At 63.7% G+C, this 56,021-nt stretch carries 53 protein-coding genes and 1 pseudogene (2 of these 54 only partly in view); 28 read left to right on the plus strand and 26 right to left on the minus strand.

Features of this window, described 5'->3' with window-relative positions:
* From arcC to ACM62G_RS05370, 3 genes are all read left to right on the plus strand, one after another.
* Positions 1–262, plus strand: the 3' portion of a protein-coding gene (arcC, locus tag ACM62G_RS05360; protein ID WP_054061037.1) for a carbamate kinase. The gene continues 668 nt to the left of window position 1, outside the view; only the last 262 of its 930 coding nucleotides appear in the window; the start codon falls outside the window, past its left edge; its stop codon occupies positions 260–262.
* Between the two features lie 57 nt (positions 263–319).
* Positions 320–679, plus strand: coding sequence for a DUF5064 family protein (locus ACM62G_RS05365; protein WP_054061038.1), 360 nt, complete (start codon positions 320–322; stop codon positions 677–679).
* A 93-nt stretch (positions 680–772) separates the two neighbouring features.
* Entirely contained in the window at positions 773–2,281 is a 1,509-nt protein-coding gene (locus ACM62G_RS05370; protein ID WP_054061039.1) for a sigma-54-dependent transcriptional regulator, read from the plus strand.
* A 238-nt stretch (positions 2,282–2,519) separates the two neighbouring features.
* Here ACM62G_RS05370 and ACM62G_RS05375 read toward each other — a convergent pair whose 3' ends face one another.
* Positions 2,520–2,678 carry a hypothetical protein gene (locus ACM62G_RS05375; RefSeq protein WP_273819477.1) on the minus strand — a complete coding sequence of 53 codons (159 nt, stop codon included), beginning with the start codon at positions 2,676–2,678 and terminating at the stop codon, positions 2,520–2,522.
* Here ACM62G_RS05375 and gcvH point away from each other — a divergent pair.
* From gcvH to ACM62G_RS05405, 6 genes are all read left to right on the plus strand, one after another.
* The gene (gene gcvH / locus ACM62G_RS05380) at positions 2,677–3,054 is read left to right on the plus strand and encodes a glycine cleavage system protein GcvH (RefSeq protein ID WP_273819476.1); all 378 of its coding nucleotides are present in this window, start codon (positions 2,677–2,679) and stop codon (positions 3,052–3,054) included. The genes ACM62G_RS05375 and gcvH overlap by 2 nt on opposite strands.
* 9 nt (positions 3,055–3,063) lie before the next feature.
* The gene (gene gcvP, locus ACM62G_RS05385) at positions 3,064–5,913 is read left to right on the plus strand and encodes an aminomethyl-transferring glycine dehydrogenase (RefSeq protein ID WP_419736812.1); all 2,850 of its coding nucleotides are present in this window, start codon (positions 3,064–3,066) and stop codon (positions 5,911–5,913) included.
* A 91-nt stretch (positions 5,914–6,004) separates the two neighbouring features.
* Positions 6,005–7,381 carry an L-serine ammonia-lyase gene (locus ACM62G_RS05390; RefSeq protein WP_419736813.1) on the plus strand — a complete coding sequence of 459 codons (1,377 nt, stop codon included), beginning with the start codon at positions 6,005–6,007 and terminating at the stop codon, positions 7,379–7,381.
* A gap of 49 nt (positions 7,382–7,430) precedes the next feature.
* Positions 7,431–8,555, plus strand: a complete 1,125-nt coding sequence (gene gcvT, locus ACM62G_RS05395; RefSeq protein ID WP_273819473.1) for a glycine cleavage system aminomethyltransferase GcvT — start codon at positions 7,431–7,433, stop codon at positions 8,553–8,555.
* A 389-nt stretch (positions 8,556–8,944) separates the two neighbouring features.
* Complete coding sequence (locus ACM62G_RS05400) at positions 8,945–9,157, plus strand: cold-shock protein (RefSeq protein WP_017906209.1); 213 nt, start codon at positions 8,945–8,947, stop codon at positions 9,155–9,157.
* Positions 9,158–9,297: 140 nt separating this feature from the next.
* A complete protein-coding gene (locus ACM62G_RS05405; protein ID WP_054061045.1) occupies positions 9,298–9,783 on the plus strand; it encodes an RDD family protein in 486 nt (161 codons plus the stop codon).
* A 77-nt stretch (positions 9,784–9,860) separates the two neighbouring features.
* Here the strand turns inward: ACM62G_RS05405 and ACM62G_RS05410 are convergent, their stop codons facing one another.
* From ACM62G_RS05410 to rpoE, 4 genes are all read right to left on the minus strand, one after another.
* Positions 9,861–11,291, minus strand: a complete 1,431-nt coding sequence (locus tag ACM62G_RS05410) for a DegQ family serine endoprotease (RefSeq protein ID WP_419736814.1) — start codon at positions 11,289–11,291, stop codon at positions 9,861–9,863.
* 245 nt (positions 11,292–11,536) lie between these two features.
* On the minus strand, positions 11,537–12,499 hold the full coding sequence (locus tag ACM62G_RS05415; RefSeq protein WP_419736815.1) for a MucB/RseB C-terminal domain-containing protein: 963 nt from the start codon (positions 12,497–12,499) through the stop codon (positions 11,537–11,539).
* A gap of 8 nt (positions 12,500–12,507) precedes the next feature.
* Positions 12,508–13,098: a sigma-E factor negative regulatory protein gene (locus tag ACM62G_RS05420; RefSeq protein WP_017906213.1), complete on the minus strand. Its 591-nt coding sequence runs from the start codon at positions 13,096–13,098 to the stop codon at positions 12,508–12,510.
* Between the two features lie 31 nt (positions 13,099–13,129).
* The gene (gene rpoE / locus ACM62G_RS05425) at positions 13,130–13,711 is read right to left on the minus strand and encodes an RNA polymerase sigma factor RpoE (RefSeq protein WP_010452874.1); all 582 of its coding nucleotides are present in this window, start codon (positions 13,709–13,711) and stop codon (positions 13,130–13,132) included.
* 563 nt (positions 13,712–14,274) lie between these two features.
* Here rpoE and nadB point away from each other — a divergent pair.
* Positions 14,275–15,891, plus strand: a complete 1,617-nt coding sequence (gene nadB, locus ACM62G_RS05430) for an L-aspartate oxidase (protein WP_419736816.1) — start codon at positions 14,275–14,277, stop codon at positions 15,889–15,891.
* On the opposite strand, the gene ACM62G_RS05435 is transcribed toward nadB, so the two are convergent.
* The gene (locus ACM62G_RS05435) at positions 15,860–16,312 is read right to left on the minus strand and encodes a protein YgfX (RefSeq protein WP_419736817.1); all 453 of its coding nucleotides are present in this window, start codon (positions 16,310–16,312) and stop codon (positions 15,860–15,862) included. The two genes, nadB and ACM62G_RS05435, sit on opposite strands and share 32 nt — an antisense overlap.
* On the minus strand, positions 16,296–16,550 hold the full coding sequence (locus ACM62G_RS05440; protein ID WP_054061051.1) for a succinate dehydrogenase assembly factor 2: 255 nt from the start codon (positions 16,548–16,550) through the stop codon (positions 16,296–16,298). Before ACM62G_RS05440 ends, ACM62G_RS05435 begins: the two co-directional genes overlap by 17 nt.
* 151 nt (positions 16,551–16,701) lie before the next feature.
* Between ACM62G_RS05440 and ACM62G_RS05445 the strand changes: the two genes are divergently transcribed.
* Positions 16,702–17,643 carry a YgfZ/GcvT domain-containing protein gene (locus ACM62G_RS05445; RefSeq protein WP_419736818.1) on the plus strand — a complete coding sequence of 314 codons (942 nt, stop codon included), beginning with the start codon at positions 16,702–16,704 and terminating at the stop codon, positions 17,641–17,643.
* A gap of 23 nt (positions 17,644–17,666) precedes the next feature.
* Positions 17,667–18,488, plus strand: coding sequence for an HDOD domain-containing protein (locus ACM62G_RS05450; protein WP_273819466.1), 822 nt, complete (start codon positions 17,667–17,669; stop codon positions 18,486–18,488).
* A gap of 58 nt (positions 18,489–18,546) precedes the next feature.
* Here the strand turns inward: ACM62G_RS05450 and ACM62G_RS05455 are convergent, their stop codons facing one another.
* Both ACM62G_RS05455 and ACM62G_RS05460 read right to left on the minus strand, forming a co-directional pair.
* Positions 18,547–19,932 carry a sensor histidine kinase gene (locus ACM62G_RS05455; protein WP_054061054.1) on the minus strand — a complete coding sequence of 462 codons (1,386 nt, stop codon included), beginning with the start codon at positions 19,930–19,932 and terminating at the stop codon, positions 18,547–18,549.
* Positions 19,925–20,596 (minus strand): response regulator, encoded by a 672-nt coding sequence (locus tag ACM62G_RS05460; protein ID WP_017906220.1) that lies wholly within the window; start codon positions 20,594–20,596, stop codon positions 19,925–19,927. Before ACM62G_RS05460 ends, ACM62G_RS05455 begins: the two co-directional genes overlap by 8 nt.
* A gap of 434 nt (positions 20,597–21,030) precedes the next feature.
* On the opposite strand from ACM62G_RS05460, the gene ACM62G_RS05465 reads away from it, so the two are divergent.
* The 4 genes from ACM62G_RS05465 (at position 21,031) to ACM62G_RS05480 (ending at position 25,069) form a co-directional block, all read left to right on the plus strand.
* A complete protein-coding gene (locus tag ACM62G_RS05465) occupies positions 21,031–22,011 on the plus strand; it encodes a Bug family tripartite tricarboxylate transporter substrate binding protein (RefSeq protein WP_054061055.1) in 981 nt (326 codons plus the stop codon).
* 62 nt (positions 22,012–22,073) lie between these two features.
* On the plus strand, positions 22,074–22,532 hold the full coding sequence (locus tag ACM62G_RS05470) for a tripartite tricarboxylate transporter TctB family protein (protein WP_054061056.1): 459 nt from the start codon (positions 22,074–22,076) through the stop codon (positions 22,530–22,532).
* A gap of 1 nt (position 22,533) precedes the next feature.
* The gene (locus ACM62G_RS05475; protein ID WP_054061057.1) at positions 22,534–24,048 is read left to right on the plus strand and encodes a tripartite tricarboxylate transporter permease; all 1,515 of its coding nucleotides are present in this window, start codon (positions 22,534–22,536) and stop codon (positions 24,046–24,048) included.
* Positions 24,041–25,069: an AbrB family transcriptional regulator gene (locus ACM62G_RS05480; protein ID WP_419736819.1), complete on the plus strand. Its 1,029-nt coding sequence runs from the start codon at positions 24,041–24,043 to the stop codon at positions 25,067–25,069. Before ACM62G_RS05475 ends, ACM62G_RS05480 begins: the two co-directional genes overlap by 8 nt.
* A gap of 32 nt (positions 25,070–25,101) precedes the next feature.
* On the opposite strand, the gene ung is transcribed toward ACM62G_RS05480, so the two are convergent.
* Positions 25,102–25,794 (minus strand): uracil-DNA glycosylase, encoded by a 693-nt coding sequence (gene ung / locus ACM62G_RS05485; protein ID WP_054061059.1) that lies wholly within the window; start codon positions 25,792–25,794, stop codon positions 25,102–25,104.
* Positions 25,795–25,926: 132 nt separating this feature from the next.
* Between ung and ACM62G_RS05490 the strand changes: the two genes are divergently transcribed.
* Positions 25,927–27,039, plus strand: a complete 1,113-nt coding sequence (locus tag ACM62G_RS05490; protein WP_419736820.1) for an enoyl-CoA hydratase/isomerase family protein — start codon at positions 25,927–25,929, stop codon at positions 27,037–27,039.
* 137 nt (positions 27,040–27,176) lie between these two features.
* Here ACM62G_RS05490 and ACM62G_RS05495 read toward each other — a convergent pair whose 3' ends face one another.
* The 4 genes from ACM62G_RS05495 to ACM62G_RS05510 form a co-directional block, all read right to left on the minus strand.
* Positions 27,177–27,524: a hypothetical protein gene (locus ACM62G_RS05495; RefSeq protein ID WP_273819458.1), complete on the minus strand. Its 348-nt coding sequence runs from the start codon at positions 27,522–27,524 to the stop codon at positions 27,177–27,179.
* A gap of 196 nt (positions 27,525–27,720) precedes the next feature.
* On the minus strand, positions 27,721–28,560 hold the full coding sequence (locus ACM62G_RS05500) for an ATPase (RefSeq protein WP_054061946.1): 840 nt from the start codon (positions 28,558–28,560) through the stop codon (positions 27,721–27,723).
* A gap of 114 nt (positions 28,561–28,674) precedes the next feature.
* Positions 28,675–29,673, minus strand: coding sequence for an NAD-dependent epimerase/dehydratase family protein (locus tag ACM62G_RS05505; protein ID WP_273819457.1), 999 nt, complete (start codon positions 29,671–29,673; stop codon positions 28,675–28,677).
* A 51-nt stretch (positions 29,674–29,724) separates the two neighbouring features.
* Complete coding sequence (locus ACM62G_RS05510) at positions 29,725–30,618, minus strand: LysR family transcriptional regulator ArgP (RefSeq protein WP_419736821.1); 894 nt, start codon at positions 30,616–30,618, stop codon at positions 29,725–29,727.
* Between the two features lie 97 nt (positions 30,619–30,715).
* Between ACM62G_RS05510 and ACM62G_RS05515 the strand changes: the two genes are divergently transcribed.
* The 10 genes and pseudogenes from ACM62G_RS05515 to ACM62G_RS05560 all read left to right on the plus strand — a co-directional run bounded on the left by ACM62G_RS05515 (position 30,716) and on the right by ACM62G_RS05560 (position 44,726).
* Entirely contained in the window at positions 30,716–31,117 is a 402-nt protein-coding gene (locus ACM62G_RS05515) for an ACT domain-containing protein (RefSeq protein ID WP_419736822.1), read from the plus strand.
* A gap of 5 nt (positions 31,118–31,122) precedes the next feature.
* On the plus strand, positions 31,123–31,725 hold the full coding sequence (locus ACM62G_RS05520; RefSeq protein ID WP_419736823.1) for a LysE/ArgO family amino acid transporter: 603 nt from the start codon (positions 31,123–31,125) through the stop codon (positions 31,723–31,725).
* Positions 31,726–31,900: 175 nt separating this feature from the next.
* Positions 31,901–32,497, plus strand: a complete 597-nt coding sequence (locus ACM62G_RS05525; protein WP_010452821.1) for a superoxide dismutase — start codon at positions 31,901–31,903, stop codon at positions 32,495–32,497.
* Positions 32,498–32,913: 416 nt separating this feature from the next.
* The gene (locus tag ACM62G_RS05530) at positions 32,914–34,968 is read left to right on the plus strand and encodes a putative bifunctional diguanylate cyclase/phosphodiesterase (RefSeq protein ID WP_054056379.1); all 2,055 of its coding nucleotides are present in this window, start codon (positions 32,914–32,916) and stop codon (positions 34,966–34,968) included.
* 161 nt (positions 34,969–35,129) lie between these two features.
* Positions 35,130–36,473, plus strand: a complete 1,344-nt coding sequence (locus ACM62G_RS05535; protein WP_054056380.1) for an imelysin family protein — start codon at positions 35,130–35,132, stop codon at positions 36,471–36,473.
* A 184-nt stretch (positions 36,474–36,657) separates the two neighbouring features.
* Positions 36,658–38,078, plus strand: a pseudogene (locus ACM62G_RS05540) (di-heme oxidoredictase family protein).
* Positions 38,079–38,104: 26 nt separating this feature from the next.
* The gene (locus tag ACM62G_RS05545) at positions 38,105–39,169 is read left to right on the plus strand and encodes an imelysin family protein (RefSeq protein ID WP_054061826.1); all 1,065 of its coding nucleotides are present in this window, start codon (positions 38,105–38,107) and stop codon (positions 39,167–39,169) included.
* Positions 39,170–39,171: 2 nt separating this feature from the next.
* On the plus strand, positions 39,172–40,269 hold the full coding sequence (locus tag ACM62G_RS05550) for a DUF1513 domain-containing protein (RefSeq protein ID WP_273819557.1): 1,098 nt from the start codon (positions 39,172–39,174) through the stop codon (positions 40,267–40,269).
* Between the two features lie 261 nt (positions 40,270–40,530).
* Positions 40,531–41,679, plus strand: a complete 1,149-nt coding sequence (locus ACM62G_RS05555; protein WP_273819449.1) for an efflux RND transporter periplasmic adaptor subunit — start codon at positions 40,531–40,533, stop codon at positions 41,677–41,679.
* A 14-nt stretch (positions 41,680–41,693) separates the two neighbouring features.
* The gene (locus tag ACM62G_RS05560) at positions 41,694–44,726 is read left to right on the plus strand and encodes a multidrug efflux RND transporter permease subunit (RefSeq protein WP_273819448.1); all 3,033 of its coding nucleotides are present in this window, start codon (positions 41,694–41,696) and stop codon (positions 44,724–44,726) included.
* 148 nt (positions 44,727–44,874) lie between these two features.
* Here the strand turns inward: ACM62G_RS05560 and rpoS are convergent, their stop codons facing one another.
* The 8 genes from rpoS to ACM62G_RS05600 form a co-directional block, all read right to left on the minus strand.
* Positions 44,875–45,879, minus strand: a complete 1,005-nt coding sequence (gene rpoS / locus ACM62G_RS05565) for an RNA polymerase sigma factor RpoS (RefSeq protein ID WP_017127149.1) — start codon at positions 45,877–45,879, stop codon at positions 44,875–44,877.
* 107 nt (positions 45,880–45,986) lie between these two features.
* A complete protein-coding gene (locus ACM62G_RS05570; protein ID WP_273819447.1) occupies positions 45,987–46,865 on the minus strand; it encodes a peptidoglycan DD-metalloendopeptidase family protein in 879 nt (292 codons plus the stop codon).
* Between the two features lie 241 nt (positions 46,866–47,106).
* Positions 47,107–47,742 (minus strand): protein-L-isoaspartate(D-aspartate) O-methyltransferase, encoded by a 636-nt coding sequence (locus tag ACM62G_RS05575; protein WP_193394187.1) that lies wholly within the window; start codon positions 47,740–47,742, stop codon positions 47,107–47,109.
* 38 nt (positions 47,743–47,780) lie between these two features.
* The gene (surE, locus tag ACM62G_RS05580; RefSeq protein WP_054058423.1) at positions 47,781–48,530 is read right to left on the minus strand and encodes a 5'/3'-nucleotidase SurE; all 750 of its coding nucleotides are present in this window, start codon (positions 48,528–48,530) and stop codon (positions 47,781–47,783) included.
* Positions 48,518–49,576 (minus strand): tRNA pseudouridine(13) synthase TruD, encoded by a 1,059-nt coding sequence (gene truD, locus ACM62G_RS05585; protein ID WP_419736824.1) that lies wholly within the window; start codon positions 49,574–49,576, stop codon positions 48,518–48,520. Before truD ends, surE begins: the two co-directional genes overlap by 13 nt.
* A complete protein-coding gene (gene ispF / locus ACM62G_RS05590) occupies positions 49,573–50,046 on the minus strand; it encodes a 2-C-methyl-D-erythritol 2,4-cyclodiphosphate synthase (protein ID WP_273819443.1) in 474 nt (157 codons plus the stop codon). Before ispF ends, truD begins: the two co-directional genes overlap by 4 nt.
* Positions 50,047–50,098: 52 nt before the next feature.
* The gene (gene fghA / locus ACM62G_RS05595) at positions 50,099–50,950 is read right to left on the minus strand and encodes an S-formylglutathione hydrolase (protein ID WP_192842706.1); all 852 of its coding nucleotides are present in this window, start codon (positions 50,948–50,950) and stop codon (positions 50,099–50,101) included.
* Between the two features lie 47 nt (positions 50,951–50,997).
* Positions 50,998–52,110: an S-(hydroxymethyl)glutathione dehydrogenase/class III alcohol dehydrogenase gene (locus ACM62G_RS05600; protein ID WP_054058427.1), complete on the minus strand. Its 1,113-nt coding sequence runs from the start codon at positions 52,108–52,110 to the stop codon at positions 50,998–51,000.
* A gap of 107 nt (positions 52,111–52,217) precedes the next feature.
* Here ACM62G_RS05600 and ACM62G_RS05605 point away from each other — a divergent pair, with 107 nt between their 5' ends.
* Positions 52,218–53,114, plus strand: a complete 897-nt coding sequence (locus ACM62G_RS05605; protein WP_419736825.1) for a LysR substrate-binding domain-containing protein — start codon at positions 52,218–52,220, stop codon at positions 53,112–53,114.
* Between the two features lie 115 nt (positions 53,115–53,229).
* On the opposite strand, the gene ispD is transcribed toward ACM62G_RS05605, so the two are convergent.
* From ispD to kdsA, 4 genes are all read right to left on the minus strand, one after another.
* Positions 53,230–53,940 carry a 2-C-methyl-D-erythritol 4-phosphate cytidylyltransferase gene (gene ispD, locus ACM62G_RS05610; RefSeq protein ID WP_419736826.1) on the minus strand — a complete coding sequence of 237 codons (711 nt, stop codon included), beginning with the start codon at positions 53,938–53,940 and terminating at the stop codon, positions 53,230–53,232.
* Entirely contained in the window at positions 53,937–54,215 is a 279-nt protein-coding gene (gene ftsB / locus ACM62G_RS05615) for a cell division protein FtsB (RefSeq protein ID WP_017906255.1), read from the minus strand. Before ftsB ends, ispD begins: the two co-directional genes overlap by 4 nt.
* A 166-nt stretch (positions 54,216–54,381) precedes the next feature.
* A complete protein-coding gene (gene eno / locus ACM62G_RS05620; protein WP_054058429.1) occupies positions 54,382–55,671 on the minus strand; it encodes a phosphopyruvate hydratase in 1,290 nt (429 codons plus the stop codon).
* Between the two features lie 180 nt (positions 55,672–55,851).
* On the minus strand, positions 55,852–56,021 hold the 3' end of the coding sequence (gene kdsA / locus ACM62G_RS05625; protein WP_273819438.1) for a 3-deoxy-8-phosphooctulonate synthase. Its footprint extends 676 nt past the window's final position; 170 of the gene's 846 nt are visible here — the last part of the coding sequence; its start codon lies off the right edge, out of view; the stop codon is at positions 55,852–55,854.

Consider the following 56,021-nt stretch of genomic DNA (forward strand, 5'->3'; position numbering starts at 1 on the left):
GATCGCCACCGACGTCAGCGCGGCCTTCGTCGACTGGGGCAAGCCGACCCGGAAGGCGATCGCCCAGGCGCACCCCGACGACCTGGAAAAACTCGGCTTCGCCGCCGGCTCCATGGGCCCGAAAGTCGAGGCCGCCTGCGAGTTCGCCCGGCAGACCGGCAAGGTTGCGGTGATCGGCTCGCTGGCGGATATCGAGGCTATCGTCCAAGGTAAAGCGGGCACCCGGGTCAGTACCGCCCAACCCGGCATCGTCTATTCATGAGAACCTTCGGGGCAGGCCATGGTCTGCCCTACTCACGCCTTGTAAGGAGACATCACCATGGCCAAGTTCGAGCCCGGTCACCTGCATATCGAGCGACACGCGCTGAACAGGGATGACTTCAGCTACAACCTGTGCATCGACTACGAACTCGCCCAGGATCCGCGCGAGGGCCAGGGCATGCAGTTCCGGCTGCACGGCACCATCGAGGACAAGCCGCTCGACGAGTCGTTCTTCCTGGCCAAGGACCAGGCCTTCGACTTCGCCCGCCACGCCACCCGCCTCGCCCAGCAGCACGGCATGCCCAAGAGCGCCAACATCATCGCGCTGCACCGGTACTACGACGAGATGTTCGAGGATGTGCGCGCGCAACTGCATGTGAAGTCCGGCGATCCGATGAAGCCCGAACACCTCGAGTAGCCCGCGGCGGCTGGTGCGGAGCATTGCGCGTGGGAAGCCTGCGGCGGAGATGGCATAATTGCGCCCTTCTCGCCAGGAACCGTGTCCCGTCCCATGCGTATCCACGTCAGCTTCATCGACCGCGTCGGCATCACCCAGGAGGTCCTGGCACTGCTCGGTGGGCGCAACCTGAACCTGGATGCGGTGGAGATGGTACCACCCAACGTCTATATCGACGCACCAACCCTCAGCCCGCAAGTGCTGGAAGAGCTGCGCGATGCCCTGTTCAGTGTGCGTGGCGTTCAGGCGGTCACGGTGGTGGACATCCTGCCCGGACAACGCCGGCACCTGCAGCTCGACGCCCTGCTCGCGGCCATGACCGATCCGGTGCTGGCGCTGGACAGCCAGGGCGTGGTGCTGCTGGCCAACCCGGCCATGGTCGCCCTGTACGGCCGCGAGCCGGCGGGTGAAAGCGTCGCCGGGCTGTTCGCCGACCCCGGCCTGCTGGATGCCCTGCTGGAGAACGGCTTTCGCCTGCCGCTGCGGGAAATCACCGTCAATGGCCAGACGCTGCTGCTCGATGCCACGCCGATCACCGATGCCGGCGCCCTGCTGACGCTGTACCAGCCCAGCCGGATCGGTGAACGCCTGTCCGCGCTGCATCACGATCATGCCGAAGGCTTCGACTCGCTGCTCGGCGAGTCGGCGCCGATCCGTACCCTCAAGGCCCGGGCCCAGCGGGTTGCGGCCCTCGATGCGCCACTGCTGATCCAGGGCGAAACCGGCACCGGCAAGGAACTGGTGGCCCGTGCCTGCCATGCCATCAGCGCCCGCCATGGTGCGCCGTTTCTCGCCCTGAACTGTGCGGCACTCCCGGAAAGCCTCGCCGAGAGCGAACTGTTCGGCTATGCCCCCGGCGCCTTCACCGGCGCCCAGCGCGGCGGCAAGCCGGGGCTGATGGAACTGGCCAACCAGGGCACGGTATTTCTCGACGAAATCGGCGAGATGTCGCCGTACCTGCAGGCCAAGCTGCTGCGTTTTCTCAATGACGGCAGCTTTCGCCGGGTGGGGGGCGATCGCGAGATCAAGGTCAATGTGCGGATCATCAGCGCCACCCACCGCGACCTGGAGAAGATGGTCAGCGAAGGCAACTTCCGCGAAGACCTGTTCTACCGCCTCAACGTCCTCAACGTCGAAGTGCCGCCGCTGCGCGAACGCGGCCAGGACATCCTGCTGCTGGCGCGCTACTTCATGCAGCAGGCCTGCACGCAGATCCAGCGCCCGGTGTGCCGGCTCGCCCCCGGCACCTACCCGGCGCTGCTGGGCAACCGCTGGCCGGGCAACGTCCGCCAGTTGCAGAACGTGATCTTCCGCGCGGCGGCGATCTGTGAGGGCAGCCTGGTGGATATCGGCGACCTGGACATCGCCGGCACCTCCGTGGCGCGCGAGAGCGACGGCGAAATCGAAAGCCTGGAACAGGCGGTCGAGGATTTCGAGCGCAACCTGCTGGAAAAGCTCTACGCCCAATACCCATCGACCCGCCAGTTGGCCAACCGCCTGCAGACCTCCCACACGGCGATTGCCCATCGCCTGCGCAAGTACGGGATCCCCGGCAAGCCCTGAACCGCCACCCTGTCCCTGGCTGCAAACCGACCTGCGGGGTACACCAGCAGGCGGCCAGCGGCCGACCTCCGGGGACAACCATCCCCTGCGACCACTCCAGAAGCGACACTCATCTGTACTGAAAGCGATACAGTGGAACGTTTTCGCTACAACGACTGCCCTCCCCATTCTGACAAGACTTTGATCCCGTTGCGCTTTTTTCGGCCGCCCAGACTGTAGCGATTTCACTACAGCCAATTCACGGCAACTGCGCCGAAACCTGCGCCAAACCCTTGATTTTCAAGCTCCTCACCCGATTGGCCGCAAATTTGCTAAGGGAGTCCCATTCAAGCGGGGCGAAGTCCTCGCCTTCAATAGCGTCCACCAGACGAATCTGGCCCTTGAGGAGTGTTTCCATGACCGAGTTGCGTTTTACCGAAGACCACGAGTGGCTGCGTACCGAAGCCGATGGCAGCGTAACGGTCGGGATCACGGCGTTCGCCCAGAACGCCCTCGGTGATGTCGTATTCGTCCAGTTGCCGGAACTGCAGGCCTACGACAAGGGCGCCGAAGCCGCCACCGTGGAATCGGTCAAGGCCGCCAGCGGCGTGTACATGCCTCTGGACGGGGAAGTGCTGGAGGTCAACCCGGCACTGGAAGACAGCCCGGAACTGGTCAACGAAGACCCGCTGGGCGAAGGCTGGTTCTTCCGCTTCAAACCCGCCGATGCCGCCGCTGTCGGCCAACTGCTGGATCAGGCCGCCTACGACCGCCTGATCGAAGCCCAGGCCTGAGGAACCACCATGACCATCAACCTCGGCACCGCCAACGAATTCATCGCCCGTCACATCGGCCCACGCCAGGATGACGAACGCGCCATGCTCGCCACCCTCGGTTTCGACTCCCTGGAAGCCCTGACTGCCAGCGTGATTCCCGACAGCATCAAGGGCACCAGCGTCCTCGACCTGCCGGCCGGCCAGAGCGAAGCCGATGCCCTGGCATCGATCAAGGCCATCGCCGCACAGAACCAGTTGTTCAAGACCTACATCGGCCAGGGCTACTACAACTGTCACACGCCGGCGCCGATCCTGCGCAACCTGCTGGAGAACCCGGCCTGGTACACCGCCTACACCCCCTACCAGCCGGAAATTTCCCAGGGCCGCCTGGAAGCGCTGCTGAACTTCCAGACCCTGATCAGCGACCTCACCGGCCTGCCGATCGCCAACGCCTCGCTGCTCGACGAGGCCACCGCCGCCGCCGAAGCGATGACCTTCTGCAAGCGCCTGAGCAAGAACAAGGGCAGCCACGCCTTCTTCGCTTCCGTGCACTGCCATCCGCAGACCCTCGACGTGCTGCGCACCCGTGCCGAGCCGCTGGGCATCGAGGTGGTGGTCGGTGATGAACATGCACTGGGCGATGTCAGCAGCTTCTTCGGTGCACTGCTGCAATACCCGGCGAGCAACGGCGATCTGTTCGACTATCGCGAACTGACCGAACGCTTCCACGCCGCCAACGCCCTGGTCGCGGTCGCCGCCGACCTGCTGGCGCTGACACTTCTGACTCCGCCGGGCGAATTCGGTGCCGATGTCGCCATCGGCAGCGCCCAGCGCTTTGGTGTACCGCTGGGCTTCGGCGGCCCGCATGCGGCCTACTTCTCCACCCGTGATGCGTTCAAGCGCGACATGCCCGGCCGCCTGGTCGGTGTTTCGGTGGACCGTTTCGGCAAGCCGGCCCTGCGTCTGGCGATGCAGACCCGCGAGCAACACATCCGCCGCGAGAAGGCCACCAGCAACATCTGCACCGCCCAGGTGCTGCTGGCCAACATCGCCAGCATGTACGCCGTGTATCACGGTCCCAAGGGACTGAAGCAGATCGCCCGGCGTACCCACCGCCTGACCGCGATCCTGGCCAAGGGCCTGGCCGCGCTGGGCCTGGCCGTCGAGCAGAACAGCTTTTTCGACACCCTGACACTCAAGACCGGTGCCCAGACCGCGGCCTTGCTGGCCAAGGCCCGTGAGCAGCAGATCAACCTGCGGGTGGTCGACGGCGAGCGCCTGGGCCTGTCGCTGGACGAAACCTGCGACCAGGCCGATGTCGAAACCCTCTGGGCCCTGCTGGCCGAGGGCAAGGCGCTGCCGGACTTCGCCGCCCTCGCCGCCGCCGCCCAGGACAGTATCCCGGCAGCCCTGGTTCGCCAGTCGCCGATCCTCAGCCACCCGGTGTTCAACCGCTACCACTCGGAAACCGAGCTGATGCGCTACCTGCGCCGGCTGGCGGACAAGGACCTGGCCCTGGACCGCACCATGATCCCGCTGGGCTCGTGCACCATGAAGCTCAACGCCGCCAGCGAGATGATCCCGGTGACCTGGGCCGAGTTCGGTGCCCTGCACCCTTTCGCCCCGGCCGAACAGAGTGCCGGCTACCAGCAACTGACCGACGAACTGGAAGCGATGCTCTGCGCCGCCACCGGCTATGACGCGGTCTCCCTGCAGCCGAACGCCGGCTCCCAGGGCGAGTACGCCGGTCTGCTGGCGATCCGCGCCTACCATCAGAGCCGCGGCGAAGGCCGTCGCGATATCTGTCTGATCCCGTCGTCGGCCCACGGTACCAACCCGGCCACCGCCCACATGGCCGGCATGCGCGTGGTGGTCACCGCCTGCGATGCCCGTGGCAACGTCGATATCGAGGACCTGCGGGCCAAGGCCATCGAGCACCGCGAACACCTCGCCGCGCTGATGATCACCTACCCGTCGACCCATGGCGTGTTCGAGGAAGGCATCCGCGAAATCTGCGGCATCGTCCACGACAACGGCGGCCAGGTGTACATCGACGGTGCCAACATGAACGCGATGGTTGGCCTCTGCGCCCCCGGCAAGTTCGGCGGCGACGTCTCGCACCTGAACCTGCACAAGACCTTCTGCATCCCCCATGGCGGTGGTGGCCCGGGCGTCGGCCCGATCGGCGTGAAGTCGCACCTGGCGCCGTTCCTGCCCGGCCATGGCGTGATGGAGCGCAAGGAAGGCGCGGTCTGCGCGGCACCGTTCGGCAGCGCGAGCATTCTGCCGATCACCTGGATGTACATCCGCATGATGGGCGGCGAAGGTCTCAAGCGCGCCTCGCAACTGGCCATTCTCAATGCCAACTACATCTCCCGGCGCCTGGAAGAGCACTACCCGGTGCTGTACACCGGCAGCAACGGCCTGGTGGCCCACGAGTGCATCCTCGACCTGCGCCCGCTGAAGGACAGCAGCGGCATCAGCGTCGACGACGTCGCCAAGCGCCTGATCGACTTCGGTTTCCACGCCCCGACCATGTCGTTCCCGGTCGCCGGCACGCTGATGATCGAGCCGACCGAAAGTGAGTCCAGAGAAGAACTGGACCGCTTCTGCGACGCCATGATCCGCATCCGCGAGGAAATCCGCGCGGTGGAAAACGGCAGCCTGGACAAGGACGACAACCCGCTGAAGAACGCCCCGCACACCGCGGCGGAACTGGTCGGCGAGTGGGCGCACCCGTACAGCCGCGAACAGGCGGTTTACCCGGTGGCATCGCTGGTCGAAGGCAAGTACTGGCCGCCGGTCGGTCGCGTCGACAACGTGTTCGGCGACCGCAACCTGGTCTGCGCCTGTCCATCGATCGAGAACTACGCTTGATCACATGACTCACCCCCTGTGGGAGCCGGCTTGCTGGCTGCCACAGGGGACTGCGTCCTCGCCATAATAAGAACGACCCCGGAGAACCCACATGTCCCTGAGCGTGTTCGACCTGTTCAAGATCGGCATCGGTCCCTCCAGCTCCCACACCGTCGGACCGATGCGCGCCGCCGCACGTTTCGTCGAAGGCCTGCGTCGCGAGAACCTGCTGGAGCAGACCACTTGCGTCAAGGTTGAGCTGTACGGCTCGCTCGGCGCCACCGGCAAGGGCCACGGCAGCGACAAGGCCGTGCTGCTCGGGCTCGAGGGCGAGCATCCCGATACCGTCGATACCGAAACCGTCGCCGATCGTCTGCAAGCCATTCGTGGCAGCGGACGCCTGAAACTGCTCGGCGAACATTCCATCGAATTCAGCGAAAAACTTCACCTGGCGATGATCCGCAAACCGTTGGCCTATCACCCCAACGGCATGATCTTTCGCGCCTTCGACAGCGCCGGCATCCAGATCCGCAGCCGCGAGTACTACTCGGTCGGCGGCGGTTTCGTCGTCGACGAAGATGCCGCCGGTGCCGACCGCATCGTCGAGGACAGCACCCCGCTGACCTTTCCGTTCAAGAGCGCCAAGGAGCTGCTGGGCCACTGCAGCACCTACGGCCTGTCCATCAGCCAGGTCATGCTGACCAACGAAAGCGCCTGGCGGCCCGAGGCGGAAACCCGCGCCGGCCTGCTGAAGATCTGGCAGGTGATGCAGGACTGCGTCGCCGCCGGCTGTCGTAATGAAGGCATCCTCCAGGGCGGCCTCAAGGTCAAGCGTCGGGCGGCCGCACTGCACCGGCAGCTGTGCAAGAACCCGGAAGCGGCCCTGCGCGATGCGCTGTCGGTACTGGACTGGGTCAACCTCTACGCCCTGGCGGTCAACGAGGAAAACGCCAACGGCGGCCGGGTGGTCACCGCGCCGACCAACGGTGCGGCCGGGATCATCCCCGCCGTACTGCATTACTACATGCGTTTCATCCCCGGAGCCAACGAGGATGGCGTGGTGCGCTTCCTGCTCACCGCCGCCGCGATCGGCATCCTCTACAAGGAGAACGCCTCGATCTCCGGCGCCGAAGTCGGCTGCCAGGGCGAGGTCGGCGTGGCCTGCTCGATGGCCGCCGGCGCCCTCTGCGAGGTGCTCGGCGGCAGCGTGCAACAGGTCGAGAACGCCGCCGAAATCGGCATGGAGCACAACCTCGGGCTGACCTGCGACCCGATCGGCGGGCTGGTGCAGGTACCGTGCATCGAGCGCAACGCGATGGGTTCGGTCAAGGCCATCAATGCCGTGCGCATGGCCTTGCGCGGTGACGGGCAGCACTTCGTTTCCCTCGACAAGGTGATCCGCACCATGCGCCAGACCGGTGCCGACATGAAGAGCAAATACAAGGAGACCGCCCGTGGCGGTCTGGCCGTAAACATTATCGAATGCTGATCGGCGAGGCTGGCGCAAGCCGCCTTCCGACAATTTCCAGGAGTTGAAGATGTCCACCGAAAACCTGCTGAAAACCCCGCTGCACGCCCTGCACCTGCAACTCGGGGCACGCATGGTGCCGTTCGCCGGCTATGAAATGCCGGTGCAGTACCCGCTGGGCGTCCTCAAGGAACACCAGCACACCCGTGACCAGGCCGGGTTGTTCGATGTCTCGCACATGGGCCAGATCCGCCTGGTCGGCGCCGGGGCCGCCAAGGCCCTGGAAAGCCTGGTGCCGGTGGATATCGTCGACCTGCCGGTGGGCATGCAGCGCTATGCGATGTTCACCAACGAAAACGGCGGCATCCTCGACGACCTGATGGTCGCCAACCTGGGCAACGACGAGTTGTTCCTGGTGGTCAACGCTGCCTGCAAGGAACAGGACCTGGCCCACCTGCGCAAGCACCTGGGGCATCTGTGCGAGGTGCAGCCGCTGTTCGAGGAGCGCGCCCTGCTCGCCCTGCAAGGTCCCGCCGCCGTTACCGTGCTGGCGCGCCTGGCACCGGAAGTAACCCGGATGACCTTCATGCAGTTCACCCCATTGCGCCTGCTGGGTGTCGACTGCTACGTCAGCCGCTCCGGCTACACCGGTGAGGATGGCTTCGAGATTTCCGTGCCGGCGGCCAGCGCCGAGTGCCTGGCCCGCAGCCTGCTGGCCGAGACCGAGGTCGAGGCGATCGGCCTGGGCGCCCGCGATTCGCTGCGCCTGGAAGCCGGCCTGTGCCTCTACGGGCACGACATGAACGAGCAGATCACGCCGGTCGAGGCCAGTCTGCTCTGGGCCATCTCCAAGGCCCGGCGTGCCGATGGCGCCCGTGCCGGCGGCTTCCCCGGCGCCGAGCAGGTCTTCGCCCAACAGCAACAGGGGGTGCAGCGCAAGCGTGTTGGCCTGCTGCCCCAGGAGCGGACTCCCGTACGCGAAGGTGCGCAAATCGTCGACGAAGCCGGTACCGTGATCGGCACCGTGTGTAGCGGCGGCTTCGGCCCGACCCTTGGCGCCCCGCTGGCCATGGGCTACGTGGACAGCGCCCACTGCGCCCTGGATAGCCAGGTCTGGGCCATCGTACGGGGCAAGCGCATCCCGCTGAAAGTCAGCAAAATGCCGTTTGTCGCGCAACGTTACTATCGCGGTTGATACCAACAGTAACAACTAAAGGTAATGAAACTGTGCACTGGTTTGTAACGTCAGCGCCACAAACCAGTGCATATATTCACAAGTGAACTTGCCTTATAACGCTCGAACACAAGTGAATATTTGAATGTCAGGGATCTCCCCGCCAGAGCCCGCGAAAACTGCGGCAAACGGCCTCAAATCGCGGGATGGACGGGGGCTTGTTTTTTCTCCCACAGTTGGCGTAGAGTTTCCCTACTGTGTTTGCATGGGTCGCTTGGAATCGTGACCTGGGCAGTAGCTTTAAGTTCGCTACAACCCGTTCGACGTCTCTTACTTTCCTGCAACCCAGCCCAGTACTCTTTCCTGCGAAAGGGGCTGTCATTAATTTTTAGCGTCAAAGGAAATAAGAAATGTCCGAACGTAAGAGCGGTACCGTCAAGTGGTTTAACGACGAAAAGGGTTTTGGTTTTATCACTCCTGAGAGCGGTCCGGATCTGTTCGTCCACTTCCGCGCCATTCAGGGCAGCGGCTTCAAGAGCCTGAAAGAAGGCCAGAAAGTGACCTTCATCGCAGTACAGGGCCAGAAAGGCCTGCAGGCTGACGAAGTCATCGCAGAAAACTGAGTTCGGTTTTCACGCCTGAAAGCCCCTGATGGTGACATCAGGGGCTTTTTTATGTGTGCGGTTTGTGCATCAACCGCTGCAGGTCTGGTTTTATGGGGGTAGCTTCGTAAAATGGCCTTTTCCTCGAGAGAAAGCCCCCCATGACGAAGCACGTATTAAGCCCACAGGGTGACTTCCCCGCCGCCGGCCTGGGCCGTCGCCTGGCAGCGATGTTCTATGACGCCCTGCTGTGCACCGCCCTGCTGATCGTGACCGGCTTCATCTACAAGCTGGCGCAGATGGCAATCATCGGCGAGCAGCGCCTCAAGACCCTGGCCGACTCCGGCGCCCTGGACGGCGACCCCTTGTTCTCGACCGTGGTGTTCTGCGTACTGTTCGGCTTCTTCGCCAAATTCTGGACCTACAAGGGCCAGACCCTGGGCATGCAGGTGTGGGGCATTCGCGTACAGAACGCAGATGGTTCTGCCATCAGCCTCTGGCAGGCCCTGCTGCGCTTTCTCATCGCTATCGTTTCCATGCTCTTCGCTGGCCTGGGCTTCATCTGGGTACTGCTGGACAAGCAGAAACGCAGCTGGCACGACATCTATTCCGACAGTCGGCTGGTACGCATCCCCAAGCAGCGCTGAGGTTTTCCGCCCGCCCATGAAAAAGCCCGCCTCATTTCAAGGCGGGCTTTTCTACATCCAGTCACCAACCGGCTGGTTTACTCGGCCAGCTTGAAGGTGATGAAGCTCGCACGTCCCTGACGCAGGACACGCATCGACACCGAACGATTCTTCGGCAGGGCCTTGGCAATTTCGGTGAACTGCTTGGCATCGGTGATCGCCTGGTTGTTCAGGTGAGTGATCACATCGCCCGGCTGCAGGCCGATCAGCGCCGCAGGACCATCCTGGACTTCCTTGATGACCACGCCGCCCTTGACCAGGTCGTTGGCCTTCTTCTGCTCATCGCTCAGGTCGGAAACGGAAACGCCCAGACGGTTGCTGCTGCGCTCGGCACCGGCCGACTTGCCGCTGTCCATTTCCTTGCCTTCGTCCGGAATTGCCCCGACGGTCAACTCGATGGTCTTGCGCTGGCCTTCACGAACCACTTCCAGCTTGGCCTTCTCGCCCGCCTTCAGCGCACCGACCAGGTGCGGCAGGTCGGCGGACATCTCGATAGGCTGGCCGTTCATGCTGAGGATCACGTCACCCACCTGCAGACCACCCTTGGCCGCCGGGCCGTCATCCTGAACCTGGGCGACCAGGGCACCGGCCGGCTTGTCCAGGCCGAACGATTCGGCCAGGTCCTTGTTGACCTCCTGGATGACCACGCCCAGCCAGCCCCGGCTGACCTTGCCACCGGCTTTCAACTGGTTGGAAACGTCCATGGCCACGTCGATCGGGATGGCGAAGGAGACGCCCATGAAGCCACCGGAACGGGTATAGATCTGCGAGTTGATACCGACCACTTCACCGTTGAGGTTGAACAGCGGACCACCGGAGTTGCCCGGGTTGATCGGCACGTCGGTCTGGATGAACGGTACATAGTTCTCGTTCGGCAGGCTGCGGCCCACGGCGCTGACGATACCCTGGGTCACGGTGTGGTCGAAGCCGAACGGCGAACCGATGGCGACGACCCACTGGCCAGGTTTCAGGTCCTTGGACTTGCCGAGCTTGAGGGTCGGCAGGTTCTTGCCGTCGATCTTCAGCAGGGCCACGTCGGAACGCGGATCGGTGCCGACCAGCTTGGCCTTGAGCTCGCTACGGTCGGCCAGGCGCACGAGGATCTCGTCCGCATCGGCGACCACGTGGTTGTTGGTCAGGATATAGCCGTCATTGGAAATGATGAACCCCGAGCCCAGTGACTGGGCTTCACGCTGCCGACCGCCGCCGCCCCCTTTCGGGCCGCGCGGTTGCGGGAAGCCGCGGAAGAACTGCTGGATCTCCGGAGGCAGGCCTTCCAGCCCCTGGATATCCGAAACCTTGCGGTCCGGCAGCTTCTGGGTGGTACTGATGTTCACCACCGCCGGCGAGGCCTGCTCCACCAACTGGGTGAAATCGGGCAGCTCCGCGGCCTGGGCCGCCACCGCCTGCCCAAGAAGCAGGACCGTGGCGAAAATGGACAGATAGGATTTCAAGCTTGGTATCGACATACGGCTCCCGTGAATAACGAGCATGGTTAAGCGACAGGTACCATAAAACCCAAAGACGATTAAGCCTGGATTACGGACCGGGAACAACAAACAAGGCCAGGGCCGAGAGGGTCCTGACCTATAGGAAAATTCAGATTGGTTTGCAAGGGAAAATGATCACCAGACATTTCGGCATCTCGATCCCGCTGCCAGACAGCGTGCAGGTGGGCGCAGGATCGAGGCGACAGACGTCATGGTTCAGTCTCTCACTGCCGGGCAGCCTGCGCATCGCCGGTGCGCATCGACAGGGCGATACGTTCGGCGGTCCCGATGGGAATTTCGCCGACTACCGTAACCATGATCTCCCCGGTCGGCGTGGTCAGGCGCCGAGAGACGGCAACGGTCGGGCCGAGCTGGGTGCGGGTATCGGCGATGTTGGCGCCGTGGAGGGGCTCGAGGAACACCGAGAATCGCGCCAGGCCATCGTCATACATCAGGCTGCTGACCTGGGTTTTGGTCTGCGGATCGACACGCGCCGAACTGTTCACCAGCTCGAAACCCGGCGGTAGCCAATCGGAATGCCATTGCTGGGCCACCTTGCTGGCCTGGGCCTGGTTGCCGGCCTGGGTCACCGGCTTGCATTCGGCACCGCCCTGCAATTGGCTGTCCTGAGGGATATCGGTGGTATTGAGTTCGGTGAACTGGAAGCGTTCGAGCAACTGGCCCTTGTCGTTGATCAGCAAAGACTTCAGGGGCAAGCCGGTCTGGCGGTCCAGATGCAGTTCGAAGCCATAGCGATGCTGATCGCGAGGCGTCAGGGAGACGATCACCGCAGGGCGACCGGCGACGCGGGACTTGCCCACGATCGCGAGGTCATACCAGGACTTGAGTTTCTGTGGATCAAGCGCGCGGGCGTGGGCATCAGGCGATTGGCCGAGCCCCGCTACCAACGTGCCGCTGACGCATTCGGTGCGTCCATCGACCCGTACCACCTCTTGTGCCGACCCATCGAGCTGCAGCAGGCGTTCGCGAACCTGACCGTTCTGGACCAGATGCCAGATACTGTGGGTCGAGAAACTGCCATTGCGTTCGTAGACGAAGGTGCCCTGGAAGCTTTGCTGCTGCTCGGCTTGCCCAAGACGGCTCAGCCAGTCCTGGGCTTCGTCGGCCTGGGCGGCGAGAGCGAATCCACCGGCCAGGGCCAGCGTGAAAAGAGGTAGTACGCGCATGATCCTCCTTACTTGGCGGTTTCCAGGCTGGCTGCACGTGCGTAGGGCAGCGCGCTCTCGGTGCCTTTCAGGGCAGCTTGCTGGGCATGCTGGCGCAGGTAGCCTGGCAGACGCTGGTCCCAACCGGCCTGGCCTTGTTGCAGCACACCGTTGGCCATCGGCCCGGTAGGCTCGGAGCCTTCAGTATAGCCGGCCAATACCGCAGGGCCCTTCGCCGTTGGCGCGGCCAGACCCGGCTGATTGGATTGCTGGGCCAGTTGGGCGCCGGCAATCTCGTCCTGGTTGTAGAACCGCACGCCGGCCAGCACCGCCATGGTCACCGAAGCGGCCACCGCCAGGCGACCGAGGGTGCGCCACGGACCACGGGTGTTCCTGGCTGGCACATCTTCGCCAGCCAGCGCCGCCGATACAGCCGATGCGATATCCAGGCGCGGGTCCAACAGATCCTTGTGCATCACAGCCCGGGCAACCTGATAACGCGACCAGGTGGCACGAGTGTCGGCATCGTCGAGGGCATTGAGCACTCGACGCAATTCCAATTCGTCCGCTTCGTTATCCATCACCGCGGACAGCGATTCCTGCAGGGCTTCACGACTCATGACGGTTCCTCTCTTGGCTGTCGCCGCTGTCTCAGGTTTCCTGCAACAACGGTTGCAGGGCTTTATCGATGGCCTCCCGAGCGCGGAAAATCCGGGAGCGCACGGTGCCCACCGGACATTGCATGACGGCTGCAATGTCCTCATAACTCAGACCGTCGAATTCACGTAAAGTTAACGCTGTACGCAAATCTTCCGGCAGTTGCTGAATGGTTCGATGGACGGTGCCTTCGATCTCATCCCGGAGCAACGCGCGCTCCGGCGATTCGAGATCCTTGAGGCCATGATCGCCATCGTAGAACTCGGCATCTTCGGAACTCACATCGCTGTCTGGAGGCCTGCGACCGCGGGACACCAGATAGTTTTTCGCCGTGTTGATGGCGATGCGGTACAGCCAGGTATAGAACGCACTGTCACCGCGAAAATTTCCCAGCGCACGGTAGGCTTTGATAAACGCTTCCTGTGCCACATCCTGGGCTTCATGGGTGTCGTGCACAAAGCGCACGATCAACCCGAGAATTTTGTGCTGGTATTTCAGCACTAGCAGATCGAAAGCCCGCCGATCGCCGCGTTGCACGCGTTCGACCAGCTGCTGATCCTCTTCCTGGGTTAGCATGAATGCTCCTCATTGGACTTGAAGGAGGCTGCCATTGCTAATCGATCAGGCTTGCAAACATAGACTCGGACTGTCGGCAAAAGTTCTCCCCCTTCAAGCAAGTTTCCTGCGACCCTTCAAACGGGCCCACACGAAAAACGCAGCACGGCCCTGGCCGGCTGCGTGAATGATCTTGTCGTCGAATCCGCTGGCGTATCCTTCGTCAGGCTACGCAGACAACCGACGCTGTCCCCTTCTCTCTGGCACCTGCCTATGGAGCCCGGGGCGTCTTAAAAGTTCCCGGACACCCCAGCAAGTAATAGCATTGTGCCGTTCCCTCGGGCAAAGGCGGCATGAGCCTCGTTATAGCCGAAAAATCATCGTCTTACCGTGCAAAACCATATGCACGAGAGCCCGGAGTGGCGCACACTTCCCGCCCGCAGTAATTTCACAATGCCACGAAGGCCCGGCTATTGTGCCGATCCCCCCAGCAGTTACCAGTGGGCCGTGTGGCGAGTTCCGAGCCCTGACTTGACCGGGCCCAACGCACCGTTGACCCGGTGCTTATTTTCGGATTGATTGAGATGAGCCAACATTTTCAACACGATGTGCTGGTGATTGGCAGCGGTGCCGCCGGCCTGAGCCTGGCGCTGACCCTGCCGGGCCATCTGCGCATCGCCGTGCTGAGCAAGGGCGACCTGGCCAACGGTTCGACCTTCTGGGCCCAGGGAGGGGTCGCGGCGGTACTGGACGATACCGACACGGTGCAATCCCATGTCGAGGATACCCTCAACGCCGGCGGCGGCCTGTGCCATGAGGACGCGGTGCGTTTCACCGTCGAGCACAGCCGCGAGGCCATTCAATGGCTGATCGACCAGGGAGTGCCGTTCACCCGCGATGAAGAGGCCAATGTCGATGATGGCGGTTTCGAGTTCCACCTGACCCGCGAGGGCGGCCACAGCCATCGGCGCATCATCCATGCCGCCGACGCCACCGGCGCGGCGATCTTCAGGACCTTGCTGGAACAGGCCCGCCAGCGTCCGAACATCGAACTGCTGGAACAGCGCGTGGCCGTCGACCTGATCACCGAGAAACGCCTGGGCCTGGACGGCGAGCGTTGCCTGGGAGCCTACGTGCTCGATCGCGGCACCGGCGAGGTCGATACCTACGGTGCACGCTTCACCATTCTGGCCTCGGGCGGCGCGGCCAAGGTCTACCTCTATACCAGCAACCCCGACGGCGCCTGTGGCGACGGTATCGCCATGGCATGGCGCTCGGGCTGCCGGGTGGCGAACCTGGAGTTCAACCAGTTCCACCCCACCTGCCTGTATCACCCCCAGGCCAAGAGCTTCCTGATCACCGAGGCCCTGCGCGGCGAAGGTGCGCACCTCAAGCTGCCCAATGGCGAACGCTTCATGCCTCGCTTCGACCCCAGGGCGGAGCTTGCGCCACGGGATATCGTCGCCCGGGCCATCGACCACGAGATGAAGCGCCTGGGTATCGACTGCGTCTACCTGGACATCAGCCACAAGCCCGAAGCCTTCATCAAGGCGCACTTCCCGACGGTGTACGAGCGCTGCCTGGCGTTCTCCATCGACATCACCCGCCAGCCGATCCCGGTAGTGCCCGCCGCGCACTACACCTGTGGCGGCATCCTCGTCGACCAGCAGGGCCGCACCGACGTTCCCGGCCTGTATGCGATCGGCGAAACCAGCTTCACCGGCCTGCACGGCGCCAACCGCATGGCCAGCAACTCGCTGCTCGAATGTTTCGTCTATGCCCGCTCGGCCGCCGCCGACATCCTCCGGGAACTTCCGCAGGTCGCCCAGCCAGCGGCCCTGCCGACCTGGGACGCCAGCCAGGTGACCGACTCCGACGAGGACGTGATCATTGCCCACAACTGGGACGAGCTCCGGCGGTTCATGTGGGACTACGTGGGCATCGTACGCACCAACAAGCGCCTGCAGCGGGCCCAGCACCGGGTGCGCCTGCTGCTGGACGAGATCGACGAGTTCTACAGCAACTACAAGGTCAGTCGCGACCTGATCGAGCTGCGCAATCTGGCCCAGGTGGCCGAATTGATGATCCGCTCGGCCATGGAACGCAAGGAAAGCCGCGGCCTGCACTACACCCTCGACTACCCGGGCCAGTTGCCCGAGGCCCGAGACACTATCCTGGTGCCGCCCACCTACGCCGGCTGAACCTGAGCCGTACGCGCAGGCGCCGATGGTCATCGTGCGCCAGCGCGTCGCGAGGTACGCAGAGCGAGCGCGGCAGCCAATTCCCAGGCTGGCGGAAGCGCAGTACCACCAGCCAGGGCAAGGCCAGGCTGTCGCGGCACAACCGCACCGGCTGCCAGCCACCGGCCCGGCTCCACAACTGCCAGCCCTGCTCGTCCCGGCGCAGCCCGGTAAAAGCCGCAGAATGGCTCAGCAGGATCTGTCGCGGCAGCACCCAGGCCGCGTGCGACAGGCAGGCGAAAGCCCCGGACAGGCTTGCCCAGAGCGGAATATCCAGGAGGAACAACGACAGCAGCGCGAACCCGAGGGCCGCGAGATACGCCGCCAGCAGCAGCCGTGAAGCCCGCCAGCGGCATTCGAAGCGATTACTTGGGCTGAACACGATCCAGGATCATGCGCACCATGCGCTGCAGTTCCGGATCCGGCGACTCGGAACGCTCCATGAACCAGCCGAACATGTCCTGGTCCTCGCACTCGAGCAGATTGCGATAGCACGCGCGGTCGGCGTCATTCAGATGCGGGTACACCTCCTTGACGAACGGTACCAGCAGCACGTCCAGCTCCAGCATGCCGCGGCGGCTGTGCCAATAGAGGCGATTGAGTTCTACATCTTCGACCATGGAACGCTCCTCGAATTTGGCCGCAAGTATACAGGCCTGATCGACGTCGCACAGTCGGCTTTGGTCGGCATGAGCCGGCGTTTTGCGAACTATCCATTTCCAGGGCACCCCTCTATGATGTGTACCAGACTTTTTCATGCTGCGAAGACTCATGGCCGATTCCGCTTTTTTCTGCACCCTGTCCCACGAAGGCGTCCTCGCTGTCCGCGGCGCCGAAGCCAGCAAGTTCCTGCAAGGCCAGTTGACCTGCAACCTCAATTACCTCAGCGACAGCCATGCCAGCCTCGGCGCGCGCTGCACGCAAAAAGGCCGCATGCAATCGAGCTTCCGCATCCTGCTCGAAGGTGACGGAGCCTTGCTGGCCATGGCCGGCGAGCTGCTTGAGCCGCAACTGGCGGACCTGAAGAAGTACGCCGTGTTCTCCAAGGCCAGGCTCACCGACGAAAGCGCCGGCTGGGTCCGTTTCGGCCTCGGCGAAGCCGATACCTGCCTGGCCGGCCTGGGCCTGCCATTGCCCGCCGACAGCGACAGCGTAGTGCGTGCCGATGGCCTGATCGCCGTGCGTGTGTCGCCGGGTCGCAGCGAACTCTGGGCACCGGCGCAGCAGGCCGAAAGCGTGCGTGCCCGCTTGGCCAGCCAACTGCGTGAGGCCGATCTCAACACCTGGCTGCTCGGCCAGGTGCGTGCCGGCATCGGCCAGGTCATGCCACAGACCCGCGAACTGTTCATCCCGCAGATGCTCAACCTGCAGGCCGTTGGCGGCGTCAGTTTCAAGAAAGGCTGCTATACCGGCCAGGAAATCGTCGCGCGCATGCAGTACCTGGGCAAGCTCAAGCGTCGCCTGTACCGCCTGGCGCTGGACGGCGAACACCTGCCGCAACCGGGCAGCGAGCTGTTCTCACCGTCCCACAACAGCTCGGTCGGCGAAGTGGTGATCGCGGCCAGGGCCGAGGACAGCATCGAACTGCTGGCCGTCCTGCAGGCCGAAGCGGCCGAGGAAGGCACGGTCCACCTGGGCGATCTGCAAGGTCCGCTGTTGACACTGCTGGATCTGCCCTATCAACTGGACCGCGACCGCGAAATCCAGCGTTAACTGCACCGCTGTAGAGAGCACGAATGAACAAGCTGGCGGAAAAGGTCCAACAGGACTTGGTGGCGGCCATCGATAACGATGACCTGGTTCTGCCCACGCTGCCGGAGGTCGCCCTGAAGATTCGCGAGGCGGCCGAGGATCCGGAGATCAGCGTCAGTACCCTGAGCAAGGTGATCGGTGTCGACACCGCGCTGTCGGCGCGCCTGATCAAGGTGGTCAACAGCCCACTGCTGCGGGCCAGCCACGAAGTGACCGACCTGTATACCGCCATCACCCGACTGGGAGTGAACTACAGCAGCAACCTGGCGGTCGGCCTGGTGATGGAGCAGATCTTCCATGCCCGCTCCGAGGTGGTGGAACAGAAGATGCGTGAAGTCTGGCGCAAAAGCCTGGAAATTGCCGGTATCTGCTACGTACTGTGCCGCGATTTCACCCAACTCAAGCCGGACCAGGCGGCGCTCGGCGGGCTGGTGCACCAGATCGGCGTGCTGCCGATCCTCACCTATGCCGAGGATCATTACGAACTGCTGGCCGACCCGCTGAGCCTGGACCATGTGATCGAGAGCATCCACCCGATGCTGGGCGACAAGCTGCTGCGGGTGTGGGACTTCCCGGAGCGGCTGGTCAGGTTGCCGGGCCAGTACCTGGACCTGCGCCGGAACAGCGCGACCACCGACTATGTGGACCTGGTGCAGATCGCCACGGTGTTCTGCCACCAGGGCACGACACAGGCCTTTGCCCATATCGACCCGACCAGCCTGCCGGCCTTCCGGAAACTGCGGCTGGCCCCGGACAATGTGGCCTGGGTCGAACAGCTCAATGATGCACGGATGATGCTCAACTAGGGCCTTTTGGTGCTCCGTTCGCGGATGAGTCCGCAAACGGGCCACCGCAGGCACCCACTCAACCGGCGATAAAACTCACCCGCACCTTCAGCCCCCGCTGTTCGCCATCATGCAGGCTGATCTGCGCCAGGTGCGCCCGACAGATCTCGCCGACGATCGCCAGGCCCAGTCCCGACCCCACGCCCTGCTGGTTGCGCCGGTAGAAGCGCTCGAACACCCGGTCGCGCTCCTCCAGCGGAATACCCGGCCCATCGTCCTCCACCTCCAGCACCGCCGGAGCACTGACCCGCAGGATCACGTTGCCGCCGGCCGGGGTATGGGCCAGGGCGTTGTCCACCAGGTTGCTCAGCAGTTCATTGAGCAGGGTCGGTTCGCCACGCAGCCACACCGGCTCATCCGCCTCCAGCGCCAGCGCCACGCCTCGGGCATGGGCCAGGGGTGCCATGGCCATGCCCAGCTCCCGGGCCAGCTGGCTCAGGTCGAGCAACTGCGCACCGCCCTCGGCAATCGCCCGGGCGCCATTCTCTACCCGTGCCATCGACAGCAACTGATTGGCCAGATGGGTCAGGCGATCGGTGCCCTGGGCCGCCGTTTCCAGGGTACTGCGCCAGGTGTTGGCATCCGAGGCCCGCAGCCCCAGTTCCAGGCGTGCCTTCAGGGCCGCCAGGGGAGTACGCAGTTCATGGGCAGCATCGGCGATGAACTGTTCCTGGCGCTCGAACTGCCGGCGCAGACGCTCGGTGAAATGGTTGAGAGCACGGACCAGGGGCCATAACTCGCGCTGCACCTCGACCAGCGGCAGGGGCCGCAGGTCATCCGACTGACGCTCTTCCACCGCCGTACGCAAGCGCTCCAGCGGGCGCAGCGCGGCACTCACGGCGAACCACACCAGCAGCAGCGCGCCCCCCGCCAGCATGCCCAGGCGCAACAACGTGTCGGCCATCAGGCTACGGGCCATGTTGACCCGGGCCTCATCGGTCTCGGCCACCCGGATTTCCGCCATGCCATTCATGTTCGGCTCGCTGACCGCCTTGAGCAGGCTCACCACCCGTACCGGCTGGCCGCGGTACTGGGCATCGTAGAACCGCGCCAGGGCCGGGTAGTCGTCGGTACGCGGCGTGCCGGGCGGTGGCGGCGGGAGATTCTCGTAGCCGGAAATCGGTTGCTGGTGAATGTCGTTGACCTGGTAGTAGATCCGTCCGGCACTGTCGTAGGCGAAGGTGTCGAGGGCGACATAGGGCACATCGGCGCTGAGGGTCCCGTCGCGCTGCGACAGCCCGGCGGCGATGGTTCGTGCCGAGGCCAGCAGGGTTCGGTCATAGGCAGTGTCGGCAGCCTCGCGGCCGTTCCAGTAGGCACTCCAGCCACTGGCGAGCATCAGCACCACCAGCAACAGCGCGAGGTTCCACAACAAGCGCCAACGCAGGCTGCCCGGCTTATGCATCACGGGCTTCCAGCAGGTAGCCGAGGCCGCGGAAAGTGACAATGGCCACCGCATGGCCATCGAGTTTCTTGCGCAGGCGATGCACGTAGATCTCGATGGCATCGGCGCTGGCTTCCTCATCCAGGCCGAACACCTGGGACGCCAGTTGCTCCTTGCTCATCACCCGGCCCGGGCGGGCGACCAGGGCCTCGAGCACCGCCTGCTCGCGGGAAGTCAGGGTCAGCAACTGGTCACCGAGGGTGAAACGGCGGGTATCGAGGTCATAGACCAGTTCCCCGCAGCGCTGCTGTCGTTCGCCCCCCAGCACGCTGCGGCGCAACAGCGCCTTGACCCGCGCCTCCAGTTCCGTGAGTTCGAAGGGCTTGGCCAGGTAGTCGTCGGCTCCCAGGTTCAGGCCATGCACCCGATCCTTCACATCGCTGCGGGCGGTCAGCATCAGCACCGGAAGGTTCTTGCCACGTGCGCGCAACCGCGCCAGCACTTCGAAACCATCCATGCGCGGCAGGCCCACATCGAGGATCGCCGCCGCGTAGTCCTCGCTGCCCAGGGCCAGGTCCGCCGCCACCCCGTCATGCAGCACATCCACGGTCAACCCCGTACTCTTGAGCGCCTGGGCGACACTTTCGGCCAACTGCAGATGATCTTCGACCAAGAGTACACGCATGAATTTTCCACCTCTGACTGGGGCGGCCAAACGCCCTTCGAGCACGGAGTTTACCCAATAAACGTAGCGCCGCTAGCCGGCCAGGCCCATGTTTGTCGGGCCCTGGCGGATGAAAGGTTGGTGAAAGGTTCGCTCGTTACAGTCTTTTCACGGACAGTTGCGCCCAGCGCTGCCAACAGCCCACGGCTGTCCGAAAAATGGCAATGCCGAGAAAAACGCCACGATGCGTTTTCATCAAGAACAAGAACAATAACGGAGTCCGACACGATGCTGCCTCTACAGCTTCAGGCTTTCCCGCCTGCCCGTTTTTTTCGTTCCCTTCCTCCCGACCGACCTCTCGCCACACGCTGACGACTGCGCGCGCCCGCTCGCACGCCACGCTATTGCCCCGTGGAAACCGTATGCCCATAACAACAACTCCCCTGGAGAGAACAATGGACCTGTCGCTACGTAAACTCGCCCTCGCCGCCAGCCTCGCCCTGCTGGCCGGCCAGACCTTCGCCGCCGAACCCAAGCGCCCGGAATGCATCGCCCCGGCCTCCCCTGGTGGTGGCTTCGACCTGACCTGCAAGCTGGCGCAAAGCGCCCTGGTCAACGAGAAAGTGCTGAGCAAGCCGATGCGCGTCACCTACATGCCCGGCGGAGTGGGTGCCGTCGCCTACAACGCCGTGGTCGCCCAGCGTCCGGCCGATGCCGGTACCCTGGTAGCCTGGTCCAGCGGCTCGCTGCTGAACCTGGCCCAGGGCAAGTTCGGCCGCTTCGATGAAAGCGCGGTGCGCTGGCTGGCCGCCGTCGGCACCAGCTACGGCGCCATCGCGGTGAAAAGCGACTCGCCTTACAAGAGCCTCGACGACCTGGTCAAGGCCCTGAAGAAAGACCCCGGCAGCGTGGTGATCGGCTCCGGCGGCACCGTCGGCAGCCAGGACTGGATGCAGACCGCCCTGATCGCCAAGGCCGCCGGCATCAACCCGCGCGACCTGCGCTACGTAGCCCTCGAGGGCGGCGGCGAAATCGCCACGGCCCTGCTCGGCGGACATATCCAGGTCGGCAGCACCGACATCTCCGACTCCATGCCACACATCCTCAGCGGCGACATGCGCCTGCTCGCGGTGTTCTCCGAACAGCGCCTGGACGAGCCGGAAATGAAGAATATCCCCACCGCCCGCGAGCAGGGCTACGACATCGTCTGGCCGGTAGTGCGCGGCTTCTACCTCGGGCCGAAGGTCAGCGATGAAGACTACGCCTGGTGGAAAGAGTCGTTCGACAAGCTGCTGGCCTCCGACGAGTTCGCCAAGCTGCGCGACCAGCGCGAACTCTTCCCCTTCGCCATGACCGGCCCGGAGCTGGACACCTACGTGAAGAAGCAGGTCGCCCAGTACAAGGTGCTGGCCAAGGAATTCGGCCTGATCCAGTGACCACCGCCCTCTAGTCGCAGCCACGTACCCCGTGCGACGGGGGCGTGGCCCAGGAGTCGCTCATGCTCTTGCAACGTCTCTTCGCCTTCGCGCTGCTGCTGGCCTGTGCCGGCCTGGCGCTGATGGCCTGGCCTTACCAGGCCGCCTTTTCCTACGAACCGGTGGGGCCGCGCGCCTACCCGCTGCTGATGCTCGGCCTGATGGGCCTGGCCCTGCTGTACATGCTGTTTCGCCCGGCCCCACTCAAGCACAGCGAGGACGAGCCGCCGCTGGATCGCGAAACCCTGACCAAGATCGCCCTCTGCGTCGGCCTGCTGCTGGTGTTCGCCGGCACCTTCGAACCGCTGGGCTTCATTCTCAGCAGCATCCTCGTCGGCATCCCGATGGCGCGCCTGTACGGCGGCCGCTGGCTGCCCAGCGCGGTGATCATCAGCCTGATGAGCATTGGCCTCTACCTGCTGTTCGACAAGGCCATGGATGTACCGCTGCCCCTTGGACTGCTCGACGTTCTGGAGAACTGACATGGATACTTTCAGCTACCTGGGCCAGGGCTTCGGCGTCGCGCTCAGCCCCTACAACCTGGTCACCGCCCTCAGTGGCACCCTGATCGGCACCATCGTCGGCCTGCTGCCCGGCCTCGGCCCGATCAACGGCGTCGCCCTGCTGATCCCGATCGCCTTCGCCCTCGGCCTGCCACCGGAGTCGGCGCTGATCCTGCTGGCGGCGGTCTACCTGGGCTGCGAGTACGGCGGGCGGATCAGCTCGATCCTGCTCAACATTCCCGGCGAAGCCTCCACGGTGATGACCACCCTCGACGGCTATCCGATGGCCCGCCAGGGCCTGGCGGGCGTTGCCCTGTCGCTGTCGGCCTGGAGTTCGTTCATCGGCGCCTTCATCGCCACCTGCGGCATGGTGCTGTTCGCCCCGCTGCTGGCGAAATGGGCGATCGCCTTCGGTCCGGCGGAGTACTTCGTACTGATGGTGTTCGCCATCGTCTGCCTCGGTGGCATGGCTGGCGATCGTCCGCTCAAGACCTTCATCGCGGCGCTGATCGGGCTGTTCCTGTCGAGTGTCGGGATCGACGCCAACAGCGGCGTCTACCGTTTCACCGGCGATAACGTACACCTGACCGACGGCATCCAGTTCGTCGTACTGGTGCTGGGCCTGTTTTCCATCAGCGAGATCCTCCTGCTGCTGGAGAAAACCCACCACGGCCAGGAAGCGGTGAAAGCCACCGGCCGGATGATGTTCAACCTCAAGGAAGCGGCCTCGGTGTTCGTGGTCAACATCCGCTGCGGCCTGCTGGGTTTCATCATGGGCGTACTGCCCGGCGCCGGGGCAACCCTGGCCAGTGCCGTGTCCTACATGGCCGAAAAGCGCCTGGCCGGCAGCAGCGGCAAGTTCGGCCAGGGCGACAAGCGCGGCCTGGCCGCGCCGGAAACCGCCATCGGCGCCTCGGCCTGCGGTGCCCTGGTGCCGATGCTGACCCTCGGCGTACCCGGTTCGGGCACCACCGCGGTGATGATCGGCGCCCTGACGCTGTACAACATCACCCCCGGCCCGCTGCTGTTCGAACAGCAGCCGGACATCGTCTGGGGCCTGATCGCCTCGCTGTTCATCGCCAACGTCATGCTGGTGATCCTCAACATCCCGATGATCCGTATCTTCACCCGCATCCTCGCGGTGCCGAACTGGGCGCTGGTGCCGGTGATCGCGATCATTACCGCGATCGGCGTCTACGCGGTGCACGCCACCACTTTCGACCTGTTCCTGATGATCGGCATCGGCATCTTCGGCTATATCCTGCGCAAGCTCGATTTCCCACTGTCGCCGGTGCTGCTGGGCTTCATCCTCGGTGGGCTGATGGAGTCGAACCTGCGCCGGGCGCTGTCGATCTCCAACGGTGCATTGGAGATTCTCTGGGCCAGCCCGATCAGCATCGGGGTCTGGGTGCTGACCGTGATCATGCTGGCGATGCCGCTGCTGCGCATCTGGCGCAAGCGCTCCACCCAGCGCCGTGACCTGGCCAATGCCTGATCGAGCTTTTCGTCACTGGTGGGGAACCCCGCTGGTCGGCCTGGCTGGCGGCTACCTCGCCAGCCAGGTCGGCTGGCCACTGCCCTGGATGGTCGGCTCGCTGCTGGCGATCATTCTGGTGCGCTGCCTGACGCCCTGGCAGCTCACGGAGATTCCCGGTGGACGCAAGACCGGCCAGTGGGTGGTCGGCATCGGTATCGGCCTGCATTTCACCCCGCAGGTGATGGAACAGGTGTTGGCGCATTTCGGCCTGATCCTGTTCGGCGCGCTGGTCACCAGCCTGTCCAGCGTACTCGGGGTATGGCTGCTACGGCGCACCGGTGAGGACCGCGCCACGGCGTTCTTCTCCAGTATGCCGGGCGGCTCCGGGGAGATGGTCAACCTCGGCGCGCGCAACGGCGCGGTACTCAGCCGGGTCGCCGCCGGCCAGAGCCTGCGGGTGCTGGTGGTGGTGCTGTGTGTGCCGGCGGCGTTCAAGTATCTGCTGGGTGAAGGTGTGACGATTCAAGGTTCCAGTGTCGTCGATTGGCACTGGCTGGCCGTGCTGTTTCCCCTCGGCGCCCTGCTCGCCTGGCTCTGGCAGCGACTGCGCCAACCCAATCCATGGTTGTTCGGCCCCTTGCTGGTGAGCGCAACGGTGAGCATCGCCTGGGACCTGCACATCGGCCTGCCCAACGGCGCCAGCCAGATCGGCCAATGGCTGATCGGCAGCGGCCTGGGTTGTCATTTCAATCGTGAGTTCTTCCGCCGGGCACCATCATTCATGGGCCGCACCCTGATCGGCACGGCGTTGACCATGCTGATCGCCAGCCTGTCGGCCTGGGCCCTGAGCGCGCTGAGCCAGCTCGACCTGCGCTCGCTGACCCTGGGCATGATGCCCGGCGGCATCGCCGAGATGAGCCTCACCGCCGAGACCCTGCAACTGTCGGTCCCGCTGGTGACCGCCATGCAGGTGATGCGATTGCTGTTCGTGCTGTTCATGGCCGAGCCGTTGTTCCGCCACTGGAACAGACCCGCCTGAAGTCGCCGCGCCCCAGGAGCGCGGCACCCAGGTTACAGCGGTGGCAAGGCCCACTGGATCGGCGTCAGGCCGTTCTGTTCGAGGAACTTGTTGGTCCGGCTGAAGTGCCCGCAACCGAGGAAGCCGCGATAGGCCGACAGCGGCGACGGATGCACCGACTTCAACACCAGGTGCTTGGTCGAGTCGATCAGCTTCTGCTTGCTCTGGGCATGGGAACCCCACAGCAGGAACACCAGCTTGTCCTGGCGCTCGCTGACCACCTCGATGATCCTATCGGTAAAGAACTGCCAGCCACGGTTGGCATGGGACGCCGCATTGCCCCGCTCCACGGTCATGGTGGTGTTGAGCAGCAACACGCCCTGCTCGGCCCAACTCTGCAGGTAGCCGTGATTGGGGATGTCGATGTTCAGGTCGCGCTGCAACTCCTTGTAGATGTTCACCAGCGACGGCGGCGTCGGCACGCCCGGCTGCACCGAGAAGCACAGACCATGGGCCTGGCCGGGGCCGTGATAGGGGTCCTGGCCGAGGATGACCACCTTGACCTGATCCAGCGGCGTGGTGTTCAGCGCGTTGAAGATCAGCGGACCTGGCGGATAGATCTGCTTGCCGGCGGCATGCTCCTGGCGCAGGAACTCGCGCAACTCGGCCATGTAGGGCTTGTCGAATTCTTCGCGCAGCGCCTGCTTCCAGCTGGGTTCGAGTTTGATACGGTCGTCGTCGGTCATGGCGGGGTCCGGAAATCACAATGGGGCGGACACTAGGGATGCCTACCACGCTTGTCAATTGATCCGACGCATTACCGGCAGTTTCCCACACAAGGATCATACTGAGGATTCAACCCGCAGTCAGAGGTCGCGATGAACCTGCTTTTCGAAGAACTCATCGGCAGCAATGGCGCCCGGATCGGTATCGCCAGCCTGAATGCCGAACACAGCCTCAACGCCCTGTCCCTGCCGATGATCAACGGTCTGCATGAACGGCTCGATGCCTGGTCCAGGGATTCCCATGTGGCCTGTGTCCTGTTGCGCGGCAATGGCGCCAAGGCCTTCTGCGCCGGCGGTGAAGTGCGCAGCCTGGCCGAGGCCTGCCGTGCCCGGCCCGGGGAAGTGCCGGCCTTGGCGGCGGATTTTTTCGCCGCGGAATATCGTCTCGATCACGCCCTGCACACCTACCCCAAGCCGCTGATCTGCTGGGGCCACGGCTATGTGCTGGGCGGCGGGATGGGCCTGCTGCAAGGCGCCAGCATCCGGATCGTCACCCACGGCAGCCAACTGGCGATGCCGGAAATAGGCATCGGCCTGTATCCGGACGTCGGTGGCAGTTGGTTTCTCTCCCGCCTGCCGGGCAAGCTGGGGCTGTTCCTCGGCCTGACCGGCGCCCGGATGAATGCCCGCGATGCGATCGACCTTGGCCTGGCCGACCGCATCCTGCGTGACGACCAGCAGGACGAACTGATCGACGGCCTGCTGCAGCTCAACTGGCAGGAACATGCCGCGCTGCAGCTCAACAGCCTGCTCAAGGCCCTGGAACACCAGGCCCGCGAACGGCATCCCCCAGCGCAGTGGTTGCCACGCCGGGAACGGATCGATGCGCTGCTGGATGTCGCCGATGTGAGTTGTGCCTGGAAGGTGCTGGCCCAGCACACCGAGGACAGCGACAGCCTGCTGGCGCAGGCGGCGAAGAACCTCAGGGACGGCTGCCCGCTGACCGCCCATCTGGTCTGGGAACAGATCGCCCGGGCGCGCCACCTGTCGCTGGCCGAGGTGTTCCAGATGGAGTACACCCTAAGCCTGAATTGCTGCCGCCACCCGGAATTCGGCGAAGGCGTGCGCGCCCGGCTGATCGACAAGGACCAACAGCCCCGCTGGCACTGGCCGAACGTGGCGAACGTGCCGCGGGCAGTGGTCGAGGCGCATTTCCACAAGGCCTGGGAAGGGCGGCACCCATTGGCGGACTTGTCGGGCTACTGAAGCGCTGGCGCCCCAGGCTGTCTTGCAAGGCCTCATTCGCGGATGAATCCGACTCTGGCGCCCATGAGTCTCATGGGCGACACAAAACCTGTGGGAGCCGGATTCATCCGCGAACAGCACCCGCTCCAGCTGGCGGCCTAGTGCCCGCGCCCGCCATGGCCGCGTCCACCGTGATCATGGTCGCCACGCCCGCCGCCATGGTCGCCCCAGCCCTGGTAGGGATATCCCCAGCCCCGGTTCGGATAAGGCCGAGGGGGCGGTGCGTAATAGCGTGGTGCCGAGTAGTAGCGTGGCTGTGGCGCGTAATAGCGAGGTTGCGGGGTATAGTAATAGTCCCGACGGTAGTAGGAACCGCCACCGTAGTAGACCGGCGCGGGTGACGTATAGACATCGGAACGGTAGTAACTCGCGCCGTCCTCGTAGTAAGGCACACACGCAGAAAGGGTCAAAGCCAGGCTTGCCGTGAGAAGAAGTCGAAGATGCATGGCGGCCTCCCGGACCGCGAAGAAGCCGGGCCAGCGACGCTGGTCGGCATACGCCGACAGGAACGCCGACGCATACTTCTAAGACCGTGAAACCCTGATGAAGTGCCGTTTGGCAATATTTGGAAACACGCTTCCAGGACGGGTGGCAACGGCTCAAGCAGCCGCTACACAGACAGCACCGTCCTGGACTGCCCCCTCAAGGACGCGCGTTGATCTGCTGCTGCAGATTCTGGATCTGGCTCTGCAGGGTATTGATGTTGCGGGTGACCTGTCCTCGGAAGGCGTCGAACTCCGCCGTACTCGCGCCCTGGCCACCCGCCGCCTGGCGATTGTCCTGCTCGCTCTTGAGCACGATCATGTCCTGCTCCAGGCGCTCCAGGGCTGCACTCGGATTGCCCTGCTTCTTCAGCGCAGCGATATCCGCCGCATGGCTCTTGAGTTCGGCATCGTACTTGCCGCTGTCGGGCTGGGCCGCCTTCAGCGCCGCCAGGTCGCTCGCCAGGCTCTTGAGCTGAGCCTGCAATTGAGCGTTGGCCGTCTGCAGGTCCGCGGTCTGTGCGTTCATTTTCTGCAGACGCTGGTCCAGTCCGGTCTGCTGGCCGGCAACCCCCTGCTGCTGGCGATCCTGCTCCTGCAACTTGCCCTCGAGCTGCCGGACCTGCAGTTTCAACGCCTCGGTATCGCTGTTGGCACTCGACTCGCTGGAAGCCACCTTGCCGGAGATCGCCTGCAGGCGCCCCGCCGCTTCCTCGCTGATCCGCGCAAAGCTCTCCTGGGTGGCCACCAGTTGCTGCTCCATCAGCGAGATCTGCTGGAAGCTCCACCAGGCCAGCCCGGCGAAGGCGAAGAACAGCGCCCCCACCAGCGCCCACAAGGGACCTGTGCTCGCCGCCCTGACCTTGACCACCGGCGTGCTGCGCGAAGCCACCCGGGTGCGCTCACGGGCGGCGGGGCTGAGCGGAAACTCGTCGTCATCCTCCACATCGGCCCGCAGGCTCGGTACATCATCGAAATCGTCGTTGGCATCGTTACGCATGAAAGAACCTTTCCGAACCAGGTTGATGGCGAAATGCCCGAGTATAAACCCGTTGTCCGCCGCTCTGATCGACTCCGAACCGGGCGTTCGGTTCAGCATTGGTTATCGAATGTTTCAGCGGACAGTCGATTCCTGGGCCTGCCACCAGTGGCAGAACTCATCCAGTGCCGCCCACAGGCTGACCTTGGGCTCGTAGCCCAGATAATGCCGTGCGCGGCTGATGTCCAGGGTGAAATCCTTGTTCATCACCTGCATTCCCAGTCGCGACAAGGTCGGCTCCGGGCGCCCGGGCCATAGTGCGCAGGCCGCCTCATTGAGCGCCGCGACGCTGTAGGCCAGGCCGTAGGAACGGTAGCGTGTCACCTGCGGCACCTGCATCTGGCGCATCACGTAGTTGACCACGTCCCACAACGGCACCGGCGTACCGTTGCTGATGTTGTAGACCTTGCCCAGCGCCGAGCCGCCGGCCTGCAGGCAACTCAGCAGCGCGTCGTTGAGGTTCTGCATGCTGGTGAAGTCGACCTTGTTCAAGCCATTGCCGACGATCGCCAGACGGCCCTTGCGCTGCATCTTCAACAACCGCGGGAAGATACTCATGTCGCCGGCACCAGTGACGAAGCGCGGCCGCAGGGCGAGCACCTCCAGGCCGAACTCCTGGGCGCCGAAGACCTTCTGTTCAGCCAGGAACTTGGTTGCCGCGTAGGGATGCCGGAAGCGCCCGGGCACCTGTTCCTCGGTCAACCCCAGGTGCGAGCGGCCATCGAAATACACCGACGGCGAGGACAGGTGGACCAGGCGCCGCACCTGCTCCTTCAGGCACGCCTCGACGACATTCTCGGTGACCAGCACATTGCCCTGGTGAAACGCCTGGTAACGGCCCCACAGGCCGACCGCACCGGCGCAATGCACCACCGCCTCGACCTCACGGCACAGCTCGCGGACCAACTGCGGATCGCTCAGATCGCCCTGGACGAACTCGGCTCCGCGACGCACCAGATGCTCGACACCTTCGGCCCGGCGGCCATTGACCCGCACCGTATAGCCCTGCTCCAGGGCACAGCGCGCAAAGCGCCCGCCAATGAAGCCGCTCGCGCCGGTGACCAGAATTTTCATGTCGTCTCCAAATACCTTGATTCGTGTTGCCTGCTACTTAAACGCTGCCGATCACGCCAGAGGCACCAACCATTGCCCGGCCGAGCGTGCCAGATGCTCGGTGAGGTGGCCAAGCAACTGGCCCCCGTTGCGCCAATGATGCCAGTACAGCGGCACATCGACCGGTCTATCGGGTATCAACTCCACCAGTCGCCCCCGCGCCAACTGCTCCTGCGCCTGCAATTCGGGCACCAGCCCCCAGCCCAGCCCAGCTTCACTCATGCGCAGAAAGCCTTCGGCCGAAGGGCATAGATGGTGCTCGAAGCCGCCCTCCACACCCAGCGCGGCGAGGTAGCGATGTTGCAGCAGATCGTCCGGGCCGAACACCAGCGCCGGCGCCCGCGTCAGCGAATGGACATCGACCCCCTCGGGAAAATGCCGGGCCATGAACGCCGGCGTGACCAGCGCCCGGTAGCGCATGGCGCCGAGCGGCAGGCTGCGGGCACCGGCGACCGGACGTTCGCTGGCACAGACGCAGGCCGCCACCTCGCCGGCGCGCATGCGCTTGAGACCGACAGTCTGGTCTTCCACCACCAGGTCCAGCAGCAGGTGGTTGGCGACGCAGAAATCCCCAATCGCCTGGGCCCACCAGGTCGCCAGGCTGTCGGCATTCAGCGCGATACGCAGGCGCTCCGGCTGGCCTTGCTCATCCAGCGCCGGCACCTGCCCCTGCAGATCGCGTTCGAGCAGGCGCACCTGCTGCACATGGTTGAGCAGGCGCCGGCCGATCTCGGTCGGGCTGGGCGGCGTGGCCCGCACCAGCACCGGCTGGCCGACCCGCGCCTCGAGCAGCTTGATCCGCTGGGAAACCGCCGACTGCGACAGCCCCAGCACCTGCGCCGCGCGATCGAAACCGGCCTGCTCGACCACGGCGGCCAGGGCGGAAAGCAGTTTGTAGTCGAACATCAGTTTTCCTAATGAGCGATCACCAATATTGGTTTTTCTTATACAGGATCGCGCTGGAAAATACCCGCCAGCACTCTTCGAATACAAGGATACCGGCATGGCTGGCGAAACCTCCCTGGCAACCCTGCTGCGCAGCATGAGCCCACAACTGAACGACGGCGACTACGTGTTCTGCTCCATCGCCAACAGCAACCTGCTGCAGGGCCGCGAAGCGCTCGGCAGCTTTCGCGAACGCGAAGGCCTGACAGTGATCCTCAAGCGTGAGGACGCCGAGGCGCTGGGCCTGCTTTTCGACTACTGCGCCGCCTGGATCACCCTGAACGTGCATTCGGCGCTGCAGGCCGTCGGTCTCACCGCCGCTTTCGCCGGCGCCCTGGGCAAGGCCGGAATCAGCTGCAACGTGATCGCCGGCTACTACCACGACCACCTGTTCGTCGGTCGCGATGACGCCGGGCGCGCCATGGCGGTACTGCACGATCTGACCCGCACAGGAGCCTGAACAGCATGTGGCAGAGTTATGTCAACGGCCTGCTGGTCGCCGCCGGGCTGATCATGGCGATCGGCACCCAGAACGCCTTTGTCCTGGCGCAGAGCCTGCGCCGCGAACACCATCTACCGGTTGCCGCGCTGTGCGTCGCCTGCGACGCGATCCTGGTGGCAGCCGGCGTGTTCGGCCTGGCCACCGTGCTGGCCCATAACCCGACGCTGCTGGCCGTCGCCCGCTGGGGCGGGGCCGCGTTCCTGATCTGGTACGGTAGTCAGGCCCTGCGCCGCGCCTGCTCGCGGCAGAGCCTTCAGCAGGGCGAGAGCCAGACCGTACGCTCGTTGCGCGCCGTCCTGCTCAGCGCACTGGCGGTGACCCTGCTCAACCCGCACGTCTACCTCGACACGGTGCTGCTGATCGGCTCCCTCGGTGCCCAGCAGAGCGAACCCGGAGCCTACGTCGTCGGTGCCGCCAGCGCCTCGCTGCTGTGGTTCTTCACCCTGGCACTGGGGGCCGCATGGCTGGCTCCCTGGCTGGCCAGGCCGGCGACCTGGCGCGTCCTCGACCTGCTGGTGGCGGCGATGATGTTCGGCGTGGCGGCGCAACTGATTGCGGCCGGGTGAGGGGACAAAAGGCTCTGGAACCTTTATCCCACACAGTTGTTGCGTGGTTAAGCCGCTACCCCGGTGCTATGATCGGAAACCTGCGCCGCAAGGGGTACAAACTCCACGGCGCATTGTCGGGCCGCCCGTGATCGGCCTTGCGCTCCCCGCAACTGACCTGATTAGGAGAATAACCATGGCTTTCGAATTGCCGCCGCTGCCCTACGCACACGATGCCCTGCAGCCGCACATCTCCAAGGAAACCCTGGAGTTCCACCACGACAAGCACCACAACACCTATGTCGTGAACCTGAACAACCTGGTGCCAGGCACCGAGTTCGAAGGCAAGACTCTGGAAGAAATCGTCAAGACTTCGTCGGGTGGCATCTTCAACAACGCCGCTCAAGTCTGGAACCACACTTTCTACTGGAACTGCCTGGCGCCAAACGCCGGCGGCCAGCCTACCGGTGCCCTGGCCGAGGCGATCAACGCCGCCTTCGGTTCGTTCGACAAGTTCAAGGAAGAGTTCACCAAGACTTCCGTCGGCACCTTCGGTTCCGGCTGGGGCTGGCTGGTGAAGAAGGCTGACGGCTCCCTGGCCCTGGCCAGCACCATCGGCGCAGGCAACCCGCTGACCAGCGGCGACACCCCGCTGCTGACCTGCGACGTCTGGGAACACGCCTACTACATCGACTACCGCAACGTGCGTCCAAAGTATGTCGAGGCGTTCTGGAACCTGGTGAACTGGAAATTCGTCGCCGAGCAGTTCGAAGGCAAGACCTTCACCGCTTGAGACTGAAGCCCGCCTTCAGAAAAAACCCGGCCCTGCCGGGTTTTTTTATGCCTGGACAGAACTGGCTGCCGGACCGGCGGGCGACCTTGGGGAGGATTGCGCGGGCCAGTCCGGCGCCTGCAGGCCATGGGCCTGCGCAGAGAGCGGGCCTGCCGACCAAAGGCCCTCGCCCTCTCCCTTATCGCTAAAACGAATGAGCCGGGGCCCGCCAAGTCAGCTAAATTGAAGGAGGTACCCTCAAGTTAGGCCACTCCCCTACCGACACAGTACCTGATGAACCGAAGGGACGGAAACCGCGTTCGGGTCGAGCAAACGTACCGATCATCCCCAGTCGCATTGTCCCTTTGACTGCCGGAGCCGGATTGCCAATACTCATGGCAACTTGATGCTACCCGCACGGAACAAGGAATAGCCCTTTGAAGCTGGAACTCAAGCACAGCTTGTCGGTGAAGTTGCTCCGGGTCGTGCTGTTGTCGGCATTGATTGTCGGCGTGGTACTGAGCTGCGCGCAAATCGTGTTCGACGCCTACAAGACCCGCCAGGCGGTTGCCAGCGACGCCCAGCGGATCCTCGACATGTTTCGCGACCCCTCGACCCAGGCCGTCTACAGCCTCGACCGGGAAATGGGCATGCAGGTAATCGAAGGCCTGTTCCAGGACCAATCCGTGCGCATGGCCTCCATCGGCCACCCCAACGAAACCATGCTCGCGGAGAAATCCCGCGATCTGCAGACCTCCTCCAGCCGCTGGCTCACCGACCTGATCCTCGGCCAGGAACGCACCTTCACCACGCAACTGGTTGGTCGTGGCCCCTACAGCGAGTACTACGGTGACCTGAGCATCACCCTCGACACCGCCACCTATGGCCAGAGCTTCATCGTCAGCTCGGTGATCATCTTCATCTCCGGCGTACTGCGGGCGCTGTTGATGGCCCTGGTGCTGTACCTGGTCTACCACTGGCTATTGACCAAGCCGCTGTCGCGCATCATCGATCACCTGAGCAATATCAACCCGGATCGCCCGGCGGCGAATCAACTGCCGCTGCTCAAGGGTCACGAAACCAACGAGCTGGGGATCTGGATCAATACCGCCAACCAGTTGCTGGCCTCGATCGAACGCAACACCCATCTGCGCCACGAGGCGGAAAACAGCCTGCTGCGCATGTCCCAGTACGATTTCCTCACCGGTCTGCCCAACCGCCTGCAACTGCAACAACAACTGGACAAGATCCTGGTCGACGCCGGACGCCTGCAGCGGCGGGTCGCGGTGCTGGTGGTCGGGCTGGACGACTTCAAGGGCATCAACGAACAGTTCGGCTACCAGACCGGCGACCAGTTGCTGCTCGCCCTGGCTGACCGTCTGCGCGCCCACAGCGGCCGTCTCGGCGCCCTGGCCCGCCTGGGCGGCGACCAGTTCGCCCTGGTCCAGGCCGATATCGAGCAGCCCTACGAGGCCGCCGAGCTGGCGCAGAGCATTCTCGACGACCTGGAAGCGCCCTTCGCCCTCGATCATCAGGAAATCCGCCTGCGCGCGACCATCGGCATCACCCTGTTCCCGGAGGATGGCGACAGCACCGAGAAGCTGCTGCAGAAGGCCGAACAGACAATGACCCTGGCCAAGAGCCGCTCACGCAACCGCTATCAGTTCTATATCGCCAGCGTCGACAGCGAAATGCGCCGCCGCCGCGAGCTGGAAAAGGATCTGCGCGAAGCCCTCAACCGCAATCAGTTCTATCTGGTCTACCAGCCCCAGATCAGCTACCGCGACCACCGGGTGGTCGGCGTCGAGGCGCTGATACGCTGGCAGCATCCGGAACACGGGCTGGTGCCACCGGACCTGTTCATTCCGCTGGCCGAACAGAACGGCACGATCATCGCCATCGGCGAATGGGTACTGGACCAGGCCTGCCGACAGCTGCGCGAATGGCACGACCTGGGCTTCACCGACCTGCGCATGGCGGTCAACCTGTCCACCGTGCAACTGCACCACGCCGAACTGCCGCGGGTGGTCAACAACCTGCTGCAGATGTACCGCCTGCCACCACGCAGCCTGGAGCTGGAAGTCACCGAAACCGGCCTGATGGAAGACATCAGCACCGCCGCCCAGCACCTGTTGAGCCTGCGCCGCTCCGGTGCACTGATCGCCATCGACGATTTCGGCACCGGCTACTCGTCGCTGAGCTATCTCAAGAGCCTGCCACTGGACAAGATCAAGATCGACAAGAGCTTCGTCCAGGACCTGCTGGAGGACGACGACGACGCGACCATCGTCCGGGCGATCATCCAGCTGGGCAAGAGCCTCGGCATGCAGGTGATCGCCGAAGGCGTGGAAACCGTCGAGCAGGAGGCCTATATCATTTCCGAAGGCTGTCATGAGGGCCAGGGCTATTACTACAGCAAGCCACTGCCGGCCCGCGAACTGGGCGCCTATCTCAAGCAGGCCCAGCGCAGTAACGCGGCAATGCTCCAGTAAGCGGAGCGGTACGCATATACCGATCCGTAATCAAGCAGCAGATTATTAGTAAATATTTCAAAGACTAATCCTTTACACAAAATGCATATCTTTCGCATTATGTGTCGGTTTTGCGCGTCCCCGCGCGCACTCGTCCAACCTCTCGAAGCAGGATACCCGCCATGATTCGCATGCCTCTGGCCACCGCCAGCCTGTTGGCCCTTGCCATCGCCCTCGCCGGCTGTGGCGACAAGGACAAGGAAAAAACCGCAGCCGCCGCGCCGACACCGGCCGCCAGTGCTCCGGCCACACCTGCCAGCGACGCTGCCGGCAAGGTCGACGAGGCTGCCGGCAAGGCGGTGGTCGCGCACTACGCCGAGATGGTCTTCGCCGTGTACAGCGATGCCGAATCCACCGCGAAGACGCTGCAGCAGGCCATCGACGCCTTCCTCGCCAAGCCGAACGACGACACCCTCAAGGCCGCCAAGGCCGCCTGGGTAGCCGCACGCGTACCTTACCTGCAGAGCGAAGTGTTCCGCTTCGGCAATACCATCATCGACGACTGGGAAGGCCAGGTGAACGCCTGGCCGCTGGACGAAGGCCTGATCGACTACGTCGACGCCTCCTACGAGCACGCCCTGGGCAACCCGGGCGCCAGCGCCAACATCATCGCCAACAAGCAGATCCAGGTTGGCGAGGACAAGGTCGATGTGACCGAGATCACGCCGGAAAAACTCGCCAGCCTGAACGAGCTGGGCGGCTCCGAGGCCAACGTCGCCACCGGTTACCACGCCATCGAGTTCCTGCTGTGGGGCCAGGACCTCAACGGCACCGGCCCGGGCGCCGGCAACCGTCCGGCCTCGGACTATCTCGAAGGTGCCGGCGCCACCGGTGGCCACAACGATCGGCGGCGTGCCTACCTGAAGGCCGTGACCCAACTGCTGGTCAACGACCTGGAAGAAATGGTCGGCAACTGGAAACCGAACGTGGCCGACAACTATCGCGCCAGCCTGGAAGCCGAGCCGGCCGAAAGCGGCCTGCGCAAGATGCTGTTCGGCATGGGCAGCCTGTCCCTCGGCGAACTGGCGGGCGAGCGGATGAAGGTATCCCTGGAAGCCAACTCCCCGGAAGACGAACAGGACTGCTTCAGCGACAACACCCACAACTCGCATTTCTACGACGCCAAGGGCATCCGCAACGTCTACCTGGGTGAATATACCCGCGTCGACGGCACCAAACTGACCGGCCCGAGCCTGTCGTCGCTGGTGGCGAAGGCCGATCCGGCCGCCGATACCGCGCTCAAGGGCGACCTGGAAAGCACCGAAGCGAAGATCCAGGTCATGGTTGACCATGCCAACAAGGGTGAGCATTACGACCAGTTGATCGCCGCCGGCAACGACGCGGGCAACAAGATCGTGCGCGACGCCATCGCCGCCCTGGTCAAGCAGACCGGTTCGATCGAACAGGCCGCCGCCAAGCTGGGCATCAGCGACCTGAACCCGGACAATGCCGATCACGAGTTCTGATCGGTAGCCTGGCCGCCCCCTCCCATGGAGGGGGTAGTCCTGCGCTGAACGATACCCTTGTGGCGAGTTCGCCCGTCACAGAGAAACGGATAGCTCACCACACGAATGACTGATCTGGGCAAACACTTGCCCAGTCCCGGCCCGATAAGATTCGCGCCCTGTCCCGAACCCTGTGTCCATGCCCATGCCTTCGTTACCTGTTCGCCTGTCGTCGTTGCTGCTGGCCCTGGGCCTGAGTGCCTGCGATGACGCCGCGCGCTTCAACGCGCCCGAGCCCGGCGAGGCACGCGCCGGCGGCGGGACCACCGTGGACAGGAGCGATCGCAACAGTTTTTCCCTGCCGTCGGCCAACCTGTCGCCGGAGCGCCGCCTGGACTTCAGTGTCGGCAACAGTTTCTTTCGCAGCCCCTGGGTGATCGCCCCGTCGACCACCACTGCCCGCGACGGCCTGGGCCCGCTGTTCAACACCAACGCCTGTCAGAACTGCCATATCAGGGACGGTCGCGGCCATCCGCCAGAAGCCGGCTCGGACAACGCCGTCTCGATGCTGGTGCGCCTGTCGATCCCCAATGCGCCAGCCTACGCGAAGCTGATCGAGCAACAGGGCGTGGTGCCCGAGCCGGTCTATGGCGGTCAGTTGCAGGACATGGCCATCCCCGGCGTCATACCGGAAGGCAAGGTACGGGTCGAGTACGACCCGCTGCCGGTGCGCTTCAAGGACGGCACCGAAGTCGAACTGCGCAGGCCACGCCTGCTCATCAGCCAGCTGGGCTACGGCCCGATGCACCCGGACACGCGCTTTTCCGCGCGGGTAGCGCCGCCCATGATCGGCCTGGGCCTGCTGGAGGCGATCCCCGAAGAGGCGATCCTCGCCAACGCGAAAGCGCAGCAGCGCGACGGCATCGCCGGTCGGCCGAACCGGGTCTGGGACGACGCCCAGGGCAAGACCGTGCTGGGGCGCTTCGGCTGGAAAGCCGGGCAGCCCAATCTCAACCAACAAAACGTTCACGCGTTTTCCGGCGACATGGGCCTCACCACGACCCTGCGGCCCTTCGATGATTGCACCGCAACCCAGAGCGCCTGTCGCAACGCCCCCAACGGCAATGGCGCCGACGGCGAACAGGAGGTCAGCGACAACATCCTGCGCCTGGTGCTGTTCTACACCCGCAACCTGGCGGTCCCGGCTCGTCGGGACGTCGGCGCAGAACAGGTACTGGCCGGCAAGCGCCTGTTCCACCAGGCCGGCTGCCAGAACTGCCATACCCCGCAATTCACTACCGCGGCCACTGCCGCCGAGCCGGAGCTGGCCGGCCAGGTGATCCGCCCCTACAGTGACCTGTTGCTGCATGACATGGGCCCTGGGCTGGCGGACAACCGCACCGAGTTCCTTGCCAGCGGCAGCGACTGGCGCACGCCCCCCTGTGGGGTATCGGCCTGACCGGGACGGTCAGCGGCCACACCCGATTCCTGCATGACGGCCGCGCCCGCAGTCTGCTCGAAGCCGTGCTCTGGCATGGCGGCGAAGCCTTGCCGGCACAGCAGCGCGTTCTGTCGTTCAATGCCGAGCAGCGCGCCGCGTTGCTGGCTTTCCTGAATTCGCTATAAGAAATCCTTAATCAGAGGACCTGGACATGTTCCGCCCCAAACTGTTGTTCACCAGCCTCGCCGCACTCGCCATCGGAGCCTGCTCGCCGCAGGATCCACAGGCCCTCACTTCGGCGGCGATCGCCAAGCAGGTGATCCTGCCGACCTACAGCCGCTGGGTCGAGGCCGATCGCCAACTGGCGATCAGCGCCCTGGCCTTCTGCGAAGGCAAGGCCAGCCTGGACACCGCCCGTGCCGACTTCCTCCACGCCCAGAAAGCCTGGGCCGAACTGCAGCCGTTGCTGATCGGACCACTGGCCGAGGGCAACCGCTCCTGGCAGGTGCAGTTCTGGCCGGACAAGAAGAACTTGGTCGGCCGCCAGGTCGAACAACTGGTCAGCGCCCAGCCGCAGATCGATGCCGCCACCCTGGCCAAATCCAGTGTGGTCGTCCAGGGCTTGTCGGCCTACGAATACATTCTGTTCGACAGTCGGATCGACATGGCCGACAGTGCGCAGAAAGCCCGCTACTGCCCTCTGCTGACCGCCATCGGCGAACGCCAGAAGACCCTGGCCGAAGAGATCCTGTCGCGCTGGAACAGCAACGACGGCATGCTCGCGCAGATGAGCAAGTTCCCGAACCAGCGCTACGCCGACTCCCACGAGGCCATCGCTGACCTGCTACGGGTCCAGGTCACCGCGCTGGACACCCTGAAGAAGAAACTCGGCACGCCGATGGGCCGTCAGGCCAAGGGTATTGCCCAACCGTTCCAGGCCGATGCCTGGCGCAGCCAGTCTTCGCTGCAGGGCCTGGAAGCCAGCCTGGCGGCGGCCCGCACCGTCTGGGTCGGGGTCGACAACAAGGGCCTGCGCGGCCTGCTGCCGGCCGAGCAGAAGCCGTTGGCCGACAAGATCGATGCCGCCTACGCCGCATCGCTGAAGCTGTTCGCCAGCAACCAGCGCTCGCTGACCGAGATGCTCGGCGACGACGCCGGTCGCCAGCAGCTCAACGACCTCTATGACAGCCTCAACGTCGTCCATCGCCTGCATGAAGGTGAACTGGCCAAGGCGCTGGGTATCCAACTGGGCTTCAATGCCAACGACGGTGACTGATGATGCTGCGACGCCAGGCCCTGACCCTGGGTAGCCTGCTGCTCGGCGCGATCACGCTGGGCGGCTGGACCCTGTTCCGACAGAAAGGCAAAAGCCCGCTCCTGCTTTCGGCCCGCGACGACGGCGAGGGCGGACACTATGCCGTGGGTTATCGACTGGATGGCCAGCAGGTCTTCGCGACCCGGGTCAGCCAGCGTTGCCACGACATCATCCACCACCCCGCGTTGCCCCTGGCGGTGTTCATCGCCCGCCGCCCCGGCACGCAGAGCTACCTGATCGATGTGCGCGACGGGCGCCTGCTGCAGACCCTGGTCTCGCAGCCGAACCGGCACTTCTACGGCCATGCGGTGATCCACAAGAGTGGCGACTGGCTGTACGCCACCGAAAACGACACCAGCGATCCGGGGCGCGGCCTGCTCGGGGTCTATCGGTTCGAAGGTGAGCGCCTGGTCCATGCCGGCGAGGTCCCCACCCACGGTATCGGCCCGCACCAGGTCTCGTGGATGCCCGATGGCGAAACCCTGATCGTCGCCAACGGCGGTATCCGTACCGAGGCCGAAAGCCGGGTGGACATGAACCTCGACGCGATGGAGCCGAGCCTGGTGCTGATGCAGCGCGACGGCACCCTGCTGAGCAAGGAGACCCTGGCCCAGCAGATGAACAGTGTTCGCCATCTGGGCGTGGCCGCCGACGGCACCATTGTCGCCGGCCAGCAGTTCATGGGGCCGTCCCACGAGTCGTCCGAGTTGCTGGCGATCAAGCGTCCCGGGCAACCGTTCGTGGCCTTCCCGGTGGCCGAACAGCAGTTGCAGGCAATGGGGCACTACACCGCCAGCGTCGCGGTGCACAGCGATCTGCGCCTGGTGGCCTTGACCGCGCCACGGGGCAACCGGTTCTTTATCTGGGAGCTGGACAGCGGCCAACTGCGCCTGGATGCCCACCTGCCCGACTGTGCGGGCGTAGGCGCGGTGGCCGACGGCTTCGTGGTCACTTCCGGCCAGGGCCGCTGCCGTTTCTATGATTGCCGCCAGAAGGAACTGACAGCAAAACCCCTGGATCTGCCTGCGGGACTCTGGGACAACCACCTGCATCTGGTGTAAGACACACGGGCCCTGTTCGCGGGCAAGCCTGGTTCCTACAGGGAGGAAGGATACGATGAGCGTCAGTGTGACCTCGTCGTGCAGGAGCCGGGCTGCCCGCGAATGCTATCGCGCCAAAGCCCTCGAACGCCCCCCTTCTCAAGTCACGCCATTGGCGTAATATCTGCTGACAAGTAGCTTCAAGGCGACGCCTGGGTGCGGGGTTATCGTGCAGGGCGGTTGTTCGACCTTCCGTTAGCCTCGTCTCCAAGGAACTGGAATATGCTGCGTCGCCGCATGCTGATCATGCTGGGTCTCGTCCTTCTCGCCGTGCTGGCGCTCGCCGGCTACAAGGCTTTCTCGATCTACAAACAGATCCAGGTCTACTCCGCTCCCAAGCCGGCCATTCATGTCGCGGCGGTGACCGCCAATGCCCGCCCCTGGCAGGAGCGTCTGCCCACCGTGGGCACGCTCAAGGCCCTGCAGGGCGTCAACCTGAGCCTGGAAATCGCCGGCACGGTCAAGGCCGTGCAATTCGAGTCCGGGCAGAAGGTCAAGGCCGGACAGCCGCTGCTGCAACTCGACAGCGATGTCGAAAGCGCCCTGCTGGAAACCGCCCAGGCCGACCTGGGCCTCGCCGAGCTGGACTACGGCCGGGGCGCCAAGCTGGTCGGTAGCCAGGCGATCTCCCGCGGTGAATTCGACCGGCTCTCGGCGGTGCGGCAAAAGAACCGGGCCACGGTCAACCAGCTCAAGGCCGCCCTGGCCAAGAAGAAGATCCTTGCGCCATTCAGCGGCACCATCGGTATCCGCCAGGTGGATGTCGGCGACTATCTCGCCAGCGGTACGGTGATCGCCACCCTGCAGGACCTGAGCAGCCTCTATGTGGATTTCTACCTGCCCGAGCAGTTCATCCCCAAGCTGGCGGTCGGGCAACCGGTGCAACTGAGCGTCGCCGCCTATGGGCAGGAAGTCTTCCCGGGCCTGCTCAGCGCCATCAACCCCAAGGTCGATGAAACCACCCGCAACGTGCTGGTGCGTGCCACCCTGGCCAATCCCGCTGGCAAGCTGCTGCCGGGCATGTTCGCCAACCTCCAGGTGCTGCTGCCGGACCCGCAGCCCTATGTGGTGATACCGGAAAGCGCCGTCACCTACACCCTCTACGGCAACTCGGTGTATGTCGTGACCCAGAAAAAGGCCGAGGACGGCAGCGTGCTGAAGGAAACCGACGGCCAGCCGCAACTGATGGCGCAGCGGCGCTTCATCAAGACCGCCGAACGGCGTGACGGGCTGGTCAAGGTCATCGAGGGCCTCAAGGACGGTGAGCAGGTGGTCAGCGGCGGGCAGTTGAAGCTGGACAATGGCGCGCACATCGCTATCAGCCCGGACAAGATGGCGCCCGCCACGACCACCGCCCCTCAGGCGAACTGATCAGGGAGTCGATCATGGCCTTTACCGATCCGTTCATCCGCCGTCCGGTGCTTGCCTGCGTGGTCAGCCTGCTGATCGTCCTGCTGGGTTTCCAGGCCTATAGCAAGCTGCCGCTGCGCCAGTACCCACAAATGGAGAACGCCCTGATCACGGTGACCACCGCCTACCCCGGGGCCAACGCCGAAACCATCCAGGGCTACATCACCCAGCCGCTGCAACAGAGCCTGGCGAGTGCCGAGGGCATCGACTACATGACCTCGGTCAGCCGACAGAACTTCTCGGTGATCTCGATCTATGCCCGGATCGGCGCCAACAGCGACCGGCTGTTCACCGAGTTGCTGGCCAAGGCCAACGAGGTGAAGAACAAGCTGCCGCAGGACGCCGAGGACCCGGTGTTGAGCAAGGAGGCCGCGGATGCCTCGGCGCTCATGTACATCAGCTTTTTCAGCGACCAGTTGAGCAACCCGCAGATCACCGACTACCTGTCGCGGGTGATCCAGCCCAAGCTGGCGACCCTGCCGGGCATGGCCGAGGCGGAGATTCTCGGCAACCAGGTGTTTGCCATGCGCCTGTGGCTGGACCCGGTGAAGCTGGCCGGCTTCGGCCTCAGCGCAGCCGACGTGACCAATGCGGTACGCCACTACAACTTCCTGTCCGCCGCCGGCGAGGTCAAGGGCGAGTACGTGGTCACCAGCATCAACGCCAGCACCGAGCTGAAGTCCGCCGAGGCCTTCGCGGCGATCCCGCTCAAGACCGCCGGCGACAGCCGCGTGCTGCTCGGTGACGTGGCACGGGTCGAGATGGGCGCGGAGAACTACGACACCATCAGTTCCTTCGGTGGTACGCCCTCGGTCTACATCGGCATCAAGGCCACGCCGGGCGCCAACCCGCTGGATGTGATCAAGGAAGTGCGCAAGATCATGCCGGAACTGGAAGCCCAGTTGCCGACCAATCTCAAGGCGGAAATCGCCTACGACGCGACCCTGTTCATCCAGGCCTCGATCAACGAGGTGGTCAAGACCCTCTTCGAGGCGGTGCTGATTGTCATCGTGGTGGTGTTCCTGTTCCTCGGCGCCCTGCGCTCGGTGGTGATTCCGGTGATCACCATTCCGCTGTCGATGGTCGGCGTGCTGTTCTTCATGCAGTTGATGGGCTACTCGATCAATCTCCTCACCCTGCTGGCGATGGTGCTGGCGATCGGGCTGGTGGTGGACGATGCGATCGTCGTGGTGGAAAACATCCACCGGCATATCGAGGAAGGCAAGACCCCGCTGGAGGCCGCCCTCGAAGGCGCACGGGAAATCGCCCTGCCGGTGGTGTCGATGACCATCACCCTGGCCGCGGTATACGCCCCCATCGGCTTCCTGCAGGGCCTGACCGGCGCGCTGTTCAAGGAGTTCGCCCTGACCCTGGCCGGTGCGGTGGTGATCTCCGGCGTGGTCGCCCTGACCCTGTCACCGATGATGTGCGCCCTGCTGTTGCGCCACGACGGCAACACCACGGGGCTGGCGCACCGCCTCGACCAGATGTTCGAAAGCCTCAAGCAGCGCTACCGCAAACTGTTGCACACCACCCTCGATACGCGCCCGGTGGTGGTGGTGTTCGCGGTGATCATCCTCGGGTTGATTCCGGTACTGCTGAAATTCACTCATTCGGAGCTGGCGCCCGACGAGGACCAGGGCATCATCTTCATGATGGCGACCGCACCGCAGCCGACCAACCTGAACTACCTGAACCAATACACCGACGAATTCATCACTATCTTCAAGGAATTCCCGGAATACTACTCATCGTTCCAGATCAACGGCTTCAATGGCGTGCAGTCGGGGATCGGCGGCTTCCTGCTCAAGCCCTGGAACGAACGTCAGCGCACGCAGATGCAGATCCTGCCCGAAGTCCAGGGCAAGCTGGCGAGCATTGGCGGGCTGCAGGTCTTCGGTTTCAACCTGCCGTCACTGCCGGGTACTGGCGAGGGGTTGCCGTTCCAGTACGTGCTCAACACCCCGAACGACTACAGCGCCCTGTTGGACGTCGCCGACCGGATCAAGAAACGGGCACTGGAGTCCGGCAAGTTCGCCTTCCTCGATATCGACCTGGCCTTCGACAAGCCCGAGGTGGTGGTGGATATCGACCGCGCCAAGGCCGCGCAGATGGGGGTGTCGATGCAGGACCTGGGCGCGACCCTGGCGACCCTGCTCGGTGAGGCGGAAATCAACCGGTTTACCCTCGAGGGTCGCAGCTACAAGGTGATCGCCCAGGTGGAGCGCGCCTACCGGGACAATCCGGACTGGCTCAACAACTACTACGTGAAGAACAGCGAGGGCAGGCTGCTGCCCCTGTCGACGCTGATCAAGGTTTCCGACCGTGCCCGTCCCCGGCAGTTGAACCAGTTCCAGCAGTTGAACTCGGCAATCATTTCCGGAGTACCGCTTGTCAGCATGGGAGAAGCCATCGAGACCATTCGCCAGATCTCCGCCGAGGAAGCGCCGACAGGATTTGCCAGCGACTATGCCGGCGCCTCGCGACAGTACGTCCAGGAGGGTAATGCGCTGTGGGTGACCTTCGGCCTGGCCCTGGCGATCATCTTCCTGGTGCTGGCGGCACAGTTCGAGAGTTTCCGCGATCCGCTGGTGATCCTGGTGACGGTGCCACTGTCGATCTGCGGGGCGCTGGTTCCGCTGTTCCTCGGCTGGTCGAGCATGAACATCTATACCCAGGTGGGCCTGGTGACGCTGATCGGGCTGATCAGCAAGCACGGGATTCTGATCGTCGAATTCGCCAACCAGTTGCGTCAGGACAAGGGACTGTCGGCGCGGGAAGCCGTGGAGGAGGCAGCGGCGATTCGCCTGCGGCCGGTGCTGATGACCACGGCGGCGATGGTATTCGGCATGGTGCCATTGATTCTCGCCAGCGGCGCGGGGGCGGTGAGTCGCTTCGATATCGGCACGGTGATCGCCACCGGGATGTCGGTGGGGACGCTGTTTACGCTGTTCGTGCTGCCGTGCATCTACAGCCTGCTGGCGCGGAAGGACAAACCCGTGGCTTGAATCCTTGTGGGAGCGGGCCTGCCCGCGAAGAGGGCCTTGGGGGCACCGCAAAAGGCTTCACGGGCAAGCCCGCTCCCACAGCAAGCCTGCTTCCACAGGCATGTACAAAAAGCCGCTTCCAAAGCGGCTGGCTATGACCCACCTGTCGTCACTGGAACAGCGATTCGCTCGACAGGCCGTTCTTCTCCAGGATCTCGCGCAAGCGTTTGAGGCCCTCGACCTGAATCTGCCGTACCCGTTCACGGGTCAGGCCGATTTCCAGGCCAACGTCCTCCAACGTGCTGCTCTCATGACCGCGCAGGCCGAAACGCCGCACCACCACCTCACGTTGCTTGTCGGTCAACTCCGATAGCCACTGGTCGATGCTCTGGGAGAGGTCGTCGTCCTGCAGCAACTCGCAGGGATCGGTCGGGCGATCATCCGTCAACGTGTCGAGCAGGGTCTTGTCCGAGTCCGGGCCGAGGGAAACGTCCACCGAGGACACCCGCTCGTTCAGGCCGAGCATGCGCTTGACCTCCCCGACCGGCTTTTCCAGCAGGTTGGCGATTTCCTCGGGAGAAGGCTCGTGGTCGAGCTTCTGCGTCAACTCGCGGGCTGCCCGCAGGTAGACGTTGAGTTCCTTGACCACATGGATCGGCAGACGGATGGTACGGGTCTGATTCATGATCGCCCGTTCGATCGTCTGGCGAATCCACCAGGTGGCATAGGTCGAAAAGCGGAAACCGCGCTCCGGGTCGAATTTCTCGACCGCCCTGATCAACCCGAGATTGCCCTCCTCGATCAGGTCCAGCAGCGAAAGCCCACGGTTGACGTAACGTCGGGCAATTTTCACCACCAGGCGCAAGTTGCTTTCAATCATGCGTTTGCGGCCCGCCGGATCGCCGCTTTGCGACAGCCGCGCAAAATGGACTTCTTCTTCCGGGGACAACAAGGGGGAAAAACCGATTTCATTGAGATACAACTGGGTCGCATCCAGGGCCCGGGTGTAGTCAATGTATTTGTGCTGCTTGAGTGCAGCAGCATTTTTGGTCTTGGCACGAACTGGGGGTGGAGAACTATCGTCCTCCGGCATCATATCCATGACAATGTCGGAGTCCATAAGGAGCACCTCATCGTCGATGTCAAACCCCGGCGCTTCTTTACTGAGAGCCATTGTTATAGTCCTTTGGTGAGTTCGACCTCAGGCTCAAGCGGCGCCTTTATCCCTGGCAACGCTGGAACCTGTTCCCACTACGTCATGAGAACAGGCTGGAAAACGGATCAACGACGCGGCAGGAATTGCAATGGGTCTACGGGTTTGCCCTGGCGGCGAATCTCAAAGTGCAGTTTCACCCGGTCTGTACCAGTTGATCCCATCTCGGCAATTGTCTGTCCGACTTTGACCTGCTGCCCCTCCCGAACCAACAGCCTGCGGTTGTGACCGTAGGCACTGACGTAGGTATCGCTGTGTTTGATGATGACAAGTTCGCCGTAGCCCCGTAACCCACTTCCGGCGTATACAACCGAACCATCAGACGCAGCTAAAACAGGCTGTCCCAAATCTCCGGCGATATCAATACCTTTATTCAAACTACCGTTTGAAGCAAATTTTCCAATTAAAATACCGTTTGCCGGCCACGCCCAGCCCTTCGGCGCGGGCCCCGCAGGCGGGGTCGCAGTCGCCGCACCGGTCGCGGCCGGTGTCGCTGCCGCAGTCGTGGCAGGAGCTCCGGCGGCAGTCGCCGGACGCCTCGTGACGGTGATCTTGCTCGACGACGAGGATGACGAACTGGTGGTCGAAGTCGCTACGGCCGGCGTTGAATTTGAACGGCTGTCGAAGCGAATCGCCTGACCGACATGGATGGTATACGGCTCCTGGATATTGTTGCGCGCGGCCAGGGCTTTCCAGTCCCAGCCGTAGCGAAAGGCAATCGAGAACAATGTATCGCCGCGGACAACAACATGTTGACCAGTGGTGGTCATCGGTCGTTGCGGGGCGGAGCTGACGGAATTAGTTACATTGCCATTGCGATCGACGACGCGCACGCCGTTCTTGGGAGCACTGGAGCAACCAGCCAGTAAAGCACTGAGGGCAAGACCGATCATCAGGCGCTGAACGCTTGTTTTACCCATACGCTGCCGAATGACTGTGAGATGCACCCGCCGCTCCCTTTGTGTTGTCTGAAATGAATTATGGAGTGCCCATACAGGCGCCAGTGTGACGCAAGTATAACTGGCCGTTGGAGTTTTACGGACAGCAAAGCTGTCATGGGCGAGCAGCTTGTACAGTTCGACAGCGAAAGTCGACACACTTTAAACAGGCGCTGCCCGCAAGTTCCGACACTAGGACCGATAACACTCAACAGAATTCAGCGCACTTGTTGAACAAATACAGCCGGGTTCAGGCCAGAGGCCCGTTGAGCAATGGAACAAAACGGACTGCACCGAGCACATGCCGGGAAAATCCATGTTCCTCACGCACGATCAGCATCAGTTGCTGGACCTCACCCGACCCTACCGGAATCACCAGGCGCCCGCCAGGAGCCAGTTGGTCTAGTAACGCCTGGGGTACATCGGTGGCAACCGCGGTGACGATGATGCCGTTATAGGGTGCCAGGGCCGGCCAGCCTTCCCAGCCATCACCCCAACGGAACACCACGTTGCGCAGGTTGAGCTCGACCAGACGCTCCTTGGCACGGTCCTGCAGGACCTTGATCCGTTCGACCGAAAACACCCGTTCGACCAGTTGCGACAGCACCGCGGTCTGGTAGCCGGAACCGGTGCCGATCTCCAGCACCTTGTCCAGCGGCCCGGCCTCCAGCAGCAGCTCGCTCATGCGCGCCACCATGTAGGGTTGGGAAATGGTCTGGTTGTGGCCGATCGGTAGCGCGGTGTCTTCATAGGCCCGGTGGGCCAGGGCTTCATCGACGAACAGATGACGCGGAGTGCGACGGATCACCTCCAGCACCTGGGGGTTGGACAGCCCTTCCTCGTAAAGCCGCTGAATCAGGCGTTCGCGGGTTCTCTGCGAGGTCATGCCGATCCCGCCCCGCAACAAATCGTTCTCACGCGCCATCAGGCAAGCCCCTCCAGCCAACCACCCAGGCTGGCAAAGGCATCGTTGAAGGTACGATCCAGTTGCAGCGGTGTAACCGAAACGAAACCCTGCATCAACGCATGGAAGTCCGTACCCGGGCCGCCATCCTCGACATCCCCGGCCGCGGCGATCCAGTACCCGGCCTTGCCCCGCGGATTGACTTCGCGGATCGGCGCCGCCGCACGCGCCCGATGCCCCAGGCGGGTCAGGCGGATGCCGCGGATATGCTCCAGCGGCAGGTTCGGCACGTTGACGTTGAGTACTGTGCGCGGCGGCAACTCGAGACCTTCATGGGCCTGCACCAGCAAACGGGCGAAATGCGCCGCAGTGGCCAGGTTGTCGACCTGATGGGAAGCGAGCGAAAAGGCGAAGGAGGTCCGGCCCAGGAAACGGCCTTCCAGCGCAGCGCCGACCGTGCCGGAATACAGCACGTCGTCGCCAAGGTTGGCGCCCAGGTTGATGCCCGAGACCACCATGTCCGGTTCGTGGCCCAACAGGCCATTGACGCCCAGGTGCACGCAGTCGGTCGGCGTGCCGTTCAGGCTGATGAAGCCGTTGGGCTGGGTGTGCGGATGCAGCGGACGGTCGAGGGTCAGCGCACTGCTGGTGCCGCTCCTGTCCTGGTCCGGGGCAATCACCCGGCACTCGGCATAGTCCGCCAGCGCAGCATGAAGCGCGGCGAGACCGGGGGCGAAAACCCCGTCGTCGTTGGAAATCAGAATACGCATGAGCTGTCCGTCTGTCCCACCGGCACCAGATCAACGAGCTCGCGCACCAGAACAGTGGCGAAGCATCCGGCCGGCAGGACGAATTCCAGTTGCAGAATGTCCAGCGATGGATAATGCCACGTCAGCCCGCCAATGGGCAGCCGCAGGATACGACGTTCGTGCTCCATTCCCGCCTTGGCCAGCCATTGGCACAATTGCGGCTCACGCGCGGCAACGGCCTGCTCCAGTTCGAAGGTCGCGGCGGCCGCCGGGGAAGGCCCCTGCCCCCACTGCGGGCCGGTCGGATGCAGGTCGAGAATCGCCAGGCGCGGGTCATGGCATTCGGCTTCGTTGGCCGGGAAAAAACTACGGCTGTCGGTAAAGGCCAGCAGGTCGCCCACCTGGGCGCGGTTCCAGCTGCCATCGGCGACCCGCGCCGCCAGCACCTGGTTGAACAGATAGCTGCGGGCGCTGGAAAGCAGCCGCGAACGCACATTGCGCTGCTCCGGCAGGGTCTGGCGCGCCGCATAGTCACGGGCCTCGCCGAGATTGCCGCCCTGGTGGCCGAAGCGCTGGGTACCAAAGTAATTCGGAATGCCCAGCCGGCTGATCTGTTCCAGGCGTTGCTCCAGCCCCTGCCGATCCGCCGCCAGTTGGCTCAGGCGCAGGGTGAAACCGTTGGCCGAGTGGGCGCCGCGCTGCAGCTTGCGCTTGTGCCGGACACTCTTGAGGATTCGCAGCGTGTCGTTCTGCGCGGCGGTCATGTCCGGATCGGCCTTGCCCGGCAACTGGATGCTGAACCATTGCCGGGTCAGCGCCTGGCGGTCCTTCAGCCCGGCGTAGCTGACGGTGCGCAAGGGCACGCCGGCGGCCCGGGCAAGACGGCGGGCCGCTTCCTCGGTGTTCAGGCCGCGTTTCTCCACCCACAGCCACAGGTGTTCGCCATCGCCGGACAGGGGAATGTCGAGCACTTCATCGACCTGGAAATCTTCTGCGGTGGCCTTGAGCACCGCGCTGCCCAGCGCCTCGCCATGGGCGCGGGGGCCCAGCAGTTCCAGTTCCGTCATGCGCGCAGCAACAAGGCGACGGAATGCACCGCGATGCCTTCCTCACGCCCGGTAAAGCCGAGCTTTTCGGTGGTGGTGGCTTTTACGTTCACTTGGTCCAGCTCAACTTCAAGGTCCTCGGCGATCAACGCGCGCATCGACTCGATATGCGGTGCCATTTTCGGTGCCTGGGCAACGATGGTGTTGTCGACGTTGCCGACCCGCCAGCCGCGCTCCTTGAGCAACGACATCACGTGACGCAACAGCACGCGGCTGTCGGCGCCCTTGTAGGTCGGGTCGGTGTCGGGAAAATGCTTGCCGATGTCGCCCAATGCCGCCGCACCCAGCAATGCGTCACTCAGGGCATGCAGCAGTACGTCGCCGTCGGAATGAGCCAGCAGCCCACGGTGGTGCGCGATCCGCACGCCACCCAGAGTGATGAATTCGCCTTCGGCGAAACGGTGAACATCATAGCCGTGGCCAATACGCATAAAAAAACGCCCCGATTTAGTCAGGGCGTGATTCTACCTGCTTTGTCCGACATTAGCCGCTAAGAGCTTCGCTGTGATGCTTCAAATGATCATCGATGAAGCTGGCGATGAAAAAGTAGCTGTGGTCGTAGCCCGGCTGCAGGCGCAGGGTCAGCGGATGCCCGGCCTGCCTGGCCGCCTGCTGCAAGGCCTCGGGCTTGAGCTGATTGGCCAGGAAGTCGTCGCGGTCGCCCTGATCCACCAGGATCGGCAGCTTCTCGCTCGCCTCGCTGATCAGCGCGCAGGCATCCCATTCGCGCCAGCGTGCACGCTCCTCGCCCAGGTAACGCGAGAACGCCTTCTGCCCCCACGGGCAATCCATCGGGTTGCTGATCGGCGCGAAGGCCGACAGCGACTGGTAACGCCCCGGATTGCGCAAGGCGCACACCAGCGCGCCATGGCCGCCCATGGAATGGCCACTGATTCCGCGCTTGTCGGAGGCCGGGAAATGCGCCTCGATCAGGGCCGGCAGCTCGTGCACCACATAGTCGTGCATCCGGTAGTGGCGGGCCCAGGGCTGTTGCGTCGCATTCAGGTAGAAACCGGCGCCGAGGCCAAAATCCCAGGCATTCTCGGGATCGCCGGGCACTTCCGGACCACGCGGGCTGGTATCCGGGGCAACGATGATCAACCCCAGTTGCGCGGCCATACGCTGGGCGCCGGCCTTTTGCATGAAGTTTTCATCGGTACAGGTCAGCCCGGACAGCCAGTACAGCACCGGCAGCTTGACACCCTGCTCGGCCTGCGGCGGCAGGTAGACGGCAAACACCATGTCGCAACCGAGCACATCGGAATGATGTTTATAGCGTTTATGCCAGCCGCCGAAGCTCTTCTGGCAAGAGAGGTTTTCCAGGGACATAAGCACAACTCCACACTGCAGGGGCCGGCTGACGGCTGGCCCCTGCAAGGTAATCAGAAGTGGATGACGGTACGGATGCTCTTGCCTTCATGCATCAGGTCGAACGCCTTGTTGATGTCTTCCAGGCCCATGGTGTGGGTGATGAAGGTATCCAGCGGGATCTCGCCCTTCTGCGCCATGTCGACATAGCTCGGCAGCTCGCTGCGGCCACGCACGCCACCGAACGCCGAACCGCGCCAGACGCGACCGGTCACCAGTTGGAACGGACGGGTGGCGATTTCCTGGCCGGCACCGGCCACGCCGATGATCACCGACTCGCCCCAACCCTTGTGGCAGCACTCCAGCGCCGCACGCATCAATTGCACATTGCCGATGCACTCGAAGGAGAAATCCACACCGCCATCGGTCATGTCGACGATGACTTCCTGGATCGGACGATCGAAATCCTTCGGGTTGACGCAATCGGTGGCGCCCAGTTGCCGGGCGATCTCGAACTTGGCCGGGTTGATGTCGATGGCGATGATACGGCCGGCCTTGGCTTTCACCGCGCCGATCACCGCCGACAGGCCGATGCCGCCCAGGCCGAAGATCGCCACGGTATCGCCAGCCTTGACCTTGGCGGTATTGATCACCGCACCGATCCCGGTGGTGACGCCACAGCCGAGCAGGCAGACCTTCTCCAGCGGCGCATCCTTGGCGATCTTGGCCACGGAGATTTCCGGCAGCACGGTGTACTCGGAGAAGGTCGAGGTGCCCATGTAGTGGAAAATAGTCTCGCCCTTGTAGGAGAAACGCGAAGTACCGTCCGGCATCAGGCCCTTGCCCTGGGTGGCGCGGATCGCCTGGCAAAGGTTGGTCTTGCCCGACAGGCAGAATTTGCACTTGCCGCATTCCGGGGTGTACAGCGGGATGACATGGTCGCCGACGGCCACCGAGGTCACACCCTCGCCGATCGCCTCGACGATCGCCCCGCCTTCATGGCCGAGAATGGACGGGAAGATACCTTCCGGGTCCGCACCGGACAGGGTGTAGGCGTCGGTGTGACAGACGCCGGTGGCCACGACACGCAACAGCACTTCGCCGGCCTTGGGCATGGCAACATCGACTTCGACGATTTCCAGCGGCTTCTTCGCCTCGAAGGCAACGGCAGCACGTGACTTGATCATCCAGCAACTCCTGAAAAGTGAATGGCAAAGACCAGAGTGTAAATCATCGACTATTGGTGAATAATCAAGTCGAAAGCAAAACATTATTGCCATGCAGGGATAATCGGATGAGCGAGAACGGCTGGGAAGGGATCGACGAGTTCGTCGCCGTAGCCGAGTGCAGCCAGTTCACCGCGGCGGCGGAGCGCCTGGGAGTGTCCTCTTCGCACATCAGCCGGCAGATCGCCCGGCTGGAGGAACGCCTGCAGACTCGCCTGCTCTATCGCAGCACCCGGCGCGTGACGCTGACCGAGGCCGGGCAGACTTTCCTGCAACACTGCCAGCGCCTGCAGGACGGACGCGAGGAAGCACTGCGGGCGGTGGGTGACCTGACCAGCGAACCCAAGGGCATGCTGCGCATGACCTGCGCGGTGGCCTACGGCGAACGCTTCATCGTGCCGCTGGTCACCGCGTTCATGGGGCTGTATCCGCAGTTGCGGGTGGATATCGAGTTGAGCAACCGCACCCTGGACCTGGTGCATGAAGGCCTGGACCTGGCGATTCGCCTCGGCCGCCTGCAGGACTCCCGACTGGTGGCGAGCCGGCTGGCGCCGCGGCGGATGTACCTGTGCGCCTCCCCTTCCTACCTGGAGCGGTATGGCCGGCCCCACAGCCTGTCGGAACTGAGCCGGCACAATTGCCTGATCGGCAGTTCGGATATCTGGCAACTGGAGCAGGATGGCCGCGAGTTTTCCCAACGGGTCCAGGGCAACTGGCGCTGCAACAGTGGCCAGGCAGTACTCGATGCGGCGTTGCAGGGGGTGGGGTTGTGCCAGTTACCGGACTATTACGTGCTGGAGCATTTGCACAACGGCACGCTGATATCCCTGCTCGAAGCGCACCAGCCGCCGAATACCGCGGTGTGGGCGCTGTACCCGCAACAGCGGCACCTGTCGCCGAAAGTACGCAAGCTGGTGGATTATCTCCGGGAGGGGTTGGCGAAGCGGCCGGAGTACCAGGCCTGAAGATCGGCGGCGCCGGGCCTGGTGCTTTCGCGGGCAAACCCGGCGCCTACAGATCCGCGTCGTATAAAAGAGGATGAGCTGTAGGAGCCGGGCTTGCCCGCGAACAGCAACCGCCTCAGCGGCGATTGGCCCAACGCAGGCGCAGCCACTCCAGGTCCTCGGGACGGGTGACCTTGATGTTGTCCGAGCGCCCCTCGATCAGGCGCGGCGCCTGGCCGGCCCACTCCATCGCCGAAGATTCGTCGGTGATGGTCGCGTCAGCCACCAGGCTGTCGGCCAATGCCCGGTGCAAGGCACCCAGGCGGAACATCTGTGGCGTATAGGCCTGCCAGATCAGCGCCCGATCGACGGTTTCCAGCACCCGCCCCTGTTTGTCCACCCGCTTGAGCGTATCCCGCGCCGGTACGGCCAGCAGGCCACCCACCGGGTCGTCCGCCAGTTCGGCGAGCAAGGTATCGAGGTCGTCGCGGGACAGATTCGGCCGGGCCGCATCGTGAACCAGCACCCAGTCGTCATCCGCCGCCCCCAGGGCATGCAGATGCAACAAGGCATTGAGTACCGAGTCGGCACGCTCGGCGCCACCGTCGACACGCCGGATACGCGAATCGCCAGCACAGGCCAGGGTCGGCCAGTAGGGATCATCGGGCGCCAGGCTCAGCACCAGCCCCTTGAGGCCCGGATGATCGAGAAAACAGCCGAGGCTGTGTTCGAGAATGGATCGTCCGCCCAGTTGCAGGTACTGCTTGGGACGGTCGGCCGCCATACGGGCACCCACACCCGCGGCAGGAATCACGGCCCAGAAGGCCGGTAGCGATGAGTCAGTCATTGTGCCAGCTGATAAAGGGTTTCGCCGTCCTTGACCATGCCCAGCTCATGGCGAGCACGCTCTTCAACGGTCTCCATGCCTTTCTTCAGCTCAAGGACTTCCGCATCGAGGACACGGTTGCGCTCCAGCAGGCGCTCGTTCTCGGCATGCTGTTCGGCAATCTGTTGGGTCAGGTCGGCTACCTGTGCCAGGCTCCCGTTACCCACCCAAAGGCGGTACTGCAGGCCAGCCAGCAGCAAGAGCAGGACAAGGAACAACCAGTTGGGACTGCGCATCGAATTTCGTTTACCCAGTGAAAAGACAGCCAAGCCGACGTCCATATACCAACAGCAAGAGCCTGGATATACCCAGGCCCGTGCTTGTCAGCCATCAGATTAGTTGCGAAAAAACCGCTATAGCGACTTTTCCGACACAATCCGGTGTCTTTTTACCATCTACGGCTTAACCGCGAAACTCGGAACGACCGTTGTACTTCGCCTTGGCGCCCAATTGCTCTTCGATACGCAGCAGTTGGTTGTACTTGGAAACGCGGTCGGAGCGGCACAGCGAACCGGTCTTGATCTGGCCGGCAGCGGTACCCACGGCCAGGTCGGCGATGGTCGAGTCTTCGGTTTCACCGGAACGGTGCGAGATCACCGCGGTGTAGCCGGCAGCCTTGGCCATCTGGATGGCTTCCAGGGTTTCGGTCAGGGAGCCGATCTGGTTGAACTTGATCAGGATGGAGTTGGCGATCTTCTTGTCGATGCCTTCCTTCAGGATCTTGGTGTTGGTCACGAACAGGTCGTCACCCACCAGTTGGGTTTTCTCGCCGATCTTGTCGGTAAGGATCTTCCAGCCGGCCCAGTCGGACTCGTCCAGGCCGTCTTCGATCGAGATGATCGGGTAGCGCTGGGTCAGGCCCTTCAGGTATTCGGCGAAACCTTCGGCGGTGAACACCTGGCCTTCGCCGGACAGGTTGTACTTGCCGTCTTCGAAGAACTCGCTGGCCGCGCAGTCCAGAGCCAGGGTCACGTCGGTGCCCAGGGTGTAACCGGCATTGGCAACGGCTTCGGAGATGACTTTCAGGGCATCTTCGTTGGATGCCAGGTTCGGTGCGAAACCACCTTCGTCACCTACCGCGGTGCTCAGGCCACGGGCTTTGAGCACGGCTTTGAGGTGATGGAAAATCTCGGTGCCCATGCGCAGGCCTTCGGAGAAGGACTTGGCGCCAACCGGCTGAACCATGAATTCCTGGATATCGACGTTGTTGTCGGCATGTTCGCCACCGTTGATGATGTTCATCATCGGAACCGGCATCGAGTAGACACCTGGAGTACCGTTCAGGTTGGCAATGTGTGCGTACAGCGGCAGGTCCTGGTCCTGGGCTGCAGCCTTGGCCGCGGCCAGGGACACCGCGAGGATGGCGTTGGCCCCCAGGTTCGCCTTGTTCTCGGTACCGTCGAGGGCGATCATCGCATGGTCCAGAGCCTTCTGGTCCGCTGGATCCTTGCCCAGCAGCAGGTCACGGATCGGGCCGTTGATGTTGGCGACGGCCTTCAGTACACCCTTGCCCAGGTAACGGCTCTTGTCGCCATCACGCAGCTCCAGCGCTTCACGCGAGCCGGTGGAAGCACCGGACGGAGCGCAGGCGCTGCCGATGATGCCGTTGTCCAGAAGCACGTCCGCTTCCACAGTGGGGTTGCCACGGGAGTCGAGAACTTCACGACCTTTGATGTCGACGATTTTTGCCATTGTTGTAAACACTCCACAGTTGACGAGACCATGCAGGCACCGGCTTACCGGCGATCAGCTGCCCGCTGGGTCGATAGCCGACCGCCGGGTCTGATCGCCGACAAGCCGGCTACTGCAAAAGCAATGCGGCCGGCAGGCCAGAGCGAAAAATTGTGTGGCAGTTTACCGGAGAAATGAGGATCAGGCCGTTTCTACGGTCGGAAAACTCTTAATCAGTTCATCCAGAGCCTTGAGCTGGCTGAGGAACTGCTCCAGTTTGTTCAGACGCAGGGCACAAGGGCCATCGCACTTGGCATGGTCCGGATCCGGGTGCGCCTCGAGGAACAACCCCGCCAGGCCCTGGCTGATGC

The sequence above is a fragment of the Pseudomonas sp. COR18 genome (genome assembly GCF_048568395.1).
Lineage (GTDB): Bacteria > Pseudomonadota > Gammaproteobacteria > Pseudomonadales > Pseudomonadaceae > Aquipseudomonas > Aquipseudomonas fuscovaginae_B.

What these genes read in the sequence shown, in the direction of transcription:
- ACM62G_RS05365 (WP_054061038.1), top strand. Translation starts at nt 320, where the DNA reads ATGGCCAAGTTCGAGCCCGGTCACCTGCATATCGAGCGACACGCGCTG.
- ACM62G_RS05370 (WP_054061039.1), top strand. Translation starts at nt 773, where the DNA reads ATGCGTATCCACGTCAGCTTCATCGACCGCGTCGGCATCACCCAGGAG.
- gcvH (WP_273819476.1), top strand. Translation starts at nt 2,677, where the DNA reads ATGACCGAGTTGCGTTTTACCGAAGACCACGAGTGGCTGCGTACCGAA.
- ACM62G_RS05375 (WP_273819477.1), bottom strand. Translation starts at nt 2,678, where the DNA reads ATGGAAACACTCCTCAAGGGCCAGATTCGTCTGGTGGACGCTATTGAA.
- gcvP (WP_419736812.1), top strand. Translation starts at nt 3,064, where the DNA reads ATGACCATCAACCTCGGCACCGCCAACGAATTCATCGCCCGTCACATC.
- ACM62G_RS05390 (WP_419736813.1), top strand. Translation starts at nt 6,005, where the DNA reads ATGTCCCTGAGCGTGTTCGACCTGTTCAAGATCGGCATCGGTCCCTCC.
- gcvT (WP_273819473.1), top strand. Translation starts at nt 7,431, where the DNA reads ATGTCCACCGAAAACCTGCTGAAAACCCCGCTGCACGCCCTGCACCTG.
- ACM62G_RS05400 (WP_017906209.1), top strand. Translation starts at nt 8,945, where the DNA reads ATGTCCGAACGTAAGAGCGGTACCGTCAAGTGGTTTAACGACGAAAAG.
- ACM62G_RS05405 (WP_054061045.1), top strand. Translation starts at nt 9,298, where the DNA reads ATGACGAAGCACGTATTAAGCCCACAGGGTGACTTCCCCGCCGCCGGC.
- ACM62G_RS05410 (WP_419736814.1), bottom strand. Translation starts at nt 11,291, where the DNA reads ATGTCGATACCAAGCTTGAAATCCTATCTGTCCATTTTCGCCACGGTC.
- ACM62G_RS05415 (WP_419736815.1), bottom strand. Translation starts at nt 12,499, where the DNA reads ATGCGCGTACTACCTCTTTTCACGCTGGCCCTGGCCGGTGGATTCGCT.
- ACM62G_RS05420 (WP_017906213.1), bottom strand. Translation starts at nt 13,098, where the DNA reads ATGAGTCGTGAAGCCCTGCAGGAATCGCTGTCCGCGGTGATGGATAAC.
- rpoE (WP_010452874.1), bottom strand. Translation starts at nt 13,711, where the DNA reads ATGCTAACCCAGGAAGAGGATCAGCAGCTGGTCGAACGCGTGCAACGC.
- nadB (WP_419736816.1), top strand. Translation starts at nt 14,275, where the DNA reads ATGAGCCAACATTTTCAACACGATGTGCTGGTGATTGGCAGCGGTGCC.
- ACM62G_RS05440 (WP_054061051.1), bottom strand. Translation starts at nt 16,550, where the DNA reads ATGGTCGAAGATGTAGAACTCAATCGCCTCTATTGGCACAGCCGCCGC.
- ACM62G_RS05445 (WP_419736818.1), top strand. Translation starts at nt 16,702, where the DNA reads ATGGCCGATTCCGCTTTTTTCTGCACCCTGTCCCACGAAGGCGTCCTC.
- ACM62G_RS05450 (WP_273819466.1), top strand. Translation starts at nt 17,667, where the DNA reads ATGAACAAGCTGGCGGAAAAGGTCCAACAGGACTTGGTGGCGGCCATC.
- ACM62G_RS05455 (WP_054061054.1), bottom strand. Translation starts at nt 19,932, where the DNA reads ATGCATAAGCCGGGCAGCCTGCGTTGGCGCTTGTTGTGGAACCTCGCG.
- ACM62G_RS05460 (WP_017906220.1), bottom strand. Translation starts at nt 20,596, where the DNA reads ATGCGTGTACTCTTGGTCGAAGATCATCTGCAGTTGGCCGAAAGTGTC.
- ACM62G_RS05465 (WP_054061055.1), top strand. Translation starts at nt 21,031, where the DNA reads ATGGACCTGTCGCTACGTAAACTCGCCCTCGCCGCCAGCCTCGCCCTG.
- ACM62G_RS05470 (WP_054061056.1), top strand. Translation starts at nt 22,074, where the DNA reads ATGCTCTTGCAACGTCTCTTCGCCTTCGCGCTGCTGCTGGCCTGTGCC.
- ACM62G_RS05475 (WP_054061057.1), top strand. Translation starts at nt 22,534, where the DNA reads ATGGATACTTTCAGCTACCTGGGCCAGGGCTTCGGCGTCGCGCTCAGC.
- ACM62G_RS05480 (WP_419736819.1), top strand. Translation starts at nt 24,041, where the DNA reads ATGCCTGATCGAGCTTTTCGTCACTGGTGGGGAACCCCGCTGGTCGGC.
- ung (WP_054061059.1), bottom strand. Translation starts at nt 25,794, where the DNA reads ATGACCGACGACGACCGTATCAAACTCGAACCCAGCTGGAAGCAGGCG.
- ACM62G_RS05490 (WP_419736820.1), top strand. Translation starts at nt 25,927, where the DNA reads ATGAACCTGCTTTTCGAAGAACTCATCGGCAGCAATGGCGCCCGGATC.
- ACM62G_RS05495 (WP_273819458.1), bottom strand. Translation starts at nt 27,524, where the DNA reads ATGCATCTTCGACTTCTTCTCACGGCAAGCCTGGCTTTGACCCTTTCT.
- ACM62G_RS05500 (WP_054061946.1), bottom strand. Translation starts at nt 28,560, where the DNA reads ATGCGTAACGATGCCAACGACGATTTCGATGATGTACCGAGCCTGCGG.
- ACM62G_RS05505 (WP_273819457.1), bottom strand. Translation starts at nt 29,673, where the DNA reads ATGAAAATTCTGGTCACCGGCGCGAGCGGCTTCATTGGCGGGCGCTTT.
- ACM62G_RS05510 (WP_419736821.1), bottom strand. Translation starts at nt 30,618, where the DNA reads ATGTTCGACTACAAACTGCTTTCCGCCCTGGCCGCCGTGGTCGAGCAG.
- ACM62G_RS05515 (WP_419736822.1), top strand. Translation starts at nt 30,716, where the DNA reads ATGGCTGGCGAAACCTCCCTGGCAACCCTGCTGCGCAGCATGAGCCCA.
- ACM62G_RS05520 (WP_419736823.1), top strand. Translation starts at nt 31,123, where the DNA reads ATGTGGCAGAGTTATGTCAACGGCCTGCTGGTCGCCGCCGGGCTGATC.
- ACM62G_RS05525 (WP_010452821.1), top strand. Translation starts at nt 31,901, where the DNA reads ATGGCTTTCGAATTGCCGCCGCTGCCCTACGCACACGATGCCCTGCAG.
- ACM62G_RS05535 (WP_054056380.1), top strand. Translation starts at nt 35,130, where the DNA reads ATGATTCGCATGCCTCTGGCCACCGCCAGCCTGTTGGCCCTTGCCATC.
- ACM62G_RS05545 (WP_054061826.1), top strand. Translation starts at nt 38,105, where the DNA reads ATGTTCCGCCCCAAACTGTTGTTCACCAGCCTCGCCGCACTCGCCATC.
- ACM62G_RS05550 (WP_273819557.1), top strand. Translation starts at nt 39,172, where the DNA reads ATGCTGCGACGCCAGGCCCTGACCCTGGGTAGCCTGCTGCTCGGCGCG.
- ACM62G_RS05555 (WP_273819449.1), top strand. Translation starts at nt 40,531, where the DNA reads ATGCTGCGTCGCCGCATGCTGATCATGCTGGGTCTCGTCCTTCTCGCC.
- ACM62G_RS05560 (WP_273819448.1), top strand. Translation starts at nt 41,694, where the DNA reads ATGGCCTTTACCGATCCGTTCATCCGCCGTCCGGTGCTTGCCTGCGTG.
- rpoS (WP_017127149.1), bottom strand. Translation starts at nt 45,879, where the DNA reads ATGGCTCTCAGTAAAGAAGCGCCGGGGTTTGACATCGACGATGAGGTG.
- ACM62G_RS05575 (WP_193394187.1), bottom strand. Translation starts at nt 47,742, where the DNA reads ATGACCTCGCAGAGAACCCGCGAACGCCTGATTCAGCGGCTTTACGAG.
- surE (WP_054058423.1), bottom strand. Translation starts at nt 48,530, where the DNA reads ATGCGTATTCTGATTTCCAACGACGACGGGGTTTTCGCCCCCGGTCTC.
- truD (WP_419736824.1), bottom strand. Translation starts at nt 49,576, where the DNA reads ATGACGGAACTGGAACTGCTGGGCCCCCGCGCCCATGGCGAGGCGCTG.
- ispF (WP_273819443.1), bottom strand. Translation starts at nt 50,046, where the DNA reads ATGCGTATTGGCCACGGCTATGATGTTCACCGTTTCGCCGAAGGCGAA.
- ACM62G_RS05600 (WP_054058427.1), bottom strand. Translation starts at nt 52,110, where the DNA reads ATGATCAAGTCACGTGCTGCCGTTGCCTTCGAGGCGAAGAAGCCGCTG.
- ACM62G_RS05605 (WP_419736825.1), top strand. Translation starts at nt 52,218, where the DNA reads ATGAGCGAGAACGGCTGGGAAGGGATCGACGAGTTCGTCGCCGTAGCC.
- ispD (WP_419736826.1), bottom strand. Translation starts at nt 53,940, where the DNA reads ATGACTGACTCATCGCTACCGGCCTTCTGGGCCGTGATTCCTGCCGCG.
- ftsB (WP_017906255.1), bottom strand. Translation starts at nt 54,215, where the DNA reads ATGCGCAGTCCCAACTGGTTGTTCCTTGTCCTGCTCTTGCTGCTGGCT.
- eno (WP_054058429.1), bottom strand. Translation starts at nt 55,671, where the DNA reads ATGGCAAAAATCGTCGACATCAAAGGTCGTGAAGTTCTCGACTCCCGT.